Source organism: Oleiagrimonas sp. MCCC 1A03011, from assembly GCF_003267965.1.
Classification (GTDB): Bacteria; Pseudomonadota; Gammaproteobacteria; order Xanthomonadales; family Rhodanobacteraceae; genus Oleiagrimonas; species Oleiagrimonas citrea.
In genome coordinates, this window is sequence record NZ_MSPY01000003.1 from 504,972 (window position 1) to 562,102 (window position 57,131).

At 64.4% G+C, this 57,131-nt stretch carries 55 protein-coding genes and 2 tRNA genes (2 of these 57 cut by a window edge); 11 read left to right on the forward strand and 46 right to left on the reverse strand.

Features of this window, described 5'->3' with window-relative positions; translation table 11 throughout:
* The 3 genes from lpdA to pilH form a co-directional block, all read left to right on the forward strand.
* Positions 1 to 1,021, forward strand: partial view of a dihydrolipoyl dehydrogenase gene (gene lpdA / locus BTJ49_RS08880; RefSeq protein ID WP_113065003.1) — the 3' portion only. The gene continues 407 nt to the left of window position 1, outside the view; only the last 1,021 of its 1,428 coding nucleotides appear in the window; the start codon falls outside the window, past its left edge; the stop codon is at positions 1,019 to 1,021.
* Positions 1,022 to 1,117: 96 nt separating this feature from the next.
* Positions 1,118 to 2,116: a YhdH/YhfP family quinone oxidoreductase gene (locus BTJ49_RS08885; protein WP_113065004.1), complete on the forward strand. Its 999-nt coding sequence runs from the start codon at positions 1,118 to 1,120 to the stop codon at positions 2,114 to 2,116.
* Positions 2,117 to 2,258: 142 nt separating this feature from the next.
* Positions 2,259 to 2,624, forward strand: a complete 366-nt coding sequence (pilH, locus tag BTJ49_RS08890; RefSeq protein WP_113065005.1) for a twitching motility response regulator PilH — start codon at positions 2,259 to 2,261, stop codon at positions 2,622 to 2,624.
* An 84-nt stretch (positions 2,625 to 2,708) separates the two neighbouring features.
* On the opposite strand, the gene BTJ49_RS08895 is transcribed toward pilH, so the two are convergent.
* The gene (locus tag BTJ49_RS08895) at positions 2,709 to 3,611 is read right to left on the reverse strand and encodes a DnaJ C-terminal domain-containing protein (RefSeq protein WP_113065006.1); all 903 of its coding nucleotides are present in this window, start codon (positions 3,609 to 3,611) and stop codon (positions 2,709 to 2,711) included.
* Between the two features lie 106 nt (positions 3,612 to 3,717).
* Entirely contained in the window at positions 3,718 to 4,170 is a 453-nt protein-coding gene (locus BTJ49_RS08900) for an Hsp20/alpha crystallin family protein (protein WP_113065007.1), read from the reverse strand.
* Between the two features lie 120 nt (positions 4,171 to 4,290).
* Between BTJ49_RS08900 and BTJ49_RS08905 the strand changes: the two genes are divergently transcribed.
* A complete protein-coding gene (locus tag BTJ49_RS08905; protein ID WP_113065008.1) occupies positions 4,291 to 4,776 on the forward strand; it encodes a peroxiredoxin in 486 nt (161 codons plus the stop codon).
* A gap of 59 nt (positions 4,777 to 4,835) precedes the next feature.
* On the opposite strand, the gene gyrA is transcribed toward BTJ49_RS08905, so the two are convergent.
* From gyrA to tpiA, 28 genes are all read right to left on the reverse strand, one after another.
* Entirely contained in the window at positions 4,836 to 7,478 is a 2,643-nt protein-coding gene (gene gyrA, locus BTJ49_RS08910; protein WP_113065009.1) for a DNA gyrase subunit A, read from the reverse strand.
* A 149-nt stretch (positions 7,479 to 7,627) separates the two neighbouring features.
* Entirely contained in the window at positions 7,628 to 8,026 is a 399-nt protein-coding gene (locus BTJ49_RS08915) for a GtrA family protein (RefSeq protein WP_113065010.1), read from the reverse strand.
* Complete coding sequence (gene mtnA / locus BTJ49_RS08920; protein WP_113065115.1) at positions 8,023 to 9,045, reverse strand: S-methyl-5-thioribose-1-phosphate isomerase; 1,023 nt, start codon at positions 9,043 to 9,045, stop codon at positions 8,023 to 8,025. Before mtnA ends, BTJ49_RS08915 begins: the two co-directional genes overlap by 4 nt.
* 136 nt (positions 9,046 to 9,181) lie before the next feature.
* Complete coding sequence (pnp, locus tag BTJ49_RS08925; protein ID WP_113065011.1) at positions 9,182 to 11,287, reverse strand: polyribonucleotide nucleotidyltransferase; 2,106 nt, start codon at positions 11,285 to 11,287, stop codon at positions 9,182 to 9,184.
* A 21-nt stretch (positions 11,288 to 11,308) separates the two neighbouring features.
* Positions 11,309 to 11,578 carry a 30S ribosomal protein S15 gene (gene rpsO, locus BTJ49_RS08930; RefSeq protein WP_043100733.1) on the reverse strand — a complete coding sequence of 90 codons (270 nt, stop codon included), beginning with the start codon at positions 11,576 to 11,578 and terminating at the stop codon, positions 11,309 to 11,311.
* A 150-nt stretch (positions 11,579 to 11,728) separates the two neighbouring features.
* The gene (truB, locus tag BTJ49_RS08935; RefSeq protein WP_113065012.1) at positions 11,729 to 12,664 is read right to left on the reverse strand and encodes a tRNA pseudouridine(55) synthase TruB; all 936 of its coding nucleotides are present in this window, start codon (positions 12,662 to 12,664) and stop codon (positions 11,729 to 11,731) included.
* A 32-nt stretch (positions 12,665 to 12,696) separates the two neighbouring features.
* Positions 12,697 to 13,056: a 30S ribosome-binding factor RbfA gene (gene rbfA / locus BTJ49_RS08940; RefSeq protein WP_113065013.1), complete on the reverse strand. Its 360-nt coding sequence runs from the start codon at positions 13,054 to 13,056 to the stop codon at positions 12,697 to 12,699.
* Positions 13,057 to 13,146: 90 nt separating this feature from the next.
* On the reverse strand, positions 13,147 to 15,975 hold the full coding sequence (infB, locus tag BTJ49_RS08945; RefSeq protein ID WP_113065014.1) for a translation initiation factor IF-2: 2,829 nt from the start codon (positions 15,973 to 15,975) through the stop codon (positions 13,147 to 13,149).
* Positions 15,976 to 16,107: 132 nt separating this feature from the next.
* Complete coding sequence (nusA, locus tag BTJ49_RS08950; RefSeq protein WP_113065015.1) at positions 16,108 to 17,613, reverse strand: transcription termination factor NusA; 1,506 nt, start codon at positions 17,611 to 17,613, stop codon at positions 16,108 to 16,110.
* 44 nt (positions 17,614 to 17,657) lie between these two features.
* Positions 17,658 to 18,167 (reverse strand): ribosome maturation factor RimP, encoded by a 510-nt coding sequence (gene rimP / locus BTJ49_RS08955; protein WP_113065116.1) that lies wholly within the window; start codon positions 18,165 to 18,167, stop codon positions 17,658 to 17,660.
* A 158-nt stretch (positions 18,168 to 18,325) separates the two neighbouring features.
* Positions 18,326 to 18,402: transfer RNA gene (locus BTJ49_RS08960), tRNA-Met, on the reverse strand.
* A 93-nt stretch (positions 18,403 to 18,495) separates the two neighbouring features.
* Positions 18,496 to 19,938, reverse strand: a complete 1,443-nt coding sequence (gene nuoN / locus BTJ49_RS08965) for an NADH-quinone oxidoreductase subunit NuoN (protein ID WP_113065016.1) — start codon at positions 19,936 to 19,938, stop codon at positions 18,496 to 18,498.
* A gap of 10 nt (positions 19,939 to 19,948) precedes the next feature.
* Entirely contained in the window at positions 19,949 to 21,457 is a 1,509-nt protein-coding gene (locus tag BTJ49_RS08970) for an NADH-quinone oxidoreductase subunit M (protein WP_113065017.1), read from the reverse strand.
* A 22-nt stretch (positions 21,458 to 21,479) separates the two neighbouring features.
* On the reverse strand, positions 21,480 to 23,507 hold the full coding sequence (gene nuoL / locus BTJ49_RS08975) for an NADH-quinone oxidoreductase subunit L (RefSeq protein ID WP_113065018.1): 2,028 nt from the start codon (positions 23,505 to 23,507) through the stop codon (positions 21,480 to 21,482).
* 6 nt (positions 23,508 to 23,513) lie between these two features.
* Complete coding sequence (gene nuoK, locus BTJ49_RS08980) at positions 23,514 to 23,822, reverse strand: NADH-quinone oxidoreductase subunit NuoK (RefSeq protein ID WP_200877569.1); 309 nt, start codon at positions 23,820 to 23,822, stop codon at positions 23,514 to 23,516.
* Entirely contained in the window at positions 23,816 to 24,442 is a 627-nt protein-coding gene (locus BTJ49_RS08985) for an NADH-quinone oxidoreductase subunit J (RefSeq protein WP_113065019.1), read from the reverse strand. The genes nuoK and BTJ49_RS08985 overlap by 7 nt, the downstream gene beginning before the upstream one ends.
* Positions 24,443 to 24,497: 55 nt before the next feature.
* Positions 24,498 to 24,989, reverse strand: coding sequence for an NADH-quinone oxidoreductase subunit NuoI (gene nuoI, locus BTJ49_RS08990; RefSeq protein WP_113065020.1), 492 nt, complete (start codon positions 24,987 to 24,989; stop codon positions 24,498 to 24,500).
* 6 nt (positions 24,990 to 24,995) lie between these two features.
* Positions 24,996 to 26,018: an NADH-quinone oxidoreductase subunit NuoH gene (nuoH, locus tag BTJ49_RS08995; protein ID WP_113065021.1), complete on the reverse strand. Its 1,023-nt coding sequence runs from the start codon at positions 26,016 to 26,018 to the stop codon at positions 24,996 to 24,998.
* Between the two features lie 3 nt (positions 26,019 to 26,021).
* On the reverse strand, positions 26,022 to 28,358 hold the full coding sequence (gene nuoG, locus BTJ49_RS09000) for an NADH-quinone oxidoreductase subunit NuoG (protein ID WP_113065022.1): 2,337 nt from the start codon (positions 28,356 to 28,358) through the stop codon (positions 26,022 to 26,024).
* Positions 28,358 to 29,668, reverse strand: coding sequence for an NADH-quinone oxidoreductase subunit NuoF (nuoF, locus tag BTJ49_RS09005; RefSeq protein WP_113065023.1), 1,311 nt, complete (start codon positions 29,666 to 29,668; stop codon positions 28,358 to 28,360). The genes nuoG and nuoF overlap by 1 nt, the downstream gene beginning before the upstream one ends.
* A gap of 75 nt (positions 29,669 to 29,743) precedes the next feature.
* Positions 29,744 to 30,271 carry an NADH-quinone oxidoreductase subunit NuoE gene (nuoE, locus tag BTJ49_RS09010; protein ID WP_113065024.1) on the reverse strand — a complete coding sequence of 176 codons (528 nt, stop codon included), beginning with the start codon at positions 30,269 to 30,271 and terminating at the stop codon, positions 29,744 to 29,746.
* The gene (locus BTJ49_RS09015) at positions 30,268 to 31,527 is read right to left on the reverse strand and encodes an NADH-quinone oxidoreductase subunit D (RefSeq protein ID WP_113065025.1); all 1,260 of its coding nucleotides are present in this window, start codon (positions 31,525 to 31,527) and stop codon (positions 30,268 to 30,270) included. The genes nuoE and BTJ49_RS09015 overlap by 4 nt, the downstream gene beginning before the upstream one ends.
* Before the next feature lie 3 nt (positions 31,528 to 31,530).
* Positions 31,531 to 32,265 (reverse strand): NADH-quinone oxidoreductase subunit C, encoded by a 735-nt coding sequence (locus BTJ49_RS09020; protein ID WP_113065026.1) that lies wholly within the window; start codon positions 32,263 to 32,265, stop codon positions 31,531 to 31,533.
* Between the two features lie 9 nt (positions 32,266 to 32,274).
* Positions 32,275 to 32,829 carry an NADH-quinone oxidoreductase subunit B gene (locus tag BTJ49_RS09025; RefSeq protein WP_043100702.1) on the reverse strand — a complete coding sequence of 185 codons (555 nt, stop codon included), beginning with the start codon at positions 32,827 to 32,829 and terminating at the stop codon, positions 32,275 to 32,277.
* Entirely contained in the window at positions 32,820 to 33,176 is a 357-nt protein-coding gene (locus tag BTJ49_RS09030; RefSeq protein WP_113065027.1) for an NADH-quinone oxidoreductase subunit A, read from the reverse strand. The genes BTJ49_RS09025 and BTJ49_RS09030 overlap by 10 nt, the downstream gene beginning before the upstream one ends.
* 71 nt (positions 33,177 to 33,247) lie before the next feature.
* Positions 33,248 to 33,332 (reverse strand) — tRNA-Leu (locus BTJ49_RS09035).
* Between the two features lie 15 nt (positions 33,333 to 33,347).
* Positions 33,348 to 33,794 carry a preprotein translocase subunit SecG gene (gene secG / locus BTJ49_RS09040; RefSeq protein ID WP_113065028.1) on the reverse strand — a complete coding sequence of 149 codons (447 nt, stop codon included), beginning with the start codon at positions 33,792 to 33,794 and terminating at the stop codon, positions 33,348 to 33,350.
* A 2-nt stretch (positions 33,795 to 33,796) separates the two neighbouring features.
* Complete coding sequence (gene tpiA / locus BTJ49_RS09045; protein WP_113065029.1) at positions 33,797 to 34,564, reverse strand: triose-phosphate isomerase; 768 nt, start codon at positions 34,562 to 34,564, stop codon at positions 33,797 to 33,799.
* A gap of 202 nt (positions 34,565 to 34,766) precedes the next feature.
* On the opposite strand from tpiA, the gene BTJ49_RS09050 reads away from it, so the two are divergent.
* Both BTJ49_RS09050 and BTJ49_RS09055 read left to right on the forward strand, forming a co-directional pair.
* Positions 34,767 to 35,582, forward strand: a complete 816-nt coding sequence (locus BTJ49_RS09050; RefSeq protein WP_113065030.1) for an SDR family oxidoreductase — start codon at positions 34,767 to 34,769, stop codon at positions 35,580 to 35,582.
* Positions 35,583 to 35,652: 70 nt separating this feature from the next.
* Entirely contained in the window at positions 35,653 to 36,324 is a 672-nt protein-coding gene (locus tag BTJ49_RS09055; protein ID WP_113065031.1) for a DUF6445 family protein, read from the forward strand.
* 13 nt (positions 36,325 to 36,337) lie between these two features.
* On the opposite strand, the gene BTJ49_RS09060 is transcribed toward BTJ49_RS09055, so the two are convergent.
* The 5 genes from BTJ49_RS09060 to orn all read right to left on the reverse strand — a co-directional run bounded on the left by BTJ49_RS09060 (position 36,338) and on the right by orn (position 40,863).
* Positions 36,338 to 36,712 carry a hypothetical protein gene (locus BTJ49_RS09060; protein ID WP_113065032.1) on the reverse strand — a complete coding sequence of 125 codons (375 nt, stop codon included), beginning with the start codon at positions 36,710 to 36,712 and terminating at the stop codon, positions 36,338 to 36,340.
* Positions 36,713 to 36,938: 226 nt separating this feature from the next.
* Positions 36,939 to 37,871 (reverse strand): 2-oxoglutarate and iron-dependent oxygenase domain-containing protein, encoded by a 933-nt coding sequence (locus BTJ49_RS09065; protein ID WP_113065033.1) that lies wholly within the window; start codon positions 37,869 to 37,871, stop codon positions 36,939 to 36,941.
* Between the two features lie 115 nt (positions 37,872 to 37,986).
* Entirely contained in the window at positions 37,987 to 39,339 is a 1,353-nt protein-coding gene (glmM, locus tag BTJ49_RS09070) for a phosphoglucosamine mutase (RefSeq protein WP_113065117.1), read from the reverse strand.
* A 43-nt stretch (positions 39,340 to 39,382) separates the two neighbouring features.
* On the reverse strand, positions 39,383 to 40,288 hold the full coding sequence (gene folP, locus BTJ49_RS09075; protein ID WP_113065118.1) for a dihydropteroate synthase: 906 nt from the start codon (positions 40,286 to 40,288) through the stop codon (positions 39,383 to 39,385).
* 5 nt (positions 40,289 to 40,293) lie between these two features.
* The gene (orn, locus tag BTJ49_RS09080; protein ID WP_113065034.1) at positions 40,294 to 40,863 is read right to left on the reverse strand and encodes an oligoribonuclease; all 570 of its coding nucleotides are present in this window, start codon (positions 40,861 to 40,863) and stop codon (positions 40,294 to 40,296) included.
* Positions 40,864 to 40,954: 91 nt separating this feature from the next.
* Here orn and sbcB point away from each other — a divergent pair, with 91 nt between their 5' ends.
* From sbcB to BTJ49_RS09105, 5 genes are all read left to right on the forward strand, one after another.
* Positions 40,955 to 42,406: an exodeoxyribonuclease I gene (sbcB, locus tag BTJ49_RS09085; RefSeq protein ID WP_113065035.1), complete on the forward strand. Its 1,452-nt coding sequence runs from the start codon at positions 40,955 to 40,957 to the stop codon at positions 42,404 to 42,406.
* On the forward strand, positions 42,403 to 43,089 hold the full coding sequence (locus BTJ49_RS09090; RefSeq protein ID WP_113065036.1) for a DUF2461 domain-containing protein: 687 nt from the start codon (positions 42,403 to 42,405) through the stop codon (positions 43,087 to 43,089). The genes sbcB and BTJ49_RS09090 overlap by 4 nt, the downstream gene beginning before the upstream one ends.
* 265 nt (positions 43,090 to 43,354) lie before the next feature.
* A complete protein-coding gene (locus tag BTJ49_RS09095; protein ID WP_113065037.1) occupies positions 43,355 to 44,218 on the forward strand; it encodes a hypothetical protein in 864 nt (287 codons plus the stop codon).
* A 10-nt stretch (positions 44,219 to 44,228) separates the two neighbouring features.
* Positions 44,229 to 45,497 carry a DUF4785 domain-containing protein gene (locus BTJ49_RS09100; RefSeq protein ID WP_113065038.1) on the forward strand — a complete coding sequence of 423 codons (1,269 nt, stop codon included), beginning with the start codon at positions 44,229 to 44,231 and terminating at the stop codon, positions 45,495 to 45,497.
* Between the two features lie 120 nt (positions 45,498 to 45,617).
* Entirely contained in the window at positions 45,618 to 46,052 is a 435-nt protein-coding gene (locus BTJ49_RS09105) for a phosphate-starvation-inducible PsiE family protein (protein ID WP_113065039.1), read from the forward strand.
* 16 nt (positions 46,053 to 46,068) lie between these two features.
* Here the strand turns inward: BTJ49_RS09105 and epmA are convergent, their stop codons facing one another.
* The 11 genes from epmA to BTJ49_RS09160 form a co-directional block, all read right to left on the reverse strand.
* Positions 46,069 to 47,031 carry an EF-P lysine aminoacylase EpmA gene (epmA, locus tag BTJ49_RS09110; protein WP_113065040.1) on the reverse strand — a complete coding sequence of 321 codons (963 nt, stop codon included), beginning with the start codon at positions 47,029 to 47,031 and terminating at the stop codon, positions 46,069 to 46,071.
* Positions 47,028 to 48,038, reverse strand: a complete 1,011-nt coding sequence (lpxK, locus tag BTJ49_RS09115; RefSeq protein WP_113065041.1) for a tetraacyldisaccharide 4'-kinase — start codon at positions 48,036 to 48,038, stop codon at positions 47,028 to 47,030. Before lpxK ends, epmA begins: the two co-directional genes overlap by 4 nt.
* 72 nt (positions 48,039 to 48,110) lie before the next feature.
* Entirely contained in the window at positions 48,111 to 49,898 is a 1,788-nt protein-coding gene (msbA, locus tag BTJ49_RS09120; RefSeq protein WP_113065042.1) for a lipid A export permease/ATP-binding protein MsbA, read from the reverse strand.
* Entirely contained in the window at positions 49,895 to 50,326 is a 432-nt protein-coding gene (locus BTJ49_RS09125; RefSeq protein ID WP_113065043.1) for a biopolymer transporter ExbD, read from the reverse strand. The genes msbA and BTJ49_RS09125 overlap by 4 nt, the downstream gene beginning before the upstream one ends.
* A gap of 9 nt (positions 50,327 to 50,335) precedes the next feature.
* A complete protein-coding gene (locus tag BTJ49_RS09130; RefSeq protein ID WP_206098385.1) occupies positions 50,336 to 51,013 on the reverse strand; it encodes a MotA/TolQ/ExbB proton channel family protein in 678 nt (225 codons plus the stop codon).
* Between the two features lie 92 nt (positions 51,014 to 51,105).
* Complete coding sequence (locus BTJ49_RS09135; protein ID WP_113065045.1) at positions 51,106 to 53,451, reverse strand: DNA internalization-related competence protein ComEC/Rec2; 2,346 nt, start codon at positions 53,449 to 53,451, stop codon at positions 51,106 to 51,108.
* Between the two features lie 65 nt (positions 53,452 to 53,516).
* The gene (gene lolD / locus BTJ49_RS09140) at positions 53,517 to 54,230 is read right to left on the reverse strand and encodes a lipoprotein-releasing ABC transporter ATP-binding protein LolD (RefSeq protein WP_113065119.1); all 714 of its coding nucleotides are present in this window, start codon (positions 54,228 to 54,230) and stop codon (positions 53,517 to 53,519) included.
* 13 nt (positions 54,231 to 54,243) lie between these two features.
* Positions 54,244 to 55,485, reverse strand: coding sequence for a lipoprotein-releasing ABC transporter permease subunit (locus BTJ49_RS09145; RefSeq protein ID WP_113065046.1), 1,242 nt, complete (start codon positions 55,483 to 55,485; stop codon positions 54,244 to 54,246).
* Between the two features lie 96 nt (positions 55,486 to 55,581).
* The gene (locus BTJ49_RS09150) at positions 55,582 to 56,004 is read right to left on the reverse strand and encodes a protein YgfX (protein WP_113065047.1); all 423 of its coding nucleotides are present in this window, start codon (positions 56,002 to 56,004) and stop codon (positions 55,582 to 55,584) included.
* Positions 55,976 to 56,224, reverse strand: a complete 249-nt coding sequence (locus tag BTJ49_RS09155; protein ID WP_113065120.1) for a succinate dehydrogenase assembly factor 2 — start codon at positions 56,222 to 56,224, stop codon at positions 55,976 to 55,978. The genes BTJ49_RS09150 and BTJ49_RS09155 overlap by 29 nt, the downstream gene beginning before the upstream one ends.
* 199 nt (positions 56,225 to 56,423) lie before the next feature.
* Positions 56,424 to 57,131, reverse strand: partial view of a GH92 family glycosyl hydrolase gene (locus tag BTJ49_RS09160; RefSeq protein WP_240601794.1) — the end only. The gene runs 1,569 nt beyond the window's last position; 708 of the gene's 2,277 nt are visible here — the last part of the coding sequence; the start codon falls outside the window, past its right edge; it ends in the stop codon at positions 56,424 to 56,426.

The following is a 57,131-nucleotide window of genomic DNA, read 5'->3' on the forward strand; positions in this document are numbered from 1 at the left end:
GGACGGCTCGACGCAGACGCTGGAAGCGGTCAACGTGATCCTCGCTACCGGATCGGTGCCGGTCGAGCTGCCGTTCGCCAAGTTCGACGGCAAGCTGATCGTCGACAACGCCGGTGCGCTGGACTTCGACAAGGTACCCAAGCGCCTGGGCGTGATCGGTGCCGGCGTGATCGGCCTGGAGCTGGGCAGCGTTTGGCGCCGCCTCGGCGCTGAAGTCACCGTGATCGAGGCCATGCCGGATTTCCTCGCCGCCGCCGACCAGGACATCGCCAAGGTCGCCGCACGCGAGTTCAAGAAGCAGGGCCTGGACATTCACCTGGGCGCCAAGGTCAGCAAGGCCGAGGCCAAGAAAACCACGGTCGAAGTCACCTACGAGGACAAGAACGGCGAGCAGAAGCTGACCGTCGATAAGCTGCTGGTGGCCGTCGGCCGCCGCGCCTACACCGAAGGCCTGCTGGGCGACGGCACCGGCGTGAAGACCGACGAGCGTGGCCGCATCGAGGTCGACGAGCACTGCTGGACCGGCGTCGACGGCGTCTGGGCCATCGGTGACTGCGTGCGCGGCCCGATGCTGGCGCACAAGGGCTCCGAGGAAGGCGTCATGGTCGCCGAACTGATCGCCGGCAAGGCCGGTCACGTCGACTACGACACCATTCCGTGGGTCATCTACACCGAGCCGGAAGTGGCCTGGGCCGGCAAGACCGAGCAGCAGTGCAAGGACGAAGGCATCCCGTACAAGACCGGCAACTTCCCGTTCTCCGCCATCGGCCGTGCCGTGGCCATGAACGACACCGCCGGCCAGGTGAAGGTGATCGCCCACGCCGAGACCGATCGCCTGCTTGGCGTGCACATGGTCGGACCGTGCGTGTCCGAACTGATCGCCGAGGCCGTCGTGGCCATGGAGTTCAAGGGCTCCGCCGAGGACCTGGCGCGCATCGTCCACGCGCACCCGACGCTGTCCGAGGCCGTGCATGAGGCCGCGCTGTCGGTCGACAAGCGCGCGATCCACAAGGCCAACTGATCCACCCGGCCCGCGGCGCACTGCTGCGGGCCGTTTCCCCGCATGCCGTGTCCGCATCCCGCGTCGACGCCATGCCCTACACGGAGGTTCCACGCCATGCGCAACACCTTCCGCGCGTTCCGCATCCACAACGACGACGGCTATCGCGCCGGCGTCGAGTCCCTGCATCTGGATGACCTCTCGCCAGGCGAGGTCGTGATCCGCACCGCGTATTCGTCGGTGAACTACAAGGACGCCCTGGCCGGCACCGGCAAAGGCAAGATTCTGCGGACCTTTCCGCTGAATGGCGGCATCGACGTCGCCGGTCACGTGATCGCCTCGACCGACGCCGCGTTCAAGGAAGGCGACGCCGTACTGTGCACCGGCTGCGGCCTATCCGAAACGCGCGACGGTGGCTACAGCGAAGTCGTGCGCCTGCCCGCGCAGTGGACGATTCCCCTGCCCCCCGGACTGAGCCTGAAAGAATCCATGATTCTCGGCACGGCCGGATTCACCGCCGGTCTGGCGCTGCTGCACATGCAGGACAACCGGCAAAAGCCGGAGCTCGGTCCCATCGCCATCACCGGCGCCACCGGTGGCGTCGGCATGCTCGGCGTGGACATCTTCAGCCAGGCCGGCTACGAGGTGCACGCCATCAGCGGCAAGCGCGATCGATTCGACTTCCTGCACGAACTCGGGGCACGGGAATGCCTGGATCGCAAGGAGCTGAATTTCAGCGGCAAGCCGATGGAATCGGCCCGGTTCGGCGGTGCGTTCGACTGCGTCGGCGGCGACATGCTGGCAGGACTCCTGGCCACCACGGCGCCCTACGGCAACGTGGCCTGCTGCGGCCTGGCCGCCAGTCCGAAACTCGACACCACGGTCATGCCGTTCATCATCCGCGGCGTGAACCTGCTCGGCGTTGCCTCCGCGGGCACGGCGCGCGACCAGCGCGAACGCGTATGGCAGCACCTGGCCGACGACTGGAAACCCGCGCACCTCGACCTCATCCATACGCGCACGCTGACCATGGACGCTCTACCGGCGCTGTTCGAGGACATGCTGGCCGGTCGTTCATTCGGCCGAAGCGTGGTCCAGATCACACCCAAGGACTGATATTTCACTTCAACTTGGGCTCACAATCCATTCAATGCAAAACCCTTTTTCCGGACCATTTTTGGCTTGGCCGGAACACGCGGGGGACGTAGAATGGACCGTATTGTTTTTTTCACCACACACGCAGCATGGGGAATCCTACATGGCGCGCATTCTGATCGTTGACGACTCGCCGTCGCAGTTGCTGGGCATCAAGCGAATCGTCGAACAGCTCGGCCACGAGGCCATGACCGCCGAAGATGGCGCCGCCGGCGTCGAGGCCGCCAAGCGCGAAAAGCCGGACCTCATCCTGATGGACGTGGTCATGCCGAACCTCAACGGTTTCCAGGCCACGCGTACTATCAGCAAGGACGAGGAGACCTCGCACATTCCGATCGTGCTGGTCACCACCAAGAACCAGGACACGGACCGCGTCTGGGGCATGCGCCAGGGCGCCAAGGGCTACGTGACCAAGCCGATCAACGAAGGCGAGTTGTCCAAGACCATCCAGGAACTGCTGGCCGACTGAGTCCGCACGCTTCCCGATGGCACAAAAAAACGGAGCCAAGCGGCTCCGTTTTTTTGTGCGCGGGAATTACCCCACAACGAACCATCACCGCGGATCGTAATCCGGGAAGGCCTTGCTGAATGCCTCGTACGCGGCCTTGTTCTCGTCGCTGTCGGCCGGTGGCGCATGGATCTCCAGCGTGACCAACTGGTCGCCCGCGGTCTTGCCCGGCAAACCGCGCCCCTTCAGGCGCAGTTTGCGGCCACTCTGCGAACCCGCGGGAACCTGCAGATCGACCGTTCCACCCAGCGTCGGCACCGGAACCTTCGCGCCCAGCGCAGCTTCCCATGGCGTGATCGCCAGCGTGAACCCGACGTTCCGCCCATCGAGACGGAAGCGTGAATCGGGACGAATGCCGACCTCCAGCATCAGATCGCCGGACGGGCCACCCGCCATGCCCGGATGTCCCTGGCCGCTGAGCCGGATCACCTTGCCGGATTCGATACCCGCGGGAATCTTCACTTCCAGCACGCGTTCATCGCCGGCGCCATCGTGCAGGCTGACACGCGTGCTGCCGCCCGCGTAGGCCGTATGCAGATCGATGTCGATGTGCGCCTTCACGTCGCGTCCGCGCATCGGGCGCTGCTGATGCGCCCCGGCATGACGCGCCGCGCCGCGACCGAACAGCGACTCGAAGAAATCGCTGAAATCGCCGCCGCCGAAATCGAACTGCGCACCACCACCGCCCTGCCCCCAGCCCGGCGGGGGCTGGAACGAGTCGCCGCCTCGGTAACCGCCCGCGCGCAGTTGATCGTAGGACGCACGCTTCTGCTTGTCCTTCAGGACCTCATGGGCCTCGTTGATCGCCTTGAACTTCTCCTCGGCATCCGGCTCCTTGTTGCGATCCGGGTGGTACTTGCGCGCCAGCTTTCGGTACGCCGTGCGAATGTCGGACTCGCTGGCCGAACTATCGACGCCGAGGATGTCGTAGTAATCCTTGAACTCCATCGGGACTCCTCAAACAAAAACGGCACGGATGAACCGCGCCGCGACAAAGACCCTGCGCGCGCGAAGACGCGACGCGCAGGGCTGCGTGACACGGAACGTACGCAGTTTACTCGCCTGCGTCGATATTGATGCGACGAGGCGTGCTTTCGGGCTTCTTGGGAATGCGGATTTCCAGCACGCCGTGACGCCCCTTGGCGCTGACACCGTCGGCGTCGGCACTGTCGGGCAGCGCGAAACGGCGGTAGAACACGCCGTGCGAACGCTCCACGCGGGTGTACTTGTCGCTCTCCTCGCGACTCTCGTTGCAGCGCTCGCCGCGGATCGAGAGGATGCCCTTGTCCATGCTGATCTCGATGTCCTTCGGATCCACGCCGGGGATGTCGGCGAAGATCACGAAACCGTCACTTTCCTCGCGGATATCGACGCGCGGTGTCCACTGACTCGTGACCACATCGGACTGATCGCCGGTGTCCTCGCCAAAGTAGCGCTCGAGCATCTGCTTGAAGTCCTTGTGCAGACCGCCCTGATTGTTCCAAGGATGGTAACGGGTGATACTCATGACGATGTCTCCTTGATGGGGTGCGGGACCGTACCCGCTTGTCTGGCAAGATGGGTGCCCGCGCGAGGCTTTCAAGTAGACACCCTGCCACTGCACCATTCCCCAAGGAGAACGAGACTCATGACCATCTGCGTCGGAGAACGCATCCCCCACGCCACCCTCACCCGTATCCGCGACGGTGTCGACGTCGTCACCAGCGAGGAAGTCTTCGACGACCGCAAGGTCGTCCTGTTCGCGGTACCCGGCGCCTTCACGCCGACCTGCTCCGAACAGCACCTTCCGGGCTACATCCAGCACATGCCGCAGTTCCGGGAACACGGCATCGAGGTCGCCTGCATGGCCGTGAACGACGCCTTCGTCATGGATGCCTGGGCACGCTCGCAGAACGTGCCGGACGACCTCGTCATGCTCGCCGACGGCAATGCCGAGCTGACCCGTGCACTGGGACTGGAACTGGACGGCAGCGGATTCGGCATGGGCCTGCGCGCCCAGCGCTTCGCGCTCTACGCCGAGGACGCCGTGGTAAAGATTCTGCAGATCGAAGCACCAGGTGAATTCCGGGTCTCCAGCGCCGAAGCCATGCTGCAGGCCATCGAAGCCCGCTGACACGAAAAAGCCGGCGGGTTGGCTGCAACCCGCCGGCTCCAATTTCCCGCAAAGACGAACTACTCGCCCTGTGGCGCCGCCGGATCGCCTTCTGCATCGGCAGCCGGCGCAGCCGGATCGACCGTCACTTCATCCGAAGCGGTTTCACCACCGGCTTCGCCCTCGACGTCTTCGGCATCCTCTTCGACTTCCAGACGAACCACACCGACCAGATGCTCGTCCTTGGGCAGACGAATCAGCGTCACGCCCTGAGTATTGCGACCCAGCTGCGAGATCTCCGCCACGCGTGTGCGCACGAGCGTGCCCTGATTGGAGATCAGCATCAACTCATGGTCGTCGGTCACCTGCACCGCAGCCACCAACGGGCCATTGCGGTCCGAGCACTTGATGCCGAGTACGCCCTGGATGCCGCGTCCCTTGGTCGGGAAGTCCTCCAGCGGCGTGCGCTTGCCGTAGCCATGCTCGGTGGCAGTGAGGATGTCGCCCTCGCGCGCCACGATCATCGACACCACCTGCGCGCCGTCGGCCAGACGCATGCCGCGCACGCCGCCAGCGGTACGGCCCATGGAACGAACCTCGCTCTCGGCAAAACGCACCGTCTTGCCGTTGGAGGCGAACAGCATCACGTCGCGGTCGCCGTTGGTCAGCTCGGCGCCGACCAGTGCGTCATCGTCGCCCAGCTTGATGGCGATCTTGCCCTTCTGCAGCTGGAAGGCGAACTCGGTCAGCGGCGTCTTCTTGACGGTGCCGTTGCGGGTCGCGAAGAACACGTAGCGACCTTCTTCGTATTCGCGCACCGGCAGCACGGCCTGGACATACTCGTCCTTGGCCAGCGGCAGCAGGTTCACGATCGGCTTGCCGCGTGCCTGCGGACCCGATTCGGGAATCTGGTAGACCTTGAGCCAGTAGACGCGACCGGTGCTGGTGAACGTCAGCAGGGTGTCGTGAGTGTTGACCACCCACAGCTGCTCGACGAAATCCTCGTCCTTCAGCGCCGACGCCGAACGCCCCTTGCCACCGCGCTTCTGCGCGCGGTAGGTGGTCGCCGGCTGGCGTTTCACGTAGCCGGTGTGCGACAGCGTGACCACCACGTCCTCGGGCGCGATCAGGTCGAGCACATTGAGATCTTCCTGCGAGTGCTGGATCTCGGTGCGGCGCGGATCGCCGTAGTCGTTCTTGATGGCTTCCAGCTCCTCGCGGATCACCGTGAGCAGCTTGTCCGGATCCTCGAGAATGGCGATCAGGCCGCGGATCACGTCCAGCAGCTGACGATACTCGTCGCTGAGCTTTTCCTGCTCCAGTCCGGTCAGGCGATGCAGGCGCATAGCCAGGATTTCCTGCGCCTGTTTATCGGACAACTGGTAGCCGTCGTCCTTCAGGCCGTCGCGCGGGTCCATATCCTCGGGACGCGAGGCCTCGGCACCCGCCGCCTGCAACAGCGAACCGACCACGCCCGGCTCCCAACGACGCGCCAGCATGCGCTCGCGCGCCATCTGCGGCGACTCGGACGTCTTGATCAGCTCGATCATCTCGTCGATGTTGGCGAGCGCGACGGTCAAACCTTCCAGCAAGTGCGCACGCGCACGCGCCTTGCGCAGTTCGAAGATGGTGCGGCGGGTCACCACCTCGCGGCGATGGCGGATGAAGGCTTCCAGCGCCTGCTTGAGATCCAGCAGCTGCGGACGGCCGTCCAGCAGCGCGACCATGTTGATGCCGAAGGTCACCTGCAACTGGGTCTGCTGGAACAGGTTGTTCAGCACCACGTCGGCCATGGCGTCCTTGCGCACCTCGATGACCACGCGCATGCCGTCCTTGTCGGACTCATCGCGCAGCTCGGAGATGCCCTCGATCTTCTTTTCCTTGACCAGCTCGGCGATCTTCTCGATCAGCCGCGCCTTGTTTACCTGGTACGGCAACTCGGTGACGATGATGGTCTCACGGCCGTTCGGCTCGGTCTCGACCGAGGCCTTGGCGCGCACCAGGATACGGCCGCGACCGGTGCGGTAAGCCTGCACGATGCCGGCCGCGCCGTTGATGATGCCGGCGGTCGGGAAATCCGGCCCCGGGATGTACTCCATCAGCTCGTCGATACCCAGCGTGGGCTCGTCGATCAATGCGATGGTCGCCGAGATTGTTTCGCTGAGATTGTGCGGCGGAATGTTGGTGGCCATGCCCACCGCGATACCGGCCGAGCCGTTGACCAGCAGCGCCGGCACCTTGGTCGGCAGCACCAGCGGCTCGCTTTCGGATTCGTCGTAGTTGGGTCCGAAGTCGACCGTTTCCTTGTCGATGTCCGCCAGCAGCTCATGAGTAAGCTTGGACATGCGCACTTCGGTGTAACGCATGGCTGCGGCGTTGTCGCCATCGACCGAACCGAAGTTGCCCTGGCCATCGACCAGCATGTAGCGCAACGAGAACGGCTGCGCCATGCGCACGATGGCGTCGTAGACCGAGGAATCGCCGTGCGGATGGTATTTACCGATAACGTCACCGACCACGCGGGCCGACTTTTTATAGGATTTGTTCCAGGCGTTGCCAAGCTCGTTCATCGCGTACAGCACGCGTCGATGCACCGGCTTGAGACCGTCGCGCGCATCGGGCAAGGCACGCCCGACGATCACGCTCATGGCGTAGTCGAGATAGCTCTGACGCATCTCGTCTTCGATGTTGACGCGAATCACTTCTTTGGCGAGTTCTGCCATTCCTGCTTCCCTGAAATCTGACCGACAAGGGCCCCGAACGCGGCTTGGAAACGCGCCTTTGCTCGCCTCGGGGAACAACCCGCCGAGTATACCACATCAGCCACTTTCTTTCCCGATAAAACCTCAATTATTTCAGTTGCTTGCAGAAACTATTCGACGCGTCGAAAGACCACCCTCCGCGCACCCGCGAAATTAGCCAGCGCGGCCACGCAAGAACCGGCCGCGACGCCGAGTGCGGGCCACGAACGCGCGGTCTGCGACAGGGCCAGCACCAGCGCGTAGGTCCCGTAGTTGATGACCGCGCCGACACCCATGACCGCCATCCATCGCAGCCACTCGCGATGCGCGTCGTCGCCGCGACGATGAGCGAAGCTGAAGTGTCGGTTCCACCACCAGGTCACGCTGGCGGCGACCAGAAACGAGGGAACTCGGGCCAGATACGGGTCCCACCCACCCATCCGCACCAGCGTCTGCACGATGCCGGCATCGACGATGAAGCCGATGACGCCGCCGACGGCGAACAGCGAAGCTTCTCGTGCCAGCCTCACGGTGCGGGAAACATCGCGCGCATGCCTTCGGCATCCGGACGCTCGATCACGCCGCACTCGGTGACGATGGCATCGATCAACGACGCCGGCGTGACGTCGAATACCGGATTCCAGGCCGAGGCGCCATCGACCACCGTGCGCACGCCGGCAATGGCCAGCAACTCCTTGGGATCGCGCAACTCGATCTCGATGTCCTCGCCGCGTGCAGTCGCCATGTCTACTGTGGTCGACGGCGCCACCACCATGAATTTCACGCCGTGATGGCGCGCAGCGATGGCCAGTGCATAACTGCCGATCTTGTTGGCCACATCGCCGTTGGCGGCAATGCGATCCGCGCCAATGATGACCCATTGCACCTGACCGCCGCGCATCAAATGCGCCGCGGCCGAATCGGCAATCAGTTTCGCTGGAATACCGTCGCGCACCAGTTCCCACATGGTCAGACGCGCACCCTGCAGCCAGGGCCGCGTTTCGCCGGCGAAGACCCGCTCGATGCGCCCCGCCGCCACGCCGGCACGAATCACGCCTAGCGCCGTGCCGAAACCGGAGGTCGCCAGCGACCCCGTATTGCAATGCGTGAGCACACCTGAACTGCGGTCGATGAGCGCCGAGCCCAGTTTGCCCATGCGGTGATTGGCAGCCAGATCCTCGTCCTGAATGGCTTGCGCCTCCCGCGTCAGCGCCTGGACATCCGCTCCCGCTTCGATGCAGGTGCTCATGCGGTCCAGCGCCCACATCAGGTTCACGGCCGTAGGGCGCGCCGCACGCAGATCCCGCAACACCGACGGCATATCCTCGCCAGCCTGCGCAGCCAGCACGACACCCCAGGCTGCGGCGATGCCGATGGCCGGGGCGCCGCGCACGACCAGGTCGGCGATGGCATCACGGACATGCTGCGCCGAACGACACTCGAGCCAGGATTCCTCGGCAGGCAGGCGGCGCTGGTCGAGCAGGCGCAGACAGTCCCCGCACCACTGCACGGCGCGGATGCTGTCATGATCGGCGATTGCGGTCATCATGAATTCCGAAAAGGACAAAGCGCGATTATCGCGCGGAGCGACACACGACGTCATGTCATCGGGCATCACCGGAAACAAAAAGCCCGGCATGCGCAAACATGCCGGGCTTTTGCGTTCTCGAAGAACCGGACGCGTTTTACGACGTGGACTTCTCGTCCTCGGTCACGGCCTTCATGGACAGGCGAATACGGCCCTGCTTGTCCACTTCCAGCACCTTGACCTTGACGATGTCGCCTTCGGAGAGCTTGTCGGAGACCTTCTCCACACGCTCCTCGGAGATCTGCGAGACATGGACCAGACCGTCCTTGCCCGGCAGGATCGTCACGAACGCGCCGAAGTCCATCAGCTTGGCGACCTTGCCCTCGTAGATGCGGCCCGGCTCGACGTCGGCCACGATCTGTTCGATGCGCTTCTTCGCGGCATCGGCGGCGGGACGGTTGACCGAGGCGATGACCACAGTGCCGTCGTCGCTGATGTCGATGGTCGCGCCGGTCTCTTCGGTGATCGAGCGGATGGTGGCGCCGCCCTTGCCGATGACCTCACGGATCTTGTCCGGATGGATCTTGATGGTCAGCAGACGCGGGGCGTACTCACTCATCTCGGCACGCGGGGTATCGAGCGCCTTGGCCATCTCGCCGAGGATGTGCAGACGACCCTGACGCGCCTGCGCCAGTGCGGTCTTCATGATCTCGTCGGTGATGCCGTCGATCTTGATGTCCATCTGCAGGGCGGAGATGCCCTCGGAGGTACCGGCGACCTTGAAGTCCATGTCGCCCAGGTGATCCTCGTCGCCGAGGATGTCGGACAGCACGACGAAATCGTCGCCTTCCTTCACCAGGCCCATGGCGATGCCCGCAACCGGCGCCTTCAGCGGCACGCCCGCGTCCATCATGGCCAGCGAGGAACCGCACACCGACGCCATGGACGAGGAGCCGTTGGACTCGGTGATCTCGGAGACCACGCGGACCACGTACGGGAACTCTTCCATGCTCGGCTTGACGGCCTGCACGCCGCGCTTGGCCAGACGGCCGTGGCCGATCTCGCGGCGCTTCGGACCCATCATGCGGCCGCACTCGCCCACCGAATACGGCGGGAAGTTGTAGTGGAACAGGAACGGATCCTTCGACTCGCCGGCCGGCGCGTCGATGATCTGCGCGTCGCGCGCGGTGCCCAGGGTGATGGCGACCAGCGCCTGGGTTTCGCCGCGGGTGAACAGCGCCGAACCGTGGGCACGCGGCAACACGCCTGCACGGACGGTGATCGGACGCACGTCGTCCAGATTGCGGCCGTCGATGCGCACCTTGGTCTTCAGCACGCTGCCGCGCATGGTCTGGTACTCGAGCTCGCCGAACTCGCCGGCCAGCGCTTCCGCGCTCCAGCCGTGGGTCTCGGCCTGCTCGGCCAGCGATTCCATGACGTCCGCCTTGATGGAGGCGATGGCGTCACGACGCTGCAGCTTGTCGTGCACCTGGAAGGCTTCGTCCAGACGGCTGCCGACGGCGTTCTTGACGGCGTCGACCAGCGCCTGGTCGCGCGCCGGTGCGTCCCAGTCCCAGGACGGCTTGCCGGCCTCGGTGGCCAGCTCGGCGATCGCGTGGATCGCGGCCTGCATCTGCTTGTGACCGAACATCACCGCACCCAGCATCACTTCCTCGCTGAGCAGGTTGGCCTCGGACTCCACCATCAACACCGCATTGGCGGTACCGGCGACGACCAGGTCCAATTCGGAATCGGCCAGCTCGGACACGCTGGGGTTCAGCACGTACTCGCCATTGGTATAGCCGACACGAGCGGCGGCGATCGGGCCCTTGAAGGGCGCGCCGGACAGCGACAGCGCCGCGGAGGCACCGATCATGGCCGGGATGTCGCCGTCGATTTCCGGGTCCATGGAGACCACGGTGGCGACGATCTGCACTTCATTCTTGAAGCCGTCCGGGAACAGCGGGCGGATCGGGCGGTCGATCAGACGCGAGGTCAGCGTCTCTTTCTCAGTCAGACGACCTTCGCGCTTGAAGAAGCCACCCGGGATGCGACCCGCGGAGTAGAACTTCTCCATGTAATCGACGGTCAGCGGGAAGAAGCTCTGCCCTTCGCGCTGGGTCTTGGCGGCGACCGCCGCGACCAGCACCTCGGTGCCGCCCATCTTGACCAGAACCGCACCGGATGCCTGACGGGCGATTTCGCCCGTCTCCAGTGTGACTTCATGCTTACCGTACTGGAATGACTTGGTTACTTTCGCCACTTTATTCTCCTTGACCTGGGATCAACGGCGCAGGCCGAGGCGTTCGATCAGGCTCTGATAACGCGCCGTGTCGCGCTGCTTGAGGTAGCCGAGCAGGCGCTTGCGCTGATTGACCAGCTTCAGCAGGCCGCGGCGGGAGTGATGATCCTGCTTGTGCGACTTGAAGTGCTCGGTCAGGTGGCTGATTCGCGCCGACAGCAGGGCCACCTGGACCTCCGGCGAACCGGTGTCCTTCGCGTCGTGGCCGTACTCGGCAATGATCTTGCTGGTCTGTTCCGCAGTGAGCGACATGAACGTGTTCCTCAGAAAAAGCATGCGCGAGGCTTGCGAAGCACCACCGAAACGATGCGGCTGCGCAAACCCCGCGTGGTTGTTAAAAGCTACGGGTCAAGCGCCTATTGTAATGTCCAGACGGTTGCTGCAACAAGGCTTTAACACGGCTTATTCAGCAATTTGGGGCAAATTGAAGCCGCGCTTCACCTGCAAAGCGCCATTCTGCCCCATCTCCGCCAGTGCGAGGAGCCGCCCATCGGCGGCGTAGGCACGGTACAGACCGGGACCGACGGAGGCGAGGTGCACGGCCTGACCATGCCCCATTGCCGTGCCTTGCGATGCATCCAGATCCAGTCTGGGAAGGTGCTCGAGCCCTGCATCCAGAGGCAGCAGACAGGCATCCAGCGCCTGCTGGCCCTGTTCGGCCTTCTCGCGCAGGGCATCCAGTGTCCACATATGCGGCTGGCGGAACGGATCGACCCAGGTCCGCCGCAGCCCGCTCAGATGCGCGCCGCAGCCGATCCGCTCGCCCAAGTCACGGGCGAGACTGCGAATGTAGGTCCCCGATCCGCACTCGACGTACAACCGCAGACGATCGTCTTCCCGATGCAGCGGGTCGATCCGATGGATCTCCACCTCGCGAGCATCCAGTTCCACCGCCTCACCGCGACGCGCACGCACGTACATCGGCACGCCATCGCGCTTCAGGGCCGAATAGGCCGGCGGCACCTGCGCGATGCGGCCGACGAAGGCATCCAGATGCTCGCGAAACGCCGCATCGTCCAGCGACGGCACCGCGTGCCGGACGATGATCTCGCCTTCGCCGTCATCGGTATTCGTGACCACGCCGAGCTGGCATTCCGCCTCGTAGGCCTTGTGCGAACCGAGCAGCAGTCCGGCGATCTTGGTCGCCTCGCCCAGACAGATCGGCAAGAGTCCGGTCGCCAGCGGGTCGAGGCTACCGGTATGGCCAGCCTTGGCCGCACCGAAGATGCCTCGCACCACCTGCAACGCCTTGTTGGAACTCAGGCCCAGTGGCTTGTCCAGCAGCACGATGCCGTGGACAGCGCGTCGGGGACGGCGGCGGGTGTGGTTGACAGGCATGAAAAACGAAAAAGGCAGTACCCGGACGTCGCTTACAGGCGACCCTGGTCCTTTTCCTGCTGCAGCAGGGACTCGATGCGTTCGCCCTGCTCGACCGACTTGTCGTACTTGAAGCGCAGCTCGGGCACACGACGAATACGAAGCGTGCGCGACAGCTCGCGACGGAACTCGCCGGCCAGCTCGTTGAGCGCCTTGACGGCCTCTGTGGCCCGCTCCGGCTGCAACACCGTCACCCAGACGGTGGCCACGTCCAGATCCTTGGTCGCCTCGACGTCGGACACGCTCGCCGACGGCAGACCGTGATCGCGCGCCGCCGCATGGACGAGCACGCCGACCTCGCGGCGCAACATCGCCGAGATACGGTCACTGCGTTTGAAATCGCGGGAAGGCATGACGAAGATCCGGAACAGGGGGAAGGATCGGAAATACTGGCTCCGGTACGGCGAGGCGCATGAAAGCGCCCCGCCCCGGATACCGTGAACTTACAACGTGCGCGCGACTTCGATGCGCTCGAAGCACTCGATCTGGTCGCCCGGCTTGACGTCGTTGTACTGCTTGACGCCGATACCGCACTCGGTGCCGGACTTCACTTCCTCGACGTTCTCCTTGAAGCGTCGCAGGGATTCCAGCTCACCCTCGAAGATCACGGTGTTGTCACGCAGCACGCGGATCGGCTTGCTGCGCTTGACCGTGCCCTCGGACACCATGCAGCCGGCCACGGCGCCGAACTTCGAGCTGCGGAACACGTCGCGCACCTCGGCAGTGCCGATGATCTCCTCGCGGATCTCGTTACCCAGCAGGCCGGTAGCCGCCTGGGTCACCTGGTCGATCACGTCATAGATGATCGAGAAGTAACGCACGTCCAGACCGGCCGTGTCGATCACCTTGCGCGCCGAGGCGTCGGCACGCACGTTGAAGCCGATCACCAGCGCCTTGGAGGCCGCGGCCAGCGTGGCGTCGGACTCGGTGATGCCGCCGACACCGGAGGACACCACGTTGACCTTCACCAGCTCGTTGCCGATCTGCGTCAGCGACTCGCGCAACGCCTCGGCGGAACCCTGCACATCGGCCTTGATGAGGATGTTCAGCTGCTGCTGCTCCTCGCTCTGGCCCATCTGCGCCATGATGTCCTCGAGACGGTTGGACTTGCTGACCAGGCGCGTCTCGCGACGGCGCTGTTCGCGTTCCTGCGCGACTTCCTTGGCCAGGCGTTCGTCGGCCACGACCACGAAATCGTCGCCCGCCTCCGGTACGCCGGAAAGGCCCAGCACCTGCACCGGAATTGACGGACCGGCTTCGGCGACCGACTTGCCGTTCTCGTCGATCAGGGCGCGCATGCGACCGTACTCGACGCCACAGACGGCGTAGTCGCTTTTCTTCAGCGTGCCGCGCTGCACCAGCATCGTCGCCATCGGGCCGCGACCGCGATCCAGGCGCGATTCGATGACCACACCGGAGGCTGGGCCGTCATGCACCGCGGTCAGCTCCATCAGCTCGGCCTGCAGAGAGATCGAGTCGAGCAGATCATCGATGCCCTGGCCGGTCTTGGCCGACACGGGCACGAATTGCACGTCACCGCCCCAGTCTTCCGGCACGACCTCTTCGGCGACCAGCCCCTGCTTGACGTTGTCGGGATTGGCGTCGGACTTGTCGATCTTGTTGACTGCGACGATCAGCGGCACATTCGCTGCGCGAGCATGCTTGATGGCCTCGACCGTCTGCGGCTTGACGCCGTCATCGGCCGCGACCACCAGCACCACGATATCCGTGGACTGGGCTCCGCGGGCGCGCATCGATGTGAACGCGGCATGGCCCGGGGTATCCAGGAACGTGATGACACCCTTGTCGGTGGTCACGTGGTAGGCACCGATGTGCTGCGTGATGCCGCCCGCCTCGCCCGTGGCGACCTTGGCGCGGCGGATGTAGTCCAGCAGCGAAGTCTTGCCGTGATCGACATGGCCCATGATGGTGACCACCGGCGGACGCGGCAGCTTCTCGCCCTGTTCCTCGCTCGTGGCCGCATGCTCCAGCAGCGCGGCCTCGGCGCCCTTGTCCTCTTCCTGCACGGGCTTGTGACCCAGTTCTTCGACCACCAGCACCGCGGTGTCGTGGTCGATGACCTGATTGATGGTGGCCATCATGCCCATGTTGAAGAGGGCCTTGACGACCTCCGAGCCTTTCACGGCCATCTTCTGCGCCAGTTCGCTGACGACATTGGCTTCGCCAACAGCCACTTCACGCACGACCGGCGCGGTCGGCTTGGAGAAGCCGTGCGGGCCGCTGCCACCGGCGGATGGACGCTCACTGCCGCGGCCACGACGACGACCACTGCTGCGGCGCGCACGATCGGCGTCGGACAGATGCAGCTTGCCGCTGCCGAATTTCTTGCCGCCCTTTCCGCCCTTTCCGCCCGTGGTGCGCTCTTCGCGCTCGTCCTTGGCCTTCTTCTCGGGAGCCGCCGCCTTCGCCGTCGGCTTGGGACGACCCATGGCCTCTTCGCGCGAGACTTCGCGCACGCGCTCGCGGCGCTTGGGCTGATCGTGCACGCGCGGCATGACCGGCATGGACCATGCGTCCTTCTTTTCCTTCGAAGCTTCGCTGTCCTTCGTATCCTTGACGGACACGGATTCAGACTCGGCTTCGACGGTCGTCTCCGACGTATCGACCGGTTCCTCGATGGTTTCGGGAACGCTGGAAGATTCGGCCTCAGCTTTGGCCTGCGCTTCGGCTTCAGCCTGGGCCTTCGCCTGCTCGTTTGCTTCGGCCTCGGCCTGAGCGGCAGCCGCCGCCTCTTCGGCCTGACGACGCGCGTCCTCTTCCTGCTGAAGCTTGCGCTCGGCTTCCTCGCGGCGCTGCTTCTGCTGCTCGGCGCGCTCCGTCTCTTCGCGCTGGCGCTGCTCCTGCGATTCCTGCAGCTTGCGCGCGGCCTCTTCGCGCTCGACATCGGCCGAGGCGTCTTCACTGATGGCGCTGCGCTTCACATAGGTGCGCTTGGAGCGCACCTCGACATTGACCGTCTTGGCACCGCCACGGGCACCCGCGCGTCCGCTGCCGGAGGCAACCTTGAGCTCGCTGACCTTGCGTCGACGCAGAGTCACCTGCTTCGGTCCGGCCGAAGCCGCTTCGCTTTCACCGCTTCCACCCTTGCCATGCTTGCGGCGCAGGAAGCCGTGCAGCTTCATCTTTTCGGTATTGCTGATGACCTGATCGGGGTCGGAGAACTCCATGCCCGCTTCGCCAAGCTGCGCGAGCAGCTTGTCCACAGGCAGGTCCAGGACCTTGGCCAATTGCTTGATGGTGACGTCCGACATCGTTCTCTTACTCCGCCTTTCCCGCGATCTTCTTGTGTGTCGCCGTGTTGCCCGACACAGCCGTTCCGTCCCTGGCGGGAAGCATCTCAGCTTCCCCAGATGCACGCCGTCCGGGCATGCATCCGTGCTCGATCAGCCTTCCTGCTCCAGACGTGCAATCATCGGCGCACGTGCGGCCATGATCAACGCTGCAGCGCGTTCCTCGTCCATGCCGTCCATGTCGATGAGATCATCGACCGCCTGGTCGGCCAGGTCATCCGCCGTGGTCACGCCGCGCTCGGCAAGAGCATAGGCCGTAGCCTCGTCCATGCCTTCCAGCGACAGCAGGTCTTCGGCGGGAGTGTGTTCTTCCAGGCCTTCCTCGACCGCCAGCGCCGCCGTCAACAGCGCGTCGCGGGCACGGGCGCGCAGTTCCTCGACGATGTCCTCGTCGAAGCCTTCCACGGCCAGCAGCTCGCCGGTCGGCACGTAGGCCACTTCCTCGATACTGGAGAAACCTTCCTGCACCAGGATATTGGCGATTTCCTCATCGACCTCAAGCTTGTCCATGAACAGCTGGCGCGATGCCTCCTGTTCGGCCTCGCTCTTCTCCTGCACCTGGTCCTGCGTCATCACGTTGAGCTGCCAGCCAGTCAGCTTGCTGGCCAGACGCACGTTCTGGCCGCCGCGACCGATGGCCTGGGACAGTTTGTCCTCCGCCACCGCGATGTCCATGGAGTGCTTGTCCTCATCCATGATGATCGACTGCACCTCAGCCGGCGCCATCGCGTTGATGACGAACTGCGCCTGATTCTCGTGCCACAGGATGATGTCCACGCGCTCGCCGTTGAGCTCGTTGGTCACAGCCTGCACACGCGAACCACGCATGCCGATGCAGGCGCCGATGGGATCGGTACGCGCGTCATGCGCGAGCACCGCGATCTTGGCGCGGTCGCCAGCGTCACGGGCGCAGCCCATGATCTCGACCAGGCCCTGGCCCACTTCCGGCACCTCGAGCTTGAACAGCTCGATCATGAATTCCGGCGCGGTGCGCGACACGAACAGCTGCGGCCCGCGGATTTCCGAGCGCACTTCGTACAAGTAACCGCGCAAGCGGTCGCCGACACGCACCGGTTCGCGCGGAATCGACTTGTCGCGCGGAATGAAGGCCTCGGCGTTGCCGCCCAGGTCCAGGTAGATGTTGCCGCGCTCGACACGCTTGACGATGCCGGTGATGAGTTCGCCGACGCGATCCTCATAAGCCTCGACCACCAGGGCACGCTCGGCCTCGCGCACACGCTGCACGATGACCTGCTTGGCAGCCTGGGCAGCGATGCGCCCGAACTCGGCGTTCTCGATCTGTTCCTCGATGTACTCGCCGATCTCGGCATCGGCGCGCTCGTCCACGGCGTCCATCATGCGGATCTGGCGATACGGCGATTCCATCTCGATGTCGTCGGCCACGATCTCCCAACGACGGAAGGTCTCGTAGTCACCCGTTTCACGGTCGATCTCGACGCGGATGTCCGCATCCTCGTCCGGATAGCGCTTCTTGGCCGCCGAGGCCAGTGCCGCTTCCATCGCCTGGAAAATGATGTCGCGCGACACGCCCTTTTCATTGGCTACCGCGTCCACCACCAGCAACAGTTCTTTGCTCATTGCCGCCACTCCGCGAACGCCATCGTGGCGTCCGTATCAAAAAATCAGTGTTTCTTGCCCTTGCCGCCCGACTTCGGTACGGGCGCATAGCCCAACGCCTGCCAGTCGGGTACCAACCGCGCACTCTCCACATCGGCATGCGCGAACTCGAAGGGACCGACGCCGTCGACTTCGACCACGATGCGTTCCGGCGCGGCCTCGACGATCCGGCCGCGCAGACGACGACGATTGTTGATCGGCGCCTTCAGCACCACCTTGACTTCGTCACCGACGAGCTGCGCGAAATGATCCGCCGTGAACAACGGCCGATCGATGCCCGGCGAGGACACCTCCAGCACATAATGCCCGGGAATCGGATCTTCGACATCCAGCGTCGCGGACAATTCGCGACTGGCCGACTCGCAATCGTCAATGCCGACCTCGCGGTCTTCGGCATCAATGTAGACGCGCAGCGTGCCCTGCCCACCCGAGGGGATCCACTCCACTCCGAGGCAGGTCAGTTCGAGATCGGCAATGATCTCGTCAAAGCGTTGGGCAAGGGCCTGCGTGTCCAAATCGATCGCGACTCCATAATTCAAAAACAAAAAATGGGCATGACGCCCATTTCCATAGCGTTGCCGTTGGCTCCGACACCGGCGTCGCGCATCCATGCGCTCGGGGCCGTGGCCCCTAACAAAAAAGCCTCACGAGGAGGCTTTTTTGCCGAAAGTTCTGGTAGCGGGGGTAGGATTCGAACCTACGACCTTCGGGTTATGAGCCCGACGAGCTGCCAGACTGCTCCACCCCGCACCGGAGAAGGGAAACTATAGCGGCGCAGCGTTCACTTGGCAATACCAATCTGCACGAAAAAAGGTTTTTTTCTGCAAATCGGACATGCCAGCTTCAGCCTGCGAACGCCTGCTGGCACCACGAGAACAACGGCCCCCAGTACAAGCCCAGCGCCAGCAGCGCGAGCGCGTTCAGCGAGAGCATCCAGCGCATCGGCATATCGTTCTGCGGCTTGATCTCGACGCCTTCGACCGGCTTGTCGAAGTACATCACCTTGACCACGCGCAGGTAGTAGTACAGACCCACGATGGCGGCGACGATGGCAACGATGGCCAGCCACATCATGCCGGCGTCGATGGCTGCCTTCAGGATCAGCAGCTTGGCGAAGAAGCCGAACAGCGGCGGCACGCCGGCCAGCGAGAACATCGCCAGCATCATCAGGAAGGCCATCCAGCGCGAACGCTCGTTGAGCCCCTTGAAGTCATCGATCTCCTCGCACTCGAAGCCCGCGCGCGACATCGCCAGGATCACGCCGAACGCGACCGTCGACATCAGCGCGTAGCTGATCGCGTAGAACATCGCCGCGGCGTAGCCGGACGGTGAGGCATTGACCAGACCCAGCAGCAGATAGCCCATGTGCGCGATGGTCGAATAGGCGAGCAGACGCTTGATGTTGGTCTGCACGATGGCGACCAGATTACCGATCACCAGCGAGAGCACGGCCAGCACCGCCAGCATCAACTGCCACTGATGCAGCAGGTCGCCCGGACCGAACGCGCTCAGCAGACGGTAGGCCATACCAAAGGCGGCCAGCTTGGAAGCGGAGGCGACGAAGGTCACTGTCGCCGTCGGCGCGCCCTGGTAGACGTCCGGCAGCCACATGTGGAACGGCGCCGCGCCCAGCTTGAAAGCGATGCCCACGATCATGAAGATCAGACCGAAGCGCAGCAGATTCGGCATGTCCGTCTGCATCGCCGCAGCGTGCAGATGCGCCAGATCCAGCGTGCCCGTGGCGCCGTAGATCATCGACATGCCGTACAGCAGCGAACCGGAGGCCAGTGCGCCCAGCACGAAGTACTTGATCGCCGCTTCCGAAGACAGGCGCGAATCGCGATTGAACGCTACCAGCGCATACGAGGACAGCGTCAGCAGCTCCAGCCCCAGGTACACGGTGATCAGGCTGCCGGCGGAAACCAGCAGCATCACGCCCAGCACCGCGAACAGCGTCAGCACGTAGAACTCGCCGTGCCACAGCTTGCGGTCCTTGAGGTACGGGCGCGAGAACACGAACACCAGCAGCACCGAAATCAGCGCGAACAGGCTGAGAATCTCGCTGACGCGATCGCGGATGAACATCCCTCCGAAAGCGCTCAACGCGTGCGGCGGCTGACCGGAGACCACCAGAAACCCGGTGATCGCGGTGATCGCAATGGCCAGCCAGTGGGTCGCGTTGCGCTGTTCCTCGCGGATGAACGCGTCCATCAGCAGCAGCACGCACACTGCCGCGACCAGGTAGATCTCCGGCAGGAGGATGAGTATGTCGTTCCAGCTCAGCATGCGGCAGTCCTCAGATCTTGCTGATGGCCAGTTGTTGCACCAGATGGTCGATCGAGCCGCCCATCAGATGCACCAGAGGCTGCGGCCACACGCCGATGGCGAGCACCACCACCGCGAACGCCGTCAGCACGAAAGCCTCTCGGCCATTGATGTCCTTCATCGCGGCAACCTTCTCGTTGGTCACCTTGCCCCACACCACGCGCTTGACCAGCCACAGGGTGTAGGCCGCGCCGATGATGAGCGTGAAGGCGGCGATCAGTGCGATCCACGGGTTGGCGCTGAAGCTGGCCAGAATCACCATGAATTCGCCGACGAAACCGCTGGTGCCCGGCAGGCCGCAGTTGGCCATGGCGAAGAACACCATGAAGAAGGCGAACCACGGCATCACGTTCACCAGACCGCCGTAGTCCTTGATCATGCGGGTGTGCAGGCGGTCGTACATCACGCCGATGCACGAGAACATGGCGCCCGACACGAAACCGTGCGACATCATCTGCACCATCGCGCCCTGCACGCCCAGGTTGGCCGCGTCCACGTTGCCCAGGTCACGCACCAGCATGAAGGCGATGAAGATGCCCAGGGTGACGAAGCCCATGTGCGCGATGGACGAATACGCCACCAGCTTCTTCATGTCCTCCTGCACCAGCGCCACGTAGCCGATGTAGACCACCGGAATCAGGCTCAGCACGATCACCAGCCAGGCGTAGTGCGCCGAGGCGTCCGGCACGATCGGCAGCGAGAAGCGCAGGAAACCGTAGCCACCCACCTTCAGCATCACCGCCGCCAGCACCACTGAACCGCCGGTCGGCGCCTCGACGTGGGCGTCGGGCAGCCAGGTGTGCACCGGCACCATCGGGATCTTGATGGCGAACGCAATCAGGAAGGCGAAGAACAGCCAGCTCTGCTCCTTCATGGTCAGCGGCAGATGCGCCAGCGTGGCCATGTCGAAGGTTCCGGCCTTGTGATACAGGTAAATCAGGCCGACCAGCATGAAGATCGAGCCGAGGAACGTGTAGATGAAGAACTTCAGCGTCGCGTACACGCGGCGCGGCCCGCCCCAGATGCCGATGAGGATGAACATCGGAATCAGCATGGCCTCGAAGAACACGTAGAACAGCAGCGCGTCGGTGGCGCAGAACACACCGATCAGCAGGCCTTCCAATACCAGCATGGCGGCCATGTACTGATGCGGCTTGTTGTCCTTGATGACGTCCCAGGCACCAACGATGACCAGCACGCCGACGAAGCTCGTCAGCAGGATCAACGCCACCGAGATGCCGTCCACGCCCAACGCGTAATTGACATGCAGCGAGGCGATCCACGGGGTGGATTCAACCAGCTGCATGACCGCGCCGTCCGTGTGGTAGGCCGGCAGCAGGAACAGGCTGGCCACAAACGTCGCGACCGCGACGGCCAGAGCGATCCAGCGACTGGCGCTGCCGCGCGCACCGGCGATCAGCACCGGCACGGCACCGGCCATGGGCAGCCAGATCAGCAGGCTAAGCAGATGATTCGACATAGGTCCTTGCTTCCCTGATTGCTCAAACGTGCCCGAACCACCAGAACCCGCCCAGAAGCAGGATCAGGCCGAGGATCATGGCGAACGCGTAGTGATAGAGGTAACCCGACTGCAGGCGACGCATGCCGGCGGCGATGCGCTGCACGAGGCTCGCCGAGCCGTCGATGGCGCCGTCGATGACGGCGGTGTCGCCGGCCTTCCAGAACAGACGGCCCAGCTTGACGCCACCGCGGGCGAAGATCGCGAGGTAGACCTCGTCGAACCAGAACTTGCGGTCGAGCACCACGTAGACCGGCTTGAAGATGCGCTGGATGCGCCCCGCCATGGCCGGATTGAAAATGTAGACGTAGGTGGTGATGGCGAAACCGGCCACGACCAGCCAGAACGGCGTCTGCGTGAAGCCGTGCAGCGCCATCGCCAGCGCGCCGTGGAACTCGGTACCCATCTCGGCCAGCACATTGTGCGCTTCGGTCACGTGGATGGCCTTGCCGAACCAGTCGCCGAACAGCATCGGACCGACGGTGAAGAAACCGATCAGCAGCGACGGGATCGCCAGCATCACCAGCGGCACCGTCACTACCCACGGGGATTCCTTCGGCGCATGCGCCAGGACGCCCGGTTCGTGGTGGTGATCGTCGTGGTCGTCATGACCGTGGCCATGCGACTCGACCACCTTGAAGCGCTCCTTGCCGTGGAAGGTCAGGTGCATCTGGCGGAAGGTGTACAACGCCGTGACCAGCGCGCCCATCAGCACGCAGAAGTAAGCGTAGTGCGCGCCCCAGCGATGCGACTCACCGGCCGCCTCGATGATGGCGTCCTTGGAGTAGAAGCCGGAGAAGAACGGCACGCCGCACAGCGCCAGCGAACCGACCCACATGGTGATGTAGGTGATCGGCATGTACTTGCGCAGGCCGCCCATATGGCGCATGTCCTGCTCGTGGTGCATGGCGATGATCACCGAGCCGGCGCCCAGGAACAGCAGCGCCTTGAAGAACGCGTGCGTCATCAGGTGGTAGACCGCTCCGGCATAGGCCGACACGCCCAGCGCCACGGTCATGTAGCCCAGCTGCGACAGCGTGGAATACGCGATCACGCGCTTGATGTCGTTCTGCACGATGCCGATCATGCCGGTGAACAAGGCACCGGTGGCGCCGATCACCATGATGAAGCTCAGCGCCGTCGACGACAACTCGAAGATCGGCGACATGCGCGCGACCATGAAGATGCCCGCCGTGACCATGGTCGCGGCATGGATCAGCGCGGAGATCGGCGTCGGGCCTTCCATCGAGTCCGGCAGCCACACGTGCAGCGGCACCTGTGCCGACTTGCCCATGGCGCCGATGAACAGCAGGATGCCGATCACCGTGGCCGCACTCCAAGCGTGGTTCTGGGTGATGTGCAGGGTCTGGCCGACCAGGGTCGGCGCGGCGTCGAACGCGGTCTGGTAGTCGAGTGTGCCGAGGAAATACAGCACCGCGCCGATGCCCAGCACGAAGCCGAAGTCGCCCACGCGGTTGACCAGGAACGCCTTCAGATTGGCGAAGGTCGCGCTCGGGCGCTTGAAGTAGAAACCGATCAGCAAGTACGAAACCAGGCCCACGCCTTCCCAGCCAAAGAACAGCTGCATGAAGTTGTTGCTCATCACCAGCATCAGCATGGCGAAGGTGAACAGCGCGATGTAGCTGAAGAAGCGCGTGTAACCGTCATCGTCGGCCATGTAGCCGATGGTGTAGATGTGCACCATCAGCGAAACGAAGGTGACGACGACCATCATCATCGCGCTGAGGCGATCGATCATGAAGCCGACGCTGGCGTTGAACTTGCCGACCTGGAACCAGGTGTAGAGGTCGTGGTTGTAGTTGGCTGCCCCGCCCCACACCAGCTGGTAGAGGACGTAGAAGGACAGCACGCAGGAAATCGCCACGCCGAGGATGGTGACCGTATGCGATCCGGCGCGTCCGATGGTGCGGCCCAGAAAGCCGGCCAGCACGGCACCGGCCAGCGGTGCCAGCGCGATGATCAACAGGATGGAGGTGGATAGCTCGTGCATGTGCCCTTAACCCTTCATCGAATCGATTTCGGCGATGTTGATCGTGCTGCGATTGCGGAACAGCAGCGTCAGGATCGCCAGGCCGATGGCCGTTTCGGCCGCCGCCACGGTGAGAATGAAGAACACGAACACCTGCCCTGCCACGTCGCCACTGAAGCGCGAGAAAGCGACAAAGTTGATGTTCACCGCCAGCAGCATCAACTCGATCGACATCAGCAGCACGATGACGTTCTTGCGGTTGATGAAGATGCCGGCCACGGCGATGCAGAACAGCACGGCGCCGAGCACGATGAAATGCGAAAGCGTGATCATGATTCGGACTCCTGCGGACGCTCGGCATCCATCTTCACGACGCGGACGCGGTCGCGATTGCTCACGCGCACCTGGTCGCCCGGGTTCTGTCGGCGGGTCAGCGGCTTGTGGCGCAGCGTCAGCACCACGGCTGCGATTAGGCCGACGGTAAGAATCAGCGCCGCGATCTCGAACGGAAGCAGGAAGCGCGTGTACAGCGCCTGCCCCAGCCAGGCGGTGTTCGACATGCCCGCGGCGGCGGCCGGATCCGGCCCCATCGTCATCACGTGCATGGCGCGCACGCCGATCAGCGCAAGCATCTCCACCAGCATCACGGCAGCCACGATGATGCCGACCGGCAGATACTTGATGAAGCCTTCGCGCATGCGTTCGAGGTTGATGTCCAGCATCATCACCACGAACAGGAACAGCACCATCACCGCACCGACGTAGACCACGATCAGCGCGATGGCCAGGAACTCGGCCTGCGCCAGCAGCCAGATGCTGGCGACACTGAAGAAGGTCAGCACCAGCGACAGCACCGCGTGCACGCTGTTGCGCAGGGTGATCACCATCAGCGCCGAAGCCACGGCCACGGCGCCAAAGGCGTAGAAACAGATCAATTGCAGTAGCTGTGCGCTCACTTCACTTCTCCAGCCAGCCGCGCGTATGTCGTTCGATTCATGTCGTCCATGCCCCTCAGCGGTAGGCCGCGTCCTGAGCGCGGTCGGCAGCGATTTCCTGCTCGTAGCGATCACCGATGGCCAGCAGCTGCTGCTTGGTCACGACGTTCTCGCCACGCTGTTCGAAGTGGTACTCATGGACCGAGGTCTCGACGATGGAGTCCACCGGGCAACTCTCTTCGCAGAAGCCGCAGTAGATGCACTTGAACAGGTCGATGTCGTAACGCGTGGTGCGGCGCTGGCCATCGCTTTCGCGCGGCGCGGAATCGATGGTGATCGCCAGCGCCGGGCACACCGCCTCGCACAACTTGCAGGCGATGCAGCGTTCCTCGCCGTTGGCGTAGCGGCGCAGCGCGTGCAGTCCGCGGAAGCGGTTCGACTTCGGGATGTGCTCCATCGGGAAGCGCATCGTGTACTTGGGCTTGAACATGTAGCGCAGCGTCAGGCCCATGCCCTGGAACATCTCGATGAGCAGCAGGCTCTTGAAGTAGCTAGTGATTCGGGACATGTCTGATCAACCTCCGATCGTGACCCAGCCGAAGTACTTCATGCAGCCGGCTACGAGCACCCAGACGATCGTGATCGGAATGAACACCTTCCAGCCCAGACGCATGATCTGGTCATAGCGATAGCGCGGGAAGGTGGCGCGGAACCACAGGAAGAAGAACGAGAAGATGAAGGCCTTGGCGAACAGCCACAGGATGCTCCCGTGACCGATCCAGCCCCACGAGACCGGGAACGGACTCAGCCAGCCGCCCATGAACAGCACGGCTGCCAGGAAGCTGATCAGGATCATGTTGGCGTATTCGGCCAGGAAGAAGATCGCAAAGGCCGAACCCGAATACTCGACGTGGAAGCCGGCGACGATTTCCGACTCGCCTTCGGCGACGTCGAACGGCGCGCGGTTGGTCTCGGCCACGCCGGAGATCCAGTAGATCACGAACACCGGCAGCAGCGGCAGCCAGAACCAGTCGAAGATGCCCTTCGGACCGGCCTGCGCGTCGACGATGGCGGTCAGGTTCAAGCTGCCGGCCAGCACCAGCACGCAGACCAGCGCCATGCCCATGGCCAGTTCGTAAGAGATCACCTGCGCCGCCGAACGCATCGCACCGAGCAACGCGTAGCGCGAGTTCGACGCCCAGCCCGCCAGGATAATGCCGTAGACGCCCACCGAACTCATCGCCAGCAGGTACAGCACGCCGGCGTTGACGTTGGCCAGCACCATGCCCTGATCGAACGGCACCACGGCCCAGGCCGCCAATGCCGGAATCAGCGCCAGCAGCGGCGCCAGGAAGAACAGGAACTTGTTGGCGTTGGTCGGGACAAGGACTTCCTTGATCAGCAGCTTGACCACGTCGGCGAAGGCCTGGAACAGGCCCAGCGGACCGATCTTGTTCGGCCCCATGCGCACGTGCATCCAGCCGATGACCTTGCGTTCCCAGTACACGAACATGGCCACCGTCAGAACCACCGGCAGCATGATCGCGAAGATCAGCAGGACCGGAACAAGCACCTCGTGAAACAGCAGGTCGGCCATGGGTTACGCCTTGCTAAGAGTGAGGGCTGCGCCATACGGCGGCAGCGAAGCGGTATCCGCATAGGCGGACTCGATCCAGGCGGCGCCGACCGGCACCGCGTCATCCACAACCACCGGCAGCACGCGCGTTTCGCCAACACGTGCCCGGCCACCGTCGACAAGTCCCAGACGGGACGCGTCGTCGGCATGCAAGCGTACGGCGGCTCCGCGGGTCAGCGGATGGTCGTTCAGCGCCTTGGCGCGACGCAGCACGGCATCACTGCGGTAGATCGGCATGCTGGCGATGCGCGTCAGACCGGAGGCCGCGGCACCGCGTTCGCACAGACCGTCGACCACGACCGGCTCGGATGTATGCATCTCGGCGCGAAGGCCGGCGAAATCGTCGAAACCGAAACCCTCGATCGCGAGTTCGCCACCGATGGCACGAAGAATCTTCCATCCGGCCCGAGCCTGACCCGGCGCGGTCGCGCCGGCGGGCTGCGATTGCTCGATGCCGTCCACGTTGGTCAACGTGGCGTCGATTTCCGGCAGCAGCGCCAGCGGCAGGATCACGTCGGCGACATCGCGCAGGCTGCGACCGGCGTAGGCGCTGAAGGCGACCACGGTGTTCGCACCCAACAGCGACTGCATCGCCGTGGCATCGTCAGCGAAGTCGTACGGCATGTCCACGCCGTACAGCACGTAGGCGTCACGCGGCTGCGCCAGCATGGCGCGAGCATCGAGACCGCCCTCGCCCGGCAGCACGTCGCCGCGCGCCAGGCCGACCGCATTGGCGCCCAACGGGATTTCGTTGAAACCGGCCTGCGCGGCTTCGGCGACATAGCGCGCGGCAGCGCGCAGCCAGGATGCCTGCGGATGCGTGGCGGCCATTTCGCCGAACACCACCACGGCCTGCGAAGCCTTGCTCAAGGCATCGAAGGCCGCCTCGGCCGCGGCATCGCTCTCGACGCTGCTCAGTACCTCCGCCAGCGCCGACGACGGCTTCAGCTCGCTCTTGGCCGCGGCGGCCTTGGCGATCGCCAGTACCGCCTGAGGCAGATGCTGCGGGGCGACCGTGGTCTCGCCGGCCAGCGCATAGCCCTGATCGATCTTGAGGCTGCCGACCGCGTGGACGGCGGCGCCGTGACGCACGGCCTGACGCAGACGATGGCCGAGCAACGGCATCTCGTGACGCAGGTTGCTGCCGACCAGCAGCGCCGCGCCGACCTTGTCCATCTCGGCGACCGGCGTGCCGAACGTGCGCGCCACGGGTGCGTCGGCGAAATCGACCGTGCGCAGACGGTGATCGATGTGCGCGCTGCCCAGGCCCTTGGCCAGACGGCGCAGCAGATCGCCTTCTTCGTTGCTGGTGAAGGGGCTGACCAGGAAACCGATGTCCTGTCCCGCTTCGCGCAGCGCGTCGACGGCCGCCTTCAGGGCCACGTCCCACTGCACTTCGTGCCAGGTGCCGTCGCGCTTGACCATCGGCACGTGCAGACGATCGTCGGCGTACAGCCCCTGATGGCTGTAGCGATCACGATCGGACAGCCAGCATTCGTTGATCGATTCGTTGTCACGCGGCACCGTGCGCAGGACTTCGCCGCGGCGCGTATGCAGCCACAGGTTCGAGCCCAGCGCATCGTGGTAGCCGATGGACGGACGCGCCAGCAGTTCCCAGGCGCGGGCCTGGAACTGGAACGGCTTGTTGGTCAGCGCGCCGACCGGGCACACGTCGATGATGTTGCCGCCGATCTCGCTGTCGATGGACTTGCCGATGTAGGTACCGATCTCCAGGCCCTCACCGCGGTTCATGCCACCCAGTTCGTAGGTGCCGGCGATCTCGCCCATGAAGCGCACGCAGCGCGTGCACTGGATGCAGCGGGTCATCTCGGTGGCGATCAGCGGGCCGAGATTCTCGTCGGCGACCGTGCGCTTGCGCTCGGTGTAACGGCTGACGGAACGGCCGTAGCCCAGCGCCACGTCCTGCAGCTCGCACTCGCCGCCCTGATCGCAGATCGGGCAGTCCAGCGGATGATTGATGAGCAGGAACTCCATCACGTCACGCTGCCAGTGCAACGCCTTGTCCGAACGCGTGGAGACCTTCATGCCCTCGCCCACCGGCGTGGCGCAGGCCGGCTGCGGCTTGGGAATCGCGCGACCGCCCATCTCCACCTCGACCAGACACTGCCGGCAGTTGGCGGCGATGGCCAGTTTCGGGTGATAGCAGAAACGCGGAATCGTGATCCCGGCCTTGTCGGCGGCCTGGATGATCATCGAACCCTTGGGCACCTGCATGGCCTTGCCATCGATCTCGATGTTGACCATGTCCGGCGGAGTGTTGTTGGCGGGCTGCGCACTCATTATGCGGCGACTCCCAGCTTGTCTTCGGTCATCGAACGGCCGTGCTCGACGAAATATTCGAACTCGTCCCAGAAGTGGTGCAGGAAGCCCTGCACCGGCCACGCGGCGGCTTCGCCGAAGGCGCAGATGGTATGGCCCTCGATCTGACCCGCCACCGCCTTCAGGCGATGCAGATCTTCCTTGGTGCCCTTGCCCTCGACGATGCGCGACAGCACGCGGTACATCCAGCCGGTGCCCTCGCGGCACGGCGTGCACTGGCCGCAGGACTCCTTGAAGTAGAACTGCGAGATGCGGCGGCAGGCCTTGACCATGCAGGTGGTCTCGTCCATGACGATGACCGCGCCGGAACCGAGACCGGAACCCGCCTGCTGCAGGCTGTCGTAGTCCATGGTGCAGTCAAGGATGACATCGGCCGGCAGCACCTTCATCGACGAACCGCCGGGAATCACGGCCTTGAGTTTGTTGCCGTTGCGCACACCGCCGGCCATCTCCAGCAGTTCCTTGAAGGACGTGCCGAGACGGATTTCGAAGTTACCCGGATTATTGACGTGGCCGGACACCGAGAAAATCTTCGGACCGCCGTTGTTCGGCTTGCCCTGCTCCAGGAACCAGTCCGCGCCATTGCGCAGGATGGCCGGCACTGAAGCATAAGTCTCGGTGTTGTTGATGGTGGACGGCTTGCCGTACAGACCGAAGTTGGCCGGGAACGGCGGCTTGAAGCGCGGCTGGCCCTTCTTGCCTTCCAGCGACTCCATCAATGCGGTTTCCTCGCCGCAGATGTAGGCACCGGCGCCGAGCGCGTTATGAATGTCCACGTCGATGCCCGTGCCCTGGATGTTCTTGCCCAGCAGGCCGGCCTCGTAGGCTTCCTTCAGCGCCTCTTCGATATGCTCGAACGGTTCGTGGTGGAACTCGCCGCGCATGTAGTTGTAGGCGGCGGTCGAACCCGTCGCGTAGCACGCGATGGCCATGCCCTCGAGCACGGAATGCGGATTGAAGCGGAGGATGTCGCGGTCCTTGCAGGTACCCGGCTCGGACTCGTCCGAGTTGCACAGGATGTACTTCTGCATGTCGCCCTTCGGCATGAAGGACCACTTCAGCCCGGTCGGGAAGCCTGCGCCGCCGCGACCGCGCAGGCCGCTGGCCTTGACCGCGTCGATGATGGAAGCCGGATCCGGCTTCTCGGCCAGGATCTTCTCCCAGGCCTTCCAGCCGCCGCTCGCGCGGTAGCTTTCCAGGGACCACGGCTTGTCGTGGTGCAGCGTCGTGTAGACGACCTGGTGCTGTTTGGGTTCGGGACCGTATGCCATGACCTTTACCTTTGCGATCCCGCCGCGGCGAGGATCCAGTCGCGGCCGTTCAGGGCCGCAGAATGCGAAATTGCGTCAATCGAGCTTGTCGAGAATCTCGTCGACCTTCTCCGGCGTCAGCTTCTCGTGATAGTGGCCATCGACCACCATCATCGGCGCGCCGCAGCAGGCCGCCAGGCACTCTTCCTCGCGCTTGAGGTAGATACGCCCGTCCGGCGAACTCTCGCCCAGCTTCACCCCGTACTTGTTCTCGCAGTGACGCACGAGGTCCTCGGCGCCATTGAGCCAGCACGAGATGTTGGTGCAGATCGCCACATTGTGACGACCGACCGGCTCCAGCTCGAACATCGAGTAGAACGTGGCGACCTCGTAGGCCCATACCGGCGGCAGGTCCAGATACTTGGCCACCGCGGCAATCAACTCGTCAGTCAGGTAACCGCCGTTCTGTACCTGCGCGGCGAACAGACTCTGGATCAACGCCGAGCGCTTGCGATCCTCGGGGAACTTGGCCGCCCAGTGATCCATGTGCTTGCGCGTGTCCTCGCTGAGGACGGCCTGCGGATCGACGTCACGAACCTTGTCGAAATTACCGGTGGCTCTCATCGGTCGACCTCCCCGAACACCACATCATAGGTACCGATCATGGCGACCACGTCCGGCAGCATGTGGCCGGCGGTGATGGCATCCATGGACGAAAGATGCACGAAGCTCGGCGCGCGAACCTTCACGCGGAACGGTTTGTTGGCGCCGTCGGAAATCATGTACACACCGAACTCGCCCTTGGGGGCCTCGACTGCGGCATAGGTTTCGCCAGCCGGCACGCCGTAGCCCTCGGTGAACAGCTTGAAGTGATGGATCAGGGCTTCCATGTCGTGCTTCATGGCTTCGCGCGACGGCGGCGAGACCTTGAAGTTGTTGAGCATGACCGGACCCGAATGCTCGCGCAGCCACTTCACGCACTGCTTGATGATGCGATTGGACTGGCGCATCTCCTCGACACGCACCAGATAGCGGTCGTAGCAGTCGCCGTGGACGCCGACCGGGATGTCGAAGTCCATGTCCGCATAGGCGGCGTACGGCTGCTTCTTGCGCAGATCCCATTCGATGCCGGAACCGCGAAGCATCGGACCGGTCATGCCCCAGGCCTGCGCCTGTTCCGGACTGATGATGCCGATGTCGACGGTGCGCTGCTTCCAGATGCGATTGTTGGTCAGCAGATTCTCGTACTCGTCCACCTTCGACGGGAAGTCGTCGGTGAAAGCGTCGAGGAAGTCCAGCATGGAACCTTCACGCCACTGGTTCAGGCGCTTGAGATCCGCACCCTTGTGCCAGCGTGACTCGTTGTACTGCGGCATCTTCGCCGGCAGGTCACGATAGACACCGCCCGGACGGTAGTACGTCGCGTGCATGCGCGCGCCGGAGACCGCCTCGTAGCAGTCCATCAGCTCTTCGCGCTCGCGGAAGGCGTACAGGAACACGGCCATGGCGCCGAGATCGAGCGCGTTCGAACCGATCCACATCAGGTGGTTCAGGATGCGGGTGATCTCGTCGAACATCGTGCGGATGTACTGCGCGCGGATCGGCGCCTCGATGCCCAGCAGATTCTCGATGGCGCGCACGTAGCCGTGCTCGTTGCACATCATCGACACGTAGTCGAGACGATCCATGTAGCCGATCGACTGATTGAACGGCTTGGACTCGGCCAGTTTCTCGGTCGCGCGATGCAGCAGACCGATGTGCGGATCGGCCTTGACCACGGTCTCGCCGTCCATCTCCAGCACCAGGCGCAGCACGCCGTGGGCGGCCGGATGCTGCGGGCCGAAGTTCATCGTGTAATTGCGGATTTCCTGAGCCGACATCGCTCAATTCTCCTGCCAGTGATCGGCAGCTTCGGCCTTGGCCTGCTGCAGGTCGACGTCGTCGCGGATCACGCGCGGTACCAGCACGCGCGGTACGACGGACGTCACCGGTTCGTAGACCACGCGCTTCTTGTCGGGGTCGTAGCGCATCTCGACGTTGCCGATCAGCGGGAAGTCCTTGCGGAACGGACGGCCGACGAAACCGTAGTCGGTGAGGATGCGACGCAGATCCGGATGACCGTCGTAGACGATGCCATACAGATCGAAGGATTCGCGCTCGAACCAATTCGCGACCGGCCACAGACCGACCAGCGAAGGCACCAGCGGCAACGCATCGTCTTCGCAGAAGGTGCGAACGCGCAGGCGACGGTTGTGGCGAATCGAAAGCAGATGCACGACCGAGGCGAAGCGTCGCTCCATCTCGACATTGCGCGGCCGGCCTTCCCAGTCGAAACGACCGGTGGCTTCACCGTGCACGCCGCGCGAGAAACCGGCACCGGACACCGAGGTGGTCTCCCACTCGTTCTGCCCGTAGCCGAGATAGTCGACGCCGCAGACATCGATCAGTTCGCTGAAGTCGAAATCCGGCTCGTCGCGCAGCGCGGTCGCGACCTGCATCAGGTCGCTCGGGGCCACTTCGATGGTGGTCTCGCCACGCACCGTCTCGACCTTGCCCAGCACTTCGCCGAAACGCGCGACAAGGCGCTCGGCCAGCGAGTTCGTTTGCGTATCGCTCATGGCCCGACCTCAGCGCGCGATGGTGTGGGTGCGGCGGATCTTCTTCTGCAACTGCAGAATGCCGTGGATCAGGGCCTCGGCCGTGGGCGGACAGCCCGGCACGTAGATGTCCACCGGCACGATGCGGTCGCAACCGCGCACCACCGAATAGGAATAGTGGTAGTAGCCGCCGCCATTGGCACACGACCCCATGGAGATGACCCACTTCGGGTCGGGCATCTGGTCGTAGACCTTGCGCAGCGCCGGAGCCATCTTGTTGACCAACGTACCGGCGACGATCATCACGTCGGACTGACGCGGGCTCGGACGGAAGATCACGCCGTAGCGATCCAGATCCAGACGCGCGGCGCCGGCATGCATCATCTCGACGGCACAGCAAGCCAGACCGAAGGTCATCGGCCACATCGAACCCGTACGCGCCCAGTTCATTAGTGCGTCGACGCTGGTGGTTGCCCAGCCGCGCTGCACGATGGGGTTGTCGCCCGCCGGGCGCAGAATGTCATCGACGCGGTCCAGCGGCTGCGGGTTGTGCATCACCCGGTCAATGGAGGAGATCAATCCCATTCCAGCGCTCCTTTCTTCCAGACGTAGGCGAAACCGACCACCAGCAGCGCCAAGAACAATCCCATCTCGATGAGCGCGATGGCACCGATCTTGTCGAACACCACGGCCCATGGGAACAGGAACGCCACCTCCAGATCGAAGATGATGAACAGAATGGCGATCAGGTAGTAGCGCACGTCGAACTTCATGCGCGCATCCTCGAAAGCCTCGAAACCGCATTCGTACGGCGAGAGCTTTTCAGGGTCGGGATTGCGGGGCGCTACGAGAAGGCCGATCGCCAGCAGAACAATGCCGAGGCCACCGGCCACGACGAGGAACAACAGCACGGGCCAGTATTCGGCTAGCACGGGTCGGCAACCTCCACGCTTCGTTGCGCATCAGCGACTGTCGCCCCGATGACGACAGTCTTCATTGTAATTGGTGCCCAAGGGGGGACTCGAACCCCCACGACTTTCGTCGCTACCACCTCAAGGTAGTGCGTCTACCAATTCCGCCACCTGGGCAAAAAACTCAAATCGTTACTTCTTCGCGGGAGCCGGCGTGACCGGCTTGCCGCTGCTGGCGCCGCCCGCTTCCTGCGGCAACGACGGCACATCCGAACCCGAAGGCATCGCAGCGCTGGATGACGGAGCTGTCTGAACCGGCGCTGCAGGTGCTGCCTTCGTCGTGGCGCTCGCGGCAGGTGTCTGCATCGCGGACATCACGCCGAGGTTCTTGGCCTGTTTCGGCGCACCCGAATGGCTGAAGTATATCGCCATACCGAGGCTGAGGAGAAAGAAAAGCGTCGCCAGCACGCCCGTCGCGCGCGTCATGAAGCTGGACGAGCCACGCGCACCGAACACGGTGCCCGACGCACCCGCACCGAAACCGGCGCCGGCGTCGGCGCCCTGGCCGCGCTGCATGAGGATCAGCACGATCATGGCCGCGGCGATCAGGATGTAGAAAACGCTGAAGATGATGAACATGTCTAGTTGGTCTCCGCCGCGCCACGCGCTTGATGCGCTGCCGCGCAGATGGCCAGAAAGTCGGTTGCTGTCAGGGAAGCCCCGCCGATCAAGCCGCCGTCCACGTCCGCCTGGGCGAACAGTTCGGCTGCATTCGAGGGTTTGACGCTGCCGCCGTAAAGCAGGCGCGTCAGACCGCTGATTTTAGCACTTCCTTTTGCCAGTTGGCTACGGATAAACGCATGCGCATCCTGTGCCTGTTGCGGGGTGGCCGTCTGCCCCGTGCCGATCGCCCAGACCGGCTCGTAGGCAATCACCGCCTGCTCGAACGCTTCGACGCCATTGTGCTCGAGCACGGCACCCAGCTGTTCGGACAGCACTTCTTCGGTGCGACCCTGCTCGCGCTGCTCCAGCGTTTCGCCAATGCAGAGCATCGGAGTGAGTCCAGCCTTCCGCGCCGCGGCGAACTTGCGTGCCACCAACTCGCTGCTCTCGCCGTGGTACTGGCGGCGCTCGGAGTGCCCGACCAGCGCCCAGACGCAACCTGCGTCGCGCAACATCGCAGCCGACACTTCGCCGGTGTACGCGCCTTCGGCGTGCTCGCTGACGTCCTGCCCGCCACATGGCAAGGCATCACCGTGCGTCGCACAGAGATCAAGATAGGGATACGGCGGAAACACCGCCACGTCGATGTCCGTCGGACGCTGCGCGGCGATATCCGCCGTCAACGCCGTCGCCATCGCCCGCGTGCCGTGCATTTTCCAGTTTCCCGCTACCAGCATCCTGCGCATGAGTGCGACCCCTTCGCCTCGATCAAGCCCGCAAGGATAGCGGCGACCACGCAAATCTGGCAATGCGGAAATACCTGAACCCGAATCGTCCAGAAGGCAGGTTGTGCGCCCTGCGCACGAAAACGTCGACCACAGCGTCCTCACAAACGTGCGGCTTTGCTTATGATGAAGAACCACATTGACCTGCAAGGGAAGGCCTCGCATGACCGCACACCCGCGACCCGTCGCCCTGATCACCGGCGCTTCGGCCGGCATCGGCGCCGCCTTCGCCCGCGAACTCGCCGCGCGCGGGCACCATCTCGTCCTGACTGCGCGCCGTGCCGCGCGCCTGCAGGAACTGGCCGAAGAGCTGTGCGCCCGGCATGGCGTCGAAGTGCAGGTCATGGTCGACGACCTGGCCGACCCGATGGCACCGCGCCGCATCGTCGACGCACTGGAACAGCGCAATCTGGGCATCGACGTGCTGATCAATAACGCCGGCTACGGCGTACCGGGCAGTTTCGACAGCCAGCCCTGGGTCCGGCACAGCGACTTCCTGCAGGTGCTGGTCCACGCTCCGACCGAACTCGCGCATCGCCTGCTGCCCGGCATGATCGAACGCCGTCACGGGCGCATCATCAACGTCGCCTCGCTGGCCGGCCACCTGCCCGGTTCCACGGGGCACACGCTCTATGCCGCCTCCAAGGCCTACATGATTCGCTTCTCCGAATCGCTGGCGCTGGAGAACCGCGCGCGCGGCGTCCATGTCTGCGCGCTGTGCCCGGGCTTCACCTACAGCGAGTTCCACGACGTCACCGGCGCGCGCGAACTGGTCTCGAAGATGCCGAAGTGGATGTGGATGCAGGCCGACCAGGTCGCCGCGCAGGGACTCGACGCCGTCGAGCGCGGCGATGTGGTCTACGTCAACGGCCGCGTGAACCGCGCGATCAAGGCCTTCGCGAAATTGCTCCCGGACAGGCTGGCACTACACCTCTCGTCCCGACACTCCAACCGCTACCGGGTCCTGGAAAGCGAATAGATTCCCGCGCGCCCGGCGCAACGGATGCCTGCGCTATGCTCGACCATCATCTTTCACGGAGCCGTGCCCGATGCCTGTCGCCGCCCGCCCGATGCGCAATCTTCCGTACCGCAAGCCCGCCGAGGGCCGCGACTACTGGATCGTGGATGACGCACTGCCTGATCCCATGGCAGTGCGCGAGCGTCAACTGGCGCGCCAGGACTGGAGCTACGGCCACCCGCACACCGCCGAAGTCTGGCCGGGCATGCGCGCCCTGCCCGCCCTCGATGACGACGAACTCGCGCATGTAGAGACCCATGTCATGCAGCGGACCGGCGCCCAGCGGCTTTGGGTCGAGCAGACGGATGACGGCTCGCGTCTGAATCACAACTGCGTGCAGGTCGTCGGCGCCATCGAGGGCGGCGTCAAACCGCACACCGATTCACTGCATCTGTGTCGATATGCCGCGGTGCTCTACCTGACACCCGATGCGCCGACGCGCTGCGGCACCGCCTTCTATCGGCAGCGGCTGGGCAACGGCCAGGCCGGCGGCAATACCGTCAACAAACCACACCGCAACCTGGTCGATGCATTGGGCACGCGTCACGTCCCGCCGAATTCCTTTGCCGAGGACGTGCGCGTCGATAACCACTTCAACCGCCTGCTCGTCTATCGCGCCAACCTGATCCACAGCGCCACCGCCTACTGCGGTCTGACGCTGGAGGACAAGCGCATGACGGCGGTGTTCTTCTGGATGGCCTAACCCACGTCGGCCATCAGGAGCGGCGACGGCAGGTCAGCGTGTCGCCGACTTCCAGCCCATGGCCGGAACGATCGATCTTCCAGTCGACCCGATAAACATCCTTGCTCACGCGCACATACACGAATTGCTGTGCCGGCTGCTTGCCCGTGTCGACCATCCAGCGCAGGACGTTTCCTTTCCAGCCGTCACTCCACATGCGACGCGCGCCGCCAAAGTTGTCCATCACCGTTGCGCTGTAACGCTTGCGGCCCTGGTCGTACCCCCAGGTCTCGATCGCCCGATAGCTGGCCGGCGGACGGTCGGCGTGGTGCTTGACCAGTACCGAACCGTTCAGATCGAACGCGAACCGCATGGTCGAGGCGATGTGCTTGCCGCTGGACGGAAACATCCCCGCGCACGACCAGCTGCCGGAAAAATAGGCCAGCGCTCACATCACCCCGGCGGGTTTCGGCGCCCCAGCCCACACGAAACTCGCCGGAACCAGCGCCAACACCCCCAGCAGAAGCTTGCTGTACATGCGCATTTTCATCGCCCTCGAATCACTCGCATGGCGTGAGCATTCCGACCGCCGGCCCGCATGGTCAGGGCCGACAGCCAGATGCTCGGATTAAAAATCAGATCAGACGAATTTCACGCAGGCGCTGCTGCAGATACTCGTGCGAAGTGATCGAGGTGTCGTAGCGGCTCGGATTGTCCTCGCTCACACACTGCGGCAGCGGGTCCAGCACCACATCAGGATTCGGATGCAGGAAGAACGGCACCGAGTACCGCGGCTTGCTGGCATCCGCGCCCGGCGGGTTGACCACGCGGTGCGTGGTGGACGGGTACACGTGATTGGTCAAGCGCTGCAGCATGTCGCCGATGTTGACCACGATGGCGTCGCCGGTCGTCGTGATCGGCAGCCATTCACCCTCGCGCGTGAACACCTCCAGACCCGCTGCGCTGGCACCGACCAGCAGCGTGATGAAGTTGATGTCCTCGTGTGCGCCGGCACGCACATTAGGCACATCACCTTCGATCGGCGGATAGTGAATCGGGCGCAGGATCGAGTTGCCCTGATCGATCTTGTCCTCGAAATAGTTCTCCGGCAGATCGATGTGCAGCGCCAACGCACGCAGCACACGCGCGCCGAGTTGGTCCAGCGCCTCGTACAGCGCATAGCCGTACTGCTTGAAGTCGGGCACTTCGGACGGCCACAGGTTCGGCGCCATGGTGTCGGCGAACTTCGAGCCGGGATCGATCTCGCGGCCGATGTGCCAGAACTCCTTGAGATCCGGGTACTGGCTGTCCTTGGCCGTCTCGACCTTGAACGGGGTGTAGCCGCGCGCGCCGCCGGTGCCGGGCACGTGGTACTTCATCTTCACGTCCTCGGGCAGCGCGAAGAAGCGCTGGAAGACGCCGTAGGCGTTCTCGATCAGCTCATGGGTGACGCCGTGGCCGCTGATGCAGCAGAAACCGAATTCACGGTAGGCCGCGCCCAGTTCGGCGACGAAAGCATCGCGGTCGGTGTCGAAACGGCGGATGTCGAGCGTGGGTACGTTTTTCATCGTTCCATATGTCCAGGTTGGCGTGCGGTCATCTTGGGAATCCGCTACCGCAGGAGCGGTGCACGTCGGGCCAATCCTTGGCGACCTGGTTGGACGCGTCTGGCGTCCGGCAGGCTCACGAGCGTGAGTGAGCCGATTTTACGATGTCCGCCAACTCCTGCGCCATGCCCTGCACCTCGTCGGCGTCAGCGGCCTCGACCGTGACGCGCACCAGCGGCTCGGTGCCCGAAGGGCGCAGGAATACGCGTCCGCGTCCGTCCAGACGCTTCTTCGCGGCCGCCACGGCCTCCTGCACGACCTTCGTCTCCAGCACTTCGCGCGCGCCGTGCGCCACCGGCACGTTCAGCATGACCTGCGGCAACTTGTGCAGATCGGCGCGCGCTGCCACCAGATCCTTGCCCTCGGCACGCAGCGCTTCGAGCACGCACAGCGCGGCGACGATGCCGTCGCCGGTGCTCGCCCGATCCAGACAGAGAATGTGTCCGGACGTCTCGCCGCCCAGCACGCCACCGTTCGCCTTCAGCTGCTGCAGCACATAGCGATCGCCGACATGGGCGCGCACGAAGGCGACGCCCAGCGTTCCCAGCGCCTGCTCGAAACCGTAGTTGCTCATCAGGGTGCCGACCACGGGACCGCGCAGGCGGCCGCTGCGCTGCCAGGCACGTGCCATGACGTAGAGCATGTCGTCGCCGTCGACCAGCACGCCGTCGTGATCGATCATCTGCACGCGGTCGCCGTCGCCGTCGAACGCAATGCCCAGATCCGCGCCCTGCTCCAGCACGGTCTTGCGCAGGGCGTCGGGATGTGTTGAACCCACGCCCGCATTGATGTTGAAACCGTCCGGCTGAGCGCCGGTCAGATGCACGTCGGCGCCCAGCTCGGTGAAGACCTTCGGTGCGACCTGGTAGGTGGCGCCGTGGGCGCAGTCCAGCACGATGCGCAGGCCGTGCAGACTAAAATCGCGCGACATGGTGCTCTTGCAGAATTCGACATAGCGGGCCTCGGCGTCGTTGATACGACGCGCCTTGCCCAGTCGCTCCGAAGGCACGGTGACGAAATCGGCATCGACCTCGCGCTCGATCGCCGCCTCGACCGCATCCTCGAGCTTCTCGCCCGCGGCGGAGAAGAACTTGATGCCATTGTCCTGGTGCGGGTTGTGCGACGCGCTGATGACGATGCCGGCATCCGCACGCAGGCTGCGCGTCAGGAACGCCACCGCCGGCGTCGGCATCGGCCCCAGGAGCCGCACGTCTGCGCCCGAAGCTACCAGTCCGGCCTCCAGCGCCGACTCGAACATGTAGCCCGAGATACGGGTGTCCTTGCCGATCAGCACCGTGGGACGTTCCTTGGCGCCGCCCAGCGCGACGCCCGCGGCGCGCCCCAGACGCAGCATGAACTCGGCCGTGATGGGCCACTCGCCCACCCGTCCGCGGATACCGTCGGTGCCGAAATATTTGCGTTCACTCATGATGTCGGGCTCTTTGCAGTCCGTTCCGGGCGCGTCGCGCGCCTCAGTCGTCGTCGGGCCAGCGTGGCGCGCGCTCGAGCGGCGCGACGGGCGGCGGATCGCCGGCATGCACGGCGCGCCACACGGCCAACGCATCGACGGTCGCCGCCACGTCGTGGGTGCGCACCAGCATGGCGCCACGCTGCACGGCGATCAGGGCCGCTGCGACCGAACCGGACACGCGTTCGGTCGGCACTTCACGGCCGGTGATGGCGCCGATCATGGTCTTGCGAGAAAGCCCCACGTACACGCCACCCGCCAGGTCGGCGAACCGTCCAGTCGCGCGCAGCAGCGCCAGGTTGTGCTCCAGCGTCTTGCCGAAACCGAAGCCCGGATCGACCAGCAGCTTGCGCTTGTCGAGACCGGCCATCTCGCAGGCGAACACGCGCTCGGCCAGAAAGCGATGCACTTCGCCGACCACGTCGTCGTATTCCGGCGCGGCCTGCATGCTGCGCGGCGCACCCTGCATGTGCATCAGGCACACGGGCACATCCAGTTCCGCCGCGGTCCGCAGCGCGTCGTCCTCGCGCAGTGCGCGCACGTCGTTGATGAGACCCGCGCCGGCCTCGACGGCCGCGCGCATCACGGCGGGCTTGGAAGTATCCACGGACAGCGGCGCATCGCACTGTTCGGCCAGGCCGCGCAGCACGGGAATCACGCGACGCATCTCTTCGTCCGTATCCACGTCCGCCGCTCCCGGACGAGTCGACTCGCCGCCGATGTCGAGCATGTCCGCGCCCTCGGCCAGCAGCGTCAGGCCATGCGCCACGGCCGCACCGGTATCGGCATGATCGCCGCCATCGGAGAACGAATCCGGGGTGACATTGACGATACCCACCACCCGCGGCCGATCCAGGCGCAAGGTGCGCCCGCCGCAATCGAGGCGGCGCACGCCGTCGTCTCCGAACAGCGTGCTCACGCCGCCGGCTCCGGCTGTCCGGACAGCGCGCCCATGAAACGACGGTAGTAGCGCAACTCGTCGATCGAGTCACGGATGTCGCTTAGCGCAGTGTGCGCGCTGGTCTTGCCGATGCCGCGCGCGATGGACGGCGCCCAGCGCCGCGCCAGTTCCTTCAACGTGGACACGTCGAGATTGCGGTAGTGGAAATACCGTTCGAGCGCCGGCATCTGCCGATGCAGGAAACGGCGATCCTGGCAGATCGAGTTGCCGCACATCGGCGACTTGCGCTCCGGCACCCACTCCTTCAAGAACGCCAACGTCTCGGCCTCGGCCTGAGCGTGATCGACGCCGGATGCGAGCACCCGATCCCACAGACCGGAGCTGCCGTGCTGATTACGGTTCCAGTCGTCCATGGCCTGCAGGCGCGACTCGGCATGCAGGATCGCGAACACCGGCCCTTCGGCCAGTACGTTGAGTTCGCGATCGGTGACGATGGTGGCGATTTCCAGGATCGAATCACGGTCCGTGTCCAGCCCGGTCATCTCCAGGTCGATCCAGATCAGGTTGTCGTCATGTTGCGGCATCGCCGGCCTCCTTGGGACTGGCAGCGAGTGTAGCAGGGGCGCGGCATGCAGCCGTGTTCAGACACGCGGAAGACATGCGAAGATGCCGGGCATGAGCGAGGCGAGTTTCTTCTGGCACGACTACGAGACCTTCGGCACGGATAGCCGCCGCGACCGTGCGGTGCAGTTCGCCGGCATCCGCACCAACCTGGACCTGGAACCGATCGGCGAGCCCGTCTCGCTGTTCTGCCAGCCACCGCGCGATGCACTGCCGCAGCCACAGGCCTGCCTGGTCACCGGCATCACACCGCAGCAGGCGCAGCGCGAGGGGCTGAGCGAAGCCGAATTCGCCGCGCGCGTGCACGAGGAGCTGGCCGCGCCGGGCACTTGCGGCGTGGGCTACAACTCGCTGCGCTTCGACGACGAATTCACACGGCAGATGCTGTACCGCAATTTCTACGATCCGTATGCGCGCGAATGGCGGAACGGCAACTCGCGCTGGGACCTGATCGATCTGGCGCGCATGTGCCACGCACTGCGTCCGGACGGCATCGAGTGGCCCCGACGCGACGACGGCGCACCCAGTTTCAAGCTGGAACATCTGGCCGCCGCCAATGGCCTGGAACAGCGCCGCGCGCACGATGCGTTGTCGGACGTCGAGGCACTGATCGCCTTCGCCCGCCTGATACGCACCCGCCAGCCGCGTCTGTGGAAGTGGTACTTCGACCTCCGTCGCAAGCAGCGCGCCTTCGAGCTGCTCGATCTGGTGCGCAAGCCCGCGCTGCTCCACGTGTCGTCGCGCTACCCGGCCGCCAACGGCTGCATGACGATGATCGTGCCGCTAGCCCGTCACCCGACACGCAGCAACGAAATCATCGTCTACGACCTGCACAGCAACCCGGTCGATCTGATCATGCTCGACCCCGAGGACATCGCCGACCGCGTATTCACGCCACGCGCGGACCTGCCCGAAGACGTCGAACGCATTCCGCTGCGCACCATCCACGCCAACCGCTCTCCCGCACTGGCACCACTGTCGGTGCTCGAAGGCGTGGACACGACGCGCGTGGGCCTGGACACCGAGCGCTGCAACATCCATCGCAAGGAATTGCTGGCCGCACGCGGCATCGCCGACAAAGTGTGCAAGGTCTACGCGGCCGCCACCGACCTGCCCCCACCGGACGATCCCGAACTGGCGCTGTACGCCGGTTTCCTTCCCGACGCGGACCGCCCTCGCCTGGACGCCGTACGCGCCACGCCTCCCGAGGAGATGGCCCGCGACTTCGGATTCAGCGACGAACGCTACGGCGAACTACTGTTCCGCTACCGCGCGCGCAACTGGCCACAGACACTGAGCGCCGAGGAGCGCGCACGCTGGGACGACTTCCGCCGCCAGCGCATCGCCGGCGGTCATGCCCTGTCGACTGTGTCGCTGCATGGCTACTTCGACGAACTGCAGCGCCTGCGTGGCGAGCACACCGGCGACGCGCTCGGCTGGCTCGATCAACTGGAACAATGGGGCCGCGAACTCGCCACCGAACTCGATCTGGACATTCGCGCATGAGCCGCAGCTATTTCTCCGACGCCACGTTCCGTTTCCTGCGCCAGCTCCGACGCAACAACAACCGTGAATGGTTCCACGCGCACAAGGCGCAATACGAGGAACACCTGCGCGAGCCGTTTCTCGCGCTCATCGCCGACCTGCAGGAGCCGATCGCGGCCATCAGCCCGCACTACCGCGCCGACCCGCGCAAGGTCGGCGGATCGCTGTTCCGCATTCATCGCGACGTGCGTTTCTCCAACAACAAATTGCCGTACAAGACCTGGAGCGGCGCGCGCTTTTTCCACGAACGACGGCGCGAGGTCCATTCGCCCTCGTTCTACCTGCACATCGAACCCGGAAACTGCTTCGCGGGCGGCGGTATCTGGCATCCGGAATCGCCGACCTTACGGCGCATCCGCAATTTCATCGCCGACAACCCCGGCGCCTGGAAGCGCGCCACACGCAGCGCCGTCTTCCGCAAGCATTTCGAATTCCACGGCGAGCGACTGAAACGCCCGCCGCGCGGTTTCGATCCCGAGCACGAATTGATCGAGGATCTGAAACTCAAGAGCTTCGCCAGCGGCGCACCGCTGGACGACACCGTGGTCTGCTCGTCCCGGTTGCTTCCCGAGATCGTCCAGACGTTCAAGCGGATCGCGCCCCTCGTCGACTACCTCTGCGCCTCGGTCGATCTCGAGTGCTGAACCCGAACGAGCGTAATGAATCAGCCACATAGCGTCTGATTTCACAAATTTACAAACGTTTGTTTGACGGCGGTCCCGAAGCGGGTCTAGGCTGCCGTCGCTGCATCGTGCACCTCTGGGGGGAGGTCTGCGCCGTGCGGCACGGCTGGTTCGCGGACGCGAACCGATAACCGCTCATCACTCGACGTGGATGGATGCGATGCCCCGCAAGCGGGTGCATGGGCACACGCGACGCAAGGTCGCGTGACATGGAGGGAGGAACATCATGCAACGACGTGCAAGTCTTGCCTTTTTGCTGGCCCTGCTGCTGGCCTGCTTCACCGTACCGGCCTTCGCGGCCGTGACCGGTGTCGCACTGGTCCACGGCACCGGAAGCCAGACCGACGCCTACAACGACTACTGGCAGTCTTCGATGGTCGAGTCGATCCGTCAGGGATTGAGCGACCCGAACAACCTGCTGGTGGTCAACTGCGACTTCGAGCAGTACATGTGGGACGACCGCGCTGCCGGCTGTCTGGCGACGCAGCTGACCAATTTCATCAACGCCCGCCACATCGACGACCTGGTCGTCATCACGCATTCCAACGGCGGCAACGTGATGCGCTGGATCCTGTCCAACCCGACCTGGGATAGCCGCTATCCGAACATCATCTCCAAGATCCGCTGGGTCGACGCCCTGGCGCCGTCCAGCGCCGGCACGCCACTGGCCGATGCGGTGATGAACGGCAACGTGTTCGAGGAATCGCTGGGCTGGCTGCTGGGCTACAAGAGCGACGCTGTGCGCCAGCAGCAGGTGAGCTGGATGGCCTACTACAACCAGAACTATCTGCTCGGCACATCGGGCCGCCCCGCTCTGCCCAAGGGCTTCTGGGACGTGGTCGGCACGGACGTGACGTCCTCGCCGTTCAATTCCGATTCCTACTGCGGCGGCTACACCCTGAACGTCGGACTGGAACTCACCCAGAACTGGCTCGACAGCTGCTCGGACGGTTTCCTGAACTGCACCAGTCAGTCCGCGGCCGGCACCCTGTGGTTCAAGGACAAGAACGTGCTGGGCAAGACGCTCTCGCACAACCAGAGCCGTCGCGCCTGCTTCGGCATCGACACCGTGCTGCGCAACGACCTGTAAGGAGGCCGCCATGAACAAGATCCGTATTCTTCCGATCGCCGCGGCCCTGACCCTGATGGTGGCCGGCGCCGCGAACGCATCCGACCACTCGCTGCTGGCTGCGCAAAAGGGCGACTTGGTACCGCAGACGCTTCGCGCGGTGCCGACTGCACCGGTGAAATCGCTGTCCACCACCGCCGCGCCGACAAAACCGACCGTCGATCACCGACCGGTCCACGTGAGCTGGAAACTCGATGCCTCGCGCAAGCTCGAAGCCGCACCCAAGCCCTTCGACCGCAGCAGTCGCGAGTACTGGCAGGACGTATCCGCCGACGAACTGCATCGCGGCCTGCAGCTGCGCACGACCACGCCCGGCGCGCTGATCCGTCTGAGCCCGGTGGGTGGCGACTTCGGTCGCCTGGACCCGCAACGCATGCAGGTCACGCACGGCGGGCGCACGCTCACCGGCGCCGAGGCCATGAGCAACAGCGCCGACACCGCCCAGCTGCGCCAGGCCGGCATGATGGTCAGCGACGGCAGCATGGTGATGAAGCTGCGTCCGGACCTGGGCACCGGCCCGGTCACGCTGAAGGCCGCCGACGCCAAAGGTCGCTACGTGGTCCACGTGTTCGAGCCGAAGAGTCCGCTGGTGCTGCACGCGCAGACCACCCGCGACACCATCGCCTCGGGTCAGTCCGTGCGTCTGAACGTGCACCTGCGTGATGCCGGCGCCAATCAGGCCATGGATTCGGTGGGCGGCTTCCTCGTCGCTCCGGACGGGCACACGCGCGACCTGCGCTATCAGCGCAATGCCGACGGCAGCTATTCCGTCGACGTCACGCCGGACGCCGATCACGCCACCCGTCGCGGTCTGTGGGAACTGCATACGTTCACTAGCGCCACTGATGCCAGCGGCCACACCGTGCTGCGCGACGCCACCACCGCTTTCGCGGTCAGTGTCACCAATGCGCGCCTCGACGGCCGTGTGCAAGTGCAGGCTCGTGGCAAGAAGGGGATCGATCTGCAGATCGGGGTCGAAGCCGTTCAGGCCAGCCGCTACGCCGTGTCCGGCGTGCTCTACGGCCACGCCGCCGATGGCAGCCTGAAGCCGATGGCCTACGCCCAGTCCGCGAACTGGCTGCAGGCCGGCAAAGGGTCGATCGACCTGCGCTTCGATGCCGGTGCCCTGGCCGGCAGCGCACTGCGTCCGCCGTACGAGTTGCATGACCTGAAACTGGTCGACCAGGCCCACATGGGCATTCTGGAACGCCGCGCGGTCGCGTTGCGCTTCTCACCGTAAGACCCATCGCGGCGCGCCGGGGTACGGCGCGCCGCGATTCTGTGGCATAACGTCGCAAGACGGCGCACGTCGCATTTCGGCGACCTACGCTGCGGATACGGCATCTCAGCGGAGAAGGTCATGCCCAACGGCATCGAGCACACCCTGCGCGAACGCGGCTTCCGGCTGATCCGGCTACTCGAATACGCCGGCCTGCTGGTGGTACTGATCGCCACCCTGACCGCGGCCGGACAGGAAGTCCTGCTCATGTACCGTCAGGGCCGCGTCACCGTCGCCGACCTGCTGATGCTGTTCATCTACCTGGAACTGCTGGCCATGAACGGCATCTACTGGCGTGCGGGACGCCTGCCGGTGCGCATGCCGCTGTACATCGCCATTGTCGCCATGGCTCGTCACCTGACGCTGGAAACCCCGGACATGAACGCCTGGACCACGCTGGCCGAAGGCGGCACGGTGCTGCTGCTGAGCCTGGCGGTGCTGGTGGTGCGCTACGGGCACATCCGCCTTCCCTACCGCGACGAGGATCCGGACAACATCGGCGGCAAGCGAAGCTGAGAAAGCGCCGCGACGATCAAGCCTTCCGGAACGGGAAAGCCAGCACGTCGGCGATGGCATCGGTGCCGAGCATGCACATCAGCAGTCGATCGACGCCGAGTGCGACACCGGCACAATCGGGCATGTTTCCGAGCGCATCCAGCAACGACTCATCCAGCGGAACCTCCGCCAGACCTCGTTCGCGACGCACCGCATTGTCGCGTTCGTGCCGCATGCGTTGCTCGTCCGCGTCATTGAGTTCGTGATAGCCGTTGGCCAGCTCGTACGGCCCCAGGTAGACCTCGAAGCGTTCGGCCACGGCGGGCGAGCCTTGCCGCACCCGCGCCAGGGCGCACTGGCTGGCGGGATAATCGTGCACCACCGTGATGCGATCTGCAGGAAACGCCGGTTGCAGGAGGTGTGTCATCAGCAGATCGAGCCAGTCGTCGCGACCGAGTCCCTCCGGATCGATACCGAAATTACGCAACGGTGCGCGCAGCGATTCGATCTCCGCGACATGCGGGTCCAGCCCCAGTTGCTCACGGAACAGCTCGACATAGGTGGTGATCCGCGGTTCGGCAATGCGATCAACGGACGCCATTGCAACCCGCACCAGCGCCACGACCTCCTCGGCCAGACGACGCTCGTCCCAGCCGACCCGGTACCACTCCAGCATGGTGAACTCGGGGTTGTGCCGCCCACCAGCTTCGCCGTCGCGGAACACGCGACCAAGTTCATAGCAGTCGCCCAGCCCCTCGGCCAGCAGACGCTTGAGTGGAAACTCCGGCGACGTTCGCAGGTAGCGCACTGCTTCGCCTGCGTCGACATGACCGTGGAAGCGCGTGCGGAAACTCTCGATGTTGGGATCCGTGTTGCCGGCAGCGGAGAGTACCGGCGTCTCGACCTCCAGCACGCCGCGTTCGCGGAAGAAGTCGCGGATGCCTGCATACAGCTGCGCACGCAGGCGCAGACCGCGATGATGCTCCGTGCGTGCGCTCATGCGCCCGGTGTCCGCTTCGAGTGTGGCTGCACGCGGCGCAGACGCTCGACCAGATCGTGGATGAAGCGTTCCGGCAGATCGGCGCGTACCGGCACGCTGTACCAGTGCTTGCGCGCGAAGAAGATGCACTTGACCGCGTCCTTGCCAGTCATCAGCACCGGCAGGTGGTCGGAGAAATCCAGGTCCCGCGCAGTGAAGGCATGGTGATCGGGAAACGGATGCTCGATGACCTCGATCCGCTGCGCGCGGAGGCTCTCGAAGAAGCGCCGCGGGTTGCCGATCGCCGCCACCGCATGCACGCGCCGGCCGACCAGCGATTCCAGCGGCAACGCGCGCTCCTCGCCGAGCAAGGGATACGCGGTGTCGCCGATCAGGCGCATCGGCACCTCGCCCTCACGCGCCACGCCGCCATTGCACACCCGGAAATCGACGTCGTCGAGACGCGACTCGGGTTCGCGCAGCGGCCCCGCCGGAAGCAGCCAGCCATTGCCGAACCGGCGCGTACCATCGATCACGCAGACCTCGATGTCGCGGCGCAGCCGGTAATGCTGCAGACCGTCGTCGGCGAGCACCACGTCGACGCCCGCCTCCACCAGCAGACGCGCGGCGGCGGGACGATCCCGGCCGACGGCCACGGGCGCGCCGGTGCGTCCGCGGATCAGACACGGTTCGTCGCCCACCTCGGACGGGTCGGGGGCATCGCCGAGCAATTCCGGCACACGCCGCTGCCCGCCATAGCCTCGGCTGACCACACCAGGATGCCACCCGTGTGCACGAAGTGCCTCTACCAGGGCGATGGTGAGGGGCGTCTTGCCGGTGCCGCCGACAGAAATGTTGCCGATGACGATGACCGGGACCGGCAAGCCGACGCTCAACGAAGCATCGCACTCGAAACGCTCACGGCGCCGCTGCGCCAGCCAGCCGTAGAGGCGCGACAAGGCACGCAGCACCATCGAAGTGGGCCGCGAACGGTACCAGTTGCGTTGCACGGCATCGGAAAGTCCCATGCCTCGTCCACCTCGTCCTTGTCGTCGAATCGTCCCACCGCCCGCAACGGCGCGACCGAAGACGGGAAAATATCAGTCCGCGCCGGTAACGGCCACGTTGTCGTCGTGGAACTGCATGCGATGCAGCGCTGCGTACGTGCCGTCTCGTTCCAGCAATTGCGCATGCGTACCCAATTCCACCACGCGGCCCTGATCGAGCACGGCGATCTGGTCGGCATGCTCGACCGTAGACAACCGGTGTGCGATCACCAGTGTGGTGCGATTGACCATCAACCGCGTCAACGCCTGCTGGATCAGACGCTCGGACTCGGTATCCAGCGCCGAGGTGGCCTCGTCGAGAATCAGGATCGGCGCATCCTTGAGCACCGCGCGAGCAATGGCGATGCGCTGCCGCTGGCCGCCGGAAAGTGTGTTGCCGCCCTGCCCGATCCGCGTGTTCAGCCCATCCGGTAGTTCGCGGATGAACTCCATGGCGTTGGCAGCTTCCGCCGCAGCGACAATCTCGGCCTCGCTGGCGCCGTTCAGTTCGCCATAAGCAATATTGTTGGCCACGGTGTCGTCGAACAGCACCACACTCTGTCCGACCCAGGCGATCTGGCGCCGCAGTGAAGCCAGCGCATAGTCGTTCAGCGGATGACCATCAAGCGTGATGCGCCCGGCGCCCGGCTCGTAGAAGCGCGGCAGCAGACTCACCAGCGTGGACTTGCCGCTACCGGAACGACCGACTAGCGCCGTCACCTTGCCCGCCGGACAATCCAGGCGGATACCCTGCAGCGCCGCCACGGCGGCGCCCGGGTACTGCATCTGGACGTCCTCGAACGCCAGTTCACCGACACTGCGCTCGACTGTGCGCTGCCCGTGATCGCTCTCGGGCGGCGTGTCCATGACCGCGAACAGTTCCTCGGCCGCCGCCATGCCACGCTGAATGTCCGACTGCACGTTCGTCAGACGCTTCAATGAAGGAAGAATCGCGCCCATGGCGATGATGAGCGTGGTGAAGGAACCCGGCGTCAGGCTGTCGATGATACCCGGACGCGTGGCCATGAACACGATCAGCGCCAGCGACATCGCCGCTACGGTCTGCACTGTCGCCGAGGACAACGCGCTGGTCGAGGCCACTTTCAAGTTCAGGCGTCGCGCGGCTTCGGTGACTTCCTCGAAGCGGTTGCGCTCGCGCTGCTGACCGCCATAGATCTTGACCTCGCGCTGCCCGCTGACCACCTCGTCCACCGTGCCCGTCACGCCCCCCATCACGTTCTGCACGCGTCGGCCGATGCGGCGATAGCGGCGGCTGATGTAGGTCACCAGCAGCGCCACGAACGGCACCAGCACGAACAGAGCGAGCGTCAGATAGGCGCTGGTCCAGAGCATCAAGCCGACCATGCCGATCACGGTCAGACCGTCGGTCACGGCGACCTTCACCGCATTAGTGGTGGCGTTCGCAACCTGTTCGGAGGTGTAGGTGATGCGCGCGATCTGATGACCGGACGGTTCACGATTGAAGAACGCCGAAGTCATGCGCAGATACGTGTTGAAGATGTCCATGCGGATCTGCTGGACCACGTTGCGGCCGACCAGCGCGGTACCGTAGTTCTCCATGTATGCGCCCATGCCGCGCACCAGGAAGATGCCGACGATCCAAATCGGCATCCAGAAGATCGTGTCTGGGTCCTTCTTCATGAACAGACCATCCAGCATCGGCTTGATCTTGCTGGCGAAAACGGTCAGTCCAGCCGCATCCAGGGCCATGCCGATCACCGCCAGCAGGGCGATGATCCAGTACGGCCTGGCGTAGCCGAGCAATCGCTTGTAGGTCGTCCAGGTACTGACTTCGAACGACGTGCTTTCGCTGTTGCTCACGGTGAATCGGGCCCTTGGTCTGGCGTAGTGGCAATGGACAGGCGCGTGAAGCCGAGTTGGCCCAGCGCATCCATCGCGGTGACGACCGCCTGATGTGGGGTCATGGCGTCGGCACGCAAGGTCACCGGCTGATCGCGCTCCGATCCGGCAACGCTGGCAATCGAGCGTTTCAGCGCATCCACACCGGAGCCCAGCACCTGATTGCTGCCGACGAAGAAGTGCCCCTGGCGGTCGATCACCACCACCAGCGGGTGCAGCGCGGCCGAGGAGGTGTCCGCGCTGGCCTTGGGCAAGGTGACCTGCATGCGCGAATGGCGCACGAAGGTCGTGGTCAGCACGAAGAACATCAACAGGGTCAGCAGCACATCGATCAGCGGTACCACACTGATCTCGAACTCGTCCCGTCTGCGGTCGTTACCGATACGCACGGCGATTCCTCAGCGAGTCGCGCGCGCCGGACGCGGCGCCGTAGCCGGCGCGGCGGCACGCGAAGCATTGGATGCCGGGCGCGGAGGCTGCGTCGAGAGCGAATCCAGCAACGCACTCGCCTCGCGCTCCATGTCCATGCAATAACCGGTCACGCGGCCACGGAAATAGCGATGCAGGATGTACGCCGGAATCGCGACGATCAGGCCCGATGCCGTGCAGATCAACGCCTCGCCGATACCTCCGGCCATCTTCATCGGGTCGCCGACGCCGCTGACCATGACCGCCAGAAACATGCGGATCAGGCCGATCACGGTGCCAAGCAGGCCCAGCAACGGTGCGATCAGGGCAATCGTGCCCAGGGAGTTGAGGAAACGCTCCATGCGGTGCGCCACGTGCCGGCCGGTATCCTCCAGACGCTCCTTGATCTCCTCGCGCGAACGATTGCGCACCGTCAGCGCGGCGGCCAGCAGTTCGCCCAGCGGCGAGTTCTCGGCCAGCGTCCGCAGGTGGTTCGCGTCCAGCGAACGCGACTGCGCCCACTTGCGCACTTCGTCGCCAAGCCCAGACGGCATGACCGTACTGCGACGCAGACTCCAGAACCGTTCAAGGATGATCGCCAGAGCGATCGCCGAGCACACCAGGATGGGCACCATTCCCCAGCCGCCGGCCATTACAATCTCGAGCACGAGGTCGATCTCCAGACATGATGTCGTTGATCGCGCATCATAACAGCGACATCGCCCCCGCCTGTGAACCGGTTCGTCGCTTTCGCAAGCCTCTACTCGCGCCAGTATGCGGGATGATTCTGTCGCCAGCGGGCGACCACACGAGGGGCCGCCGCCACGGGAAAGCAGATCGACACGGCGCCAGCCGTGGCCGTATCGAGCACCGGAACGCCCGCACGCCGGTACCGCGCCAGCACTTTCGGGCGTGGGTGACCGAACCGATTCAGCCAGCCTGCCGAGACCACGGCCAAGCGGGGCCGCAGCGCATCGATGAACGCCGCGGAGGACGACGTGTTGCTGCCATGGTGCGGCACCACCAGTATCAGCGGCGGGCCAGAACCGACCTGCCGCGCCACGCCCGGCTCCATGCGGCGGGTGATGTCACCGGTGAGCAGCAGTCGTCCACCGCGCCCGCGAATCAACAACACGCACGACAGGTCGTTACCGTGCAGCAACGGCCGCAAATGCGCGGGCGGACTCAGTACCCGCATGCGCACACCGTCCCAGGACCAGTGCTGCCCCGCATGACAGGGTGGCATCGGCACAGGCATCCGTTTCGGTTCTCCGCTCAATCGACGTGCGTCGGGAAAGGCCTTCGCCACCGCTCGCGCACCGCCGGCATGATCGTTGTCGCCATGGCTGATCACAATGCGATCCGCCGGACCGGCGCCGCTGGCGCGAATCGCGGGAAGGACCGCCGCATCGCCGAAATTGAAGCCGGACGGATACCGGGCTCCGGTGTCATAGACCAGCAAGTGATGACGCGTTCGGACAATCACCGCCAACCCCTGCCCCACATCCAGCACCGTCGCGCGAAACGCGCCCAGTGCGGGCAGCGGCAGTCGAGGCCACAACAGCGGAAACCAAAGCAGCAGCCCCAGCCAACGGCCCGGAATTCCGCGCGGCGCGAACAGCCACAAGGCGCCGATGCAGGCCAGAAGCAAAGCAAGACCCGATACGGCGGGCAGATACCAGTGCGCACCCGGCCATTTCGCCATCACTGCCAGCACGGCCCAGGTCTTTCGCATGATCCAACCCGCGATCCGCCACAAGACACCCGCCGCCGTCGCCGATATCGGCCGCAGCGCCATGCCGGCCAGCGTGAGCGGCACCACGGCCATGCTGACCACGGGAATCGCGAAAAGATTGGCCAGCAGACCCCACGGCGCGCCCTGACCGAAAAACCATGCCGTCACCGGCAACAAGGCCACGGTCATCAGCAACTGCGCCTGTCCGGTCCCGCGCAACCAGCCGCGCAAGCCGCGCACTCGTCGTCGATCGAGCACGGCGAGCAGCAATGCGACGGCGGCGAAGGAAAGCCAGAAGCCTGCGGACAGCACCGAAAGCGGATCGAACAGCAACACCGCCGACAAGGCCAGCGACAACGCCTGAAGAGGATGCACGGAACGACGACTCACCCGCGCAGTCGCCAGCACCGCGATCATCAGCAACGCGCGCAGCGTCGGAAGTCCCAGACCAGCCAGACAGGCGTAGACACTCGCCACCAGCACAGCCGCGAGCGCTGCGGCGGCGGGACGGGGCCAGCGCTTGCCGAGAGATGGCCACAGACGCCAGATGCCCTGGATCAGCAGTGCGCCGAGCAGCGCCGCCACGCCAATGTGAAATCCGGAGATTGCCAGCAGGTGCGATACACCGTCGGCACGTGCAATGCGCCAATCTCCCTCGCGCAGGCCTCGCTTGTCGCCGACACCCAGCGCCCGCAGCAATCGCGCCCCCTTGCCGCTACCGAGGGCATGATTGATGGCCCGGGCCATGCGTGCGCGCACGCCGTCGATGCAGAATGCCCGACGACCAGCCGACCGATTCGGCCCCTGCTTGCGCACGTACCCGACGGCGGCAATGCGTTCCAACAGAGCCTGTCGTTCGCCATCGAAGGCTCCCGGATCCATGAATCCGCGGGGACGACGCAGCCGCACCCGCAGGCGCCACCGGAGACAGGGCCGTGCAGCAGCCTTCGGCGCACGGTACCAGGCCAGACGCAAACGACCGTGCAACGGGAACGGCTTGCCGTCGAAACGGGCCTGCTCGACGCGCAGCACGAAGCGATCGGCGTCCGAACGCACCTGCGGAAGGCCCTCGACCACGCCCACGACGTCGAAGTCCTGTCGCTCGAGGCGGCGAGGCAATCGCTGCTGCATGACGGCCCCGGCGCGCACGACGCAGTAGACGAAAGCCAGCACCATCCAGCACAGGCTGCGTGCACGCGGACAACGCCAAGCCGTCAGCGCAGTCACCAGCGCCAGCGGCAACAGCGCGTCCAGCGACGGCAAGACATCCAGGCACTGCACCGCCGTCACGCCGAGCAGAAGGCTCAGCGCGAACGGCATCGCGGACAGCGCTTTCGCGCACGGCTTCAGTATGTCGCGTAGGACATGCATCGCCCCTCCCTGGGCGTTCGCGCTCGGCGCATCCTGCGCCGCTCAGCGGATGATGTGGGGACCGATCAGGCTGCCTTGTCGGACAACGGCTGCATGCGGCCACCGGACAGTTCCAGCACCCGATCCATGCGCGCCGCCAGACTGCGATCGTGCGTGACCAGCACGAAGCTGGTACCGATCTCGCGATTGAGCTCCAGCATCAGGTCGTACACCTGCGCGGCATTGTGTTCATCCAGATTGCCGGTCGGCTCGTCGCCGAGAATGCATGCCGGCCGCGTCACCAGCGCGCGCGCCACGGCGCAACGTTGTCGCTCGCCGCCGGACAGCTCGCCGGGCTTGTGTTCGAGGCGCTTGGACAGACCAACCCGCTCCAGCAGATGCTTCGCACGCTCGCGCGCCTCATCGATAGGGGTGCCACGTATCAGCAGCGGCATGCAGACGTTTTCCAACGCCGTAAATTCCGGCAGCAGATGATGGAACTGGTAGATGAAGCCCAGCGAGCGATTGCGCAGCACGCCGCGCTGCGCATCCGAAAGCCCGGACATGAGATGGCCGTCGATCTCGACCTCGCCGCCGGTCAGCGTGTCCAGACCGCCGACGATGTGCAGCAATGTGCTCTTGCCAGCGCCCGAGGTGCCGACAATGGCCAGTGTACGACCGCGCGCGACCTCGAAACTTACGTCCTCGAGCACATCGGTACGCAGTTTGCCCTCTTTGTAAGTCTTAGCCACATGTCGAGCAGCGATCACGATACCGTCGGCATCCTCGTGTGAATTCATCATCGTCTCCCGCTCATTCATAGCGCAATGCTTGTGCCGGTTCTGTACGCGCCGCGCGACGTGCTGGATACAGCGTCGCCAACAACGACAACACGAAGGCGGTACCCGTCACCCAGCCCACATCGCTCCAACTTAGGCGGCTGGGCAATTCGCTGATGTAATATACGTCCGGGGACAAGAACCGCACATGGAAAACGTGTTCGATCCATTCAGCGATGGCTGGCACATTAATAGCGAGCAATACCCCGCCGATGGTGCCGATGAGAATTCCTACAATGCCAACAAACAACCCCTGCACCATGAACACCCCCATCACCGAACGAGGCGCCAATCCCAGAGTGCGCAAGATAGCGATGTCAGCCTGCTTATCGGTGACCAACATCACCAGCATTGAGACCAAGTTAATCACCGCCACCAGTACAATCAGCACAAGGATAAGGAACATAACCTTCTTCTCGGTGGCCAGCGCTTTGAACAAATTCTCATTGGATTGCATCCAAGTTTGCACGCGGTAAACCTGACCTAATTCGACTCGGATGTGACTAGCAACAGCCTGTGCCTGGTACAAGTTCTTCAGGCGCAAACGGATGCCATTCGGCCCCTTTAAACCATACAATTTCTCCGCGTCATGCATGTTCATCAAAGCGAGGCCGGAGTCGTATTGTTCCATGCCCAATGCAAAAATGCCGCTAACACGAAAAGCACGCAGCATTGGCATTGCACCCATTGGCCCAGTACGGAATCGCGGCGCATACACAATAACTTTGTCGCCCACCGTCACGCCTAACATCGTCGCAAGCTCGTCACCAAGCACGATATTCCACTTCCCGGGCTGAAGCGAACTAAGCGAACCGTTCTGCATATGCTTATCAAAGTCCGACACTTTTGGCTCCTGCATTGGCAAAATACCTCGCACCAAGGCGCCACTGGGCTCAGAACCCTGCAAAAAAGCCTGCTGTTCGACGTAAGGTGCCGCGCCAAGAACACGCGAATCGTCCTTGGCGACCTGCACGGCATGCCTCCAGTTCTGGATGGACTCACCTACACCGGAAATCGTCGCGTGCGAAACCGCGCCAAGAATGCGCGAACGCAGTTGGTAGTCAAAACCATTCATCACTGACATGACTGTGATCAAAGCAGCCACGCTGAGCGCCAAGCAAATTATCGACACTCCAGAGATGAAGGAAATAAAATGATTGCGGCGCTTGGCGCGGCTGTAGCGCAGGCCGATAAACAGGGACAGCGGTCGGAACATGGGCTTCCAGAATGTGTGCGCGGTGATATTGGATCAGACCGCAAAGATTTGACAGAGTGCCCGAAAGCGGCCATCTGCGGCAAGCAGGATCGACCTTCAGTCGTCGTCGGATTGGGACGACAGACGCACGCGCAGTCGCCGACGCGTGTCCGCGTCGAGATTGTCCGGGAGCAGCAGCAGCGACGCACTATCGCGTTTCGCCCACCCCAGCCGGAGCACCAGCGCGCCGGCCAACACACGCGCGCCAAGCAGATGCCCTTCCACGTCCTCGTCATTCGACAGCGAGAGGTTCCAGCCACCGTCCGCGCGCCACTGCACACGGCGCACCACGCATCGAGCAGCATGCCGTGCGCAAGCGACGGCGTAGAACACCGTCGACACGATCAGTAGCACTTGCGCATACCACGGCGCCGCACTGTCCAGCACGCCGGCGACGGCCAGACCGCCGAGCATGATCACCAGACGAGGCAGCCAACGGGACGGATGGAACTCAAAGCCGATGCTGGGCGCGAATGGCATCGATGATGTCCCGCCAGTCAGCGCGCGGCGCTTCGCCGCGGCCGATGGTCCAGTCCCACAGGTCCGGATCCTGTACGTCCAGCAGTTCCTCGAAGGCCTGCTGGGCGGCGGGATCGGCGTCGGGGTAGCGGTTCTCCAACCACCAGCCGTACAGCGCGTCCAACTCCTTGGTGCCGCGACGGCAGCGCCAGCGCAGGCGCGCCAGGGGCGTATTGCTCATGATGCTTCGCTTCCACAGAACAGGAATGCCGCCCATGGTAGCCGCGATGCCGACGGATGACGTAGTCGTCCGCGCCGCAGCGCCGTGTCGGATTTACGCGAACGCCGTGTCGGACAAGACGACTTTGCCGCATGCCGCGATGCGGACACGATGACAGATACCGTCCGGAAAGGACGGCATCGCGCCATGCGCACGGCAATCAATCCTTCGGGTACGGCGTCATCGAATACGGACGCGCGGCGTCGGAGGTCGCCCACGTCGTGTTCGGCTCGGCCTGCATCTCGAAGGTCAGCGTGCCGCCGGCGAGAATCTCCCCGTGCTCGATGTAGCTGCGCTGGAGCGGCTTGCCGTTGAGCAGCACTTTGCCGACATAGGGGTGTGCGTCGTCGAGATGCTTGGCGACGATGGTGAAGCTCTTGCCGTTGGGCAGATGCAGCTCCGCCCAATCGACGAACGGCCGACCGATCACGTACTGGTTGCTGGCCGGCGCCACCGGATAGAAGCCCAGCGCAGTGAAGATGTACCAGGCCGACATCTGGCCCAGGTCGTCGTTGCCGGCCAGCCCCGTCGGGGTCGGCGCGTACTGGGTGTCCATGATCTGCTTCAGGCGCTGCTGCGTCTTCCACGGCGCGCCGGCGTAGTCGTACAGGTAGGCGATGTGATGGCTCGGCTCGTTGCCATGGGCGTAGTAGCCGATCAGCCCGGAGATGTCCTCGACGTGCGCGAACTCCTTGGGATCGACCTTGGCCTCGAACACGTGGTCGAGCTTGGCGATCAGCTTGTCGTCCCCGCCCAGCACGGCGATCAGACCACCGATGTCCTGCGGCTCGTACCACGAGTACTGCCAGGCGTTGCCTTCGGTGTAGTCGCTACCATAGCCCGCGGCCGCCGGGTCGAACGGCATGCG

Excerpts from the sequence above, each read along its gene's own strand:
- BTJ49_RS08885 (WP_113065004.1), top strand. The coding sequence starts at position 1,118 with ATGCGCAACACCTTCCGCGCGTTCCGCATCCACAACGACGACGGCTAT.
- pilH (WP_113065005.1), top strand. The coding sequence starts at position 2,259 with ATGGCGCGCATTCTGATCGTTGACGACTCGCCGTCGCAGTTGCTGGGC.
- BTJ49_RS08895 (WP_113065006.1), bottom strand. The coding sequence starts at position 3,611 with ATGGAGTTCAAGGATTACTACGACATCCTCGGCGTCGATAGTTCGGCC.
- BTJ49_RS08900 (WP_113065007.1), bottom strand. The coding sequence starts at position 4,170 with ATGAGTATCACCCGTTACCATCCTTGGAACAATCAGGGCGGTCTGCAC.
- BTJ49_RS08905 (WP_113065008.1), top strand. The coding sequence starts at position 4,291 with ATGACCATCTGCGTCGGAGAACGCATCCCCCACGCCACCCTCACCCGT.
- gyrA (WP_113065009.1), bottom strand. The coding sequence starts at position 7,478 with ATGGCAGAACTCGCCAAAGAAGTGATTCGCGTCAACATCGAAGACGAG.
- mtnA (WP_113065115.1), bottom strand. The coding sequence starts at position 9,045 with ATGATGACCGCAATCGCCGATCATGACAGCATCCGCGCCGTGCAGTGG.
- rpsO (WP_043100733.1), bottom strand. The coding sequence starts at position 11,578 with ATGTCGCTCACTGCGGAACAGACCAGCAAGATCATTGCCGAGTACGGC.
- truB (WP_113065012.1), bottom strand. The coding sequence starts at position 12,664 with ATGCCTGTCAACCACACCCGCCGCCGTCCCCGACGCGCTGTCCACGGC.
- rbfA (WP_113065013.1), bottom strand. The coding sequence starts at position 13,056 with ATGCCTTCCCGCGATTTCAAACGCAGTGACCGTATCTCGGCGATGTTG.
- infB (WP_113065014.1), bottom strand. The coding sequence starts at position 15,975 with ATGTCGGACGTCACCATCAAGCAATTGGCCAAGGTCCTGGACCTGCCT.
- nusA (WP_113065015.1), bottom strand. The coding sequence starts at position 17,613 with ATGAGCAAAGAACTGTTGCTGGTGGTGGACGCGGTAGCCAATGAAAAG.
- nuoN (WP_113065016.1), bottom strand. The coding sequence starts at position 19,938 with ATGCTGAGCTGGAACGACATACTCATCCTCCTGCCGGAGATCTACCTG.
- BTJ49_RS08970 (WP_113065017.1), bottom strand. The coding sequence starts at position 21,457 with ATGTCGAATCATCTGCTTAGCCTGCTGATCTGGCTGCCCATGGCCGGT.
- nuoL (WP_113065018.1), bottom strand. The coding sequence starts at position 23,507 with ATGCACGAGCTATCCACCTCCATCCTGTTGATCATCGCGCTGGCACCG.
- nuoI (WP_113065020.1), bottom strand. The coding sequence starts at position 24,989 with ATGTCCCGAATCACTAGCTACTTCAAGAGCCTGCTGCTCATCGAGATG.
- nuoH (WP_113065021.1), bottom strand. The coding sequence starts at position 26,018 with ATGGCCGACCTGCTGTTTCACGAGGTGCTTGTTCCGGTCCTGCTGATC.
- nuoG (WP_113065022.1), bottom strand. The coding sequence starts at position 28,358 with ATGAGTGCGCAGCCCGCCAACAACACTCCGCCGGACATGGTCAACATC.
- nuoF (WP_113065023.1), bottom strand. The coding sequence starts at position 29,668 with ATGGCATACGGTCCCGAACCCAAACAGCACCAGGTCGTCTACACGACG.
- nuoE (WP_113065024.1), bottom strand. The coding sequence starts at position 30,271 with ATGAGAGCCACCGGTAATTTCGACAAGGTTCGTGACGTCGATCCGCAG.
- BTJ49_RS09015 (WP_113065025.1), bottom strand. The coding sequence starts at position 31,527 with ATGTCGGCTCAGGAAATCCGCAATTACACGATGAACTTCGGCCCGCAG.
- BTJ49_RS09020 (WP_113065026.1), bottom strand. The coding sequence starts at position 32,265 with ATGAGCGATACGCAAACGAACTCGCTGGCCGAGCGCCTTGTCGCGCGT.
- BTJ49_RS09025 (WP_043100702.1), bottom strand. The coding sequence starts at position 32,829 with ATGGGATTGATCTCCTCCATTGACCGGGTGATGCACAACCCGCAGCCG.
- secG (WP_113065028.1), bottom strand. The coding sequence starts at position 33,794 with ATGTTCATCATCTTCAGCGTTTTCTACATCCTGATCGCCGCGGCCATG.
- tpiA (WP_113065029.1), bottom strand. The coding sequence starts at position 34,564 with ATGCGCAGGATGCTGGTAGCGGGAAACTGGAAAATGCACGGCACGCGG.
- BTJ49_RS09050 (WP_113065030.1), top strand. The coding sequence starts at position 34,767 with ATGACCGCACACCCGCGACCCGTCGCCCTGATCACCGGCGCTTCGGCC.
- BTJ49_RS09055 (WP_113065031.1), top strand. The coding sequence starts at position 35,653 with ATGCCTGTCGCCGCCCGCCCGATGCGCAATCTTCCGTACCGCAAGCCC.
- BTJ49_RS09060 (WP_113065032.1), bottom strand. The coding sequence starts at position 36,712 with ATGTTTCCGTCCAGCGGCAAGCACATCGCCTCGACCATGCGGTTCGCG.
- BTJ49_RS09065 (WP_113065033.1), bottom strand. The coding sequence starts at position 37,871 with ATGAAAAACGTACCCACGCTCGACATCCGCCGTTTCGACACCGACCGC.
- glmM (WP_113065117.1), bottom strand. The coding sequence starts at position 39,339 with ATGAGTGAACGCAAATATTTCGGCACCGACGGTATCCGCGGACGGGTG.
- orn (WP_113065034.1), bottom strand. The coding sequence starts at position 40,863 with ATGCCGCAACATGACGACAACCTGATCTGGATCGACCTGGAGATGACC.
- sbcB (WP_113065035.1), top strand. The coding sequence starts at position 40,955 with ATGAGCGAGGCGAGTTTCTTCTGGCACGACTACGAGACCTTCGGCACG.
- BTJ49_RS09090 (WP_113065036.1), top strand. The coding sequence starts at position 42,403 with ATGAGCCGCAGCTATTTCTCCGACGCCACGTTCCGTTTCCTGCGCCAG.
- BTJ49_RS09095 (WP_113065037.1), top strand. The coding sequence starts at position 43,355 with ATGCAACGACGTGCAAGTCTTGCCTTTTTGCTGGCCCTGCTGCTGGCC.
- BTJ49_RS09100 (WP_113065038.1), top strand. The coding sequence starts at position 44,229 with ATGAACAAGATCCGTATTCTTCCGATCGCCGCGGCCCTGACCCTGATG.
- BTJ49_RS09105 (WP_113065039.1), top strand. The coding sequence starts at position 45,618 with ATGCCCAACGGCATCGAGCACACCCTGCGCGAACGCGGCTTCCGGCTG.
- epmA (WP_113065040.1), bottom strand. The coding sequence starts at position 47,031 with ATGAGCGCACGCACGGAGCATCATCGCGGTCTGCGCCTGCGTGCGCAG.
- lpxK (WP_113065041.1), bottom strand. The coding sequence starts at position 48,038 with ATGGGACTTTCCGATGCCGTGCAACGCAACTGGTACCGTTCGCGGCCC.
- BTJ49_RS09135 (WP_113065045.1), bottom strand. The coding sequence starts at position 53,451 with ATGCATGTCCTACGCGACATACTGAAGCCGTGCGCGAAAGCGCTGTCC.
- lolD (WP_113065119.1), bottom strand. The coding sequence starts at position 54,230 with ATGAATTCACACGAGGATGCCGACGGTATCGTGATCGCTGCTCGACAT.
- BTJ49_RS09145 (WP_113065046.1), bottom strand. The coding sequence starts at position 55,485 with ATGTTCCGACCGCTGTCCCTGTTTATCGGCCTGCGCTACAGCCGCGCC.
- BTJ49_RS09150 (WP_113065047.1), bottom strand. The coding sequence starts at position 56,004 with ATGCCATTCGCGCCCAGCATCGGCTTTGAGTTCCATCCGTCCCGTTGG.
- BTJ49_RS09155 (WP_113065120.1), bottom strand. The coding sequence starts at position 56,224 with ATGAGCAATACGCCCCTGGCGCGCCTGCGCTGGCGCTGCCGTCGCGGC.